Raw genomic sequence first — 56,514 nt, forward strand, 5'->3', positions numbered from 1 at the left:
CAGGGGCCGCTGCTGACGCCCGAGCAGCAGCGCCTCCTCGACGCTCTCGCCGACCAGGCGGCGGTCGCCATCGAGCGCATCCAGCTTGTCGCCGATGTCGACCGGGCCAAGCTCGCGGCCGAGGCCGACCGCCTGCGCTCGGCGTTGCTGACCTCGATTTCGCATGACCTGAAAACGCCGCTCGCGGCCATCATGGGCGCCGCCGGGACGCTGAGGGAGTTCGCGCCTGCACTTCCCGAACAGGACCGGGTGGAGCTCTTGTCGACCGTGCTCGACGAATCGGAACGGCTGAACCGCTTCATCGCCAATCTGCTCGACATGACCAAGATCGAATCCGGCGCGATGGAACCGAATTACGCTTTCCACTATGTCGGCGACATTGTCGGCTCCGCCTTGCAAAGGGCGAAGAAAATCATCAGCGAGCACAAGACCGAAATCGACATTCCGCAGAACCTGCCGATGCTGAAGCTCGATCCGGTCCTGTTCGAGCAAGTGCTTTTCAATCTCCTCGACAACGCCGCGAAATATGCACCGGCGGAGTCGACAATCCGGATGCGGGCCTGGGTCGACAACGGCACCGTCACCCTACAGATCATGGATGAGGGGCCGGGCATTCCACCGGCGGATCTGGAGCGAATTTTCGACACCTTCTACCGGGTGCGCAAGCGCGACCAGGTCCGTGCCGGCACCGGGCTGGGCCTGTCGATCTGCCGCGGCTTTATCGAAGCGATGGGCGGGACAATCTCGGCGGCAAACAGGACCGACCGCTCGGGTGCGGTCTTCACCATCAGGATGCCGGTGCCGACGGAACTGCCCCCTATGGGCGATCAAAATGGGGGCGATCCCAGTGTGGACGAGCTCAATATCGACAACCAGAATACTGGTGACTTGGCATGACACATTCGAACGTCAGTATATTGGTCGTCGATGACGAACCGCCGATCAGAAAACTGCTCCGCGTCGGTCTCGGCAGCCAGGGCTATGCGATCAGCGAGGCGCCGAACGCCAAGGCGGCGATCGAACTCGTCGAGGCGGAAAAGCCGGACCTGATCCTGCTCGATCTCGGCCTGCCCGGCATGGGCGGACATGATTTGCTGCGCAAATGGCGGGACGACGGCCTGGACATTCCCGTGGTCATCCTTTCCAGCCGCACCGACGAGTCCGGCATCGTCACCGCGCTCGAGCTCGGCGCCGATGACTACATCACCAAGCCGTTCGGCATGAATGAGCTGGTCGCGCGCATCCGTGTGGCGCTTCGTCACAAATTCCAGCAGCAGGGCGAAAAGCCGGTGTTCCAAACCGGCGATCTCACCGTCGATCTGGTGAAGCGCATCGTCAAGGTCGAGAACAGGGAGATAAAGCTGTCGCCGAAGGAATACGACATATTGCGCATCCTGGTACAGCACGCAGGCAAGGTCCTCACACACCAGTTTCTGCTGAAACAGGTCTGGGGCGATTCGACCGACGTGCAGTATCTCAGGGTCTATGTCCGCCAGCTCAGGCAAAAGATCGAGAAAACGCCCGACCAGCCACGCTACATCACGACCGAAACCGGCGTCGGATACCGCCTGCGCGAGGTCGAGTGAGTGGGCGTCAACGTGCTCCCAATCCTGCTCCACATCGCCAATCAAATGAGAACGATATGAAAGTCGCCGAATTCATCCGGCCGGAAAGCGTGGTCATTGACCTCCCGGCCAAGTCGAAATCGCGTGTTCTTCAGACTATGTCGGCGAAAGCCAGCGAGGCGCTCGGGATAGAAGAAGGGCCGATATTGCAAGCGCTCCTTGATAGGGAAAAGCTCGGTTCGACGGGTATTGGCGAAGGCATCGCCATTCCGCATACGCGTGTGCCGGGCGTGGTCAATCCGTTCGGCATGCTTGCCCGGCTGAGCAAGGCGATCGATTTTGACGCCGTCGACGACATTCCGGTGGACATCGTCTTTCTGTTGCTGATGCCGGGCGAAAGCAGGAAGGATCATCTGAACGCGCTTGCCTGCGTGGCGCGGCAGTTGCGCTCGCACGAGGTTTTGAAAAATATCCGCAGCGCAACAAGCGCCGACGAATTGTACGCAGCGATAATTCTCCAGGCGAATTCGCCCGAATGAAGGAATGAACGCAAAAATCTGCTGCAGATGAACCGGGGCGCGGGCTCAATCCACCGAGAGTTCCGCGGTCCGGGCAAGCGCGCCGCTGAAGCCAGCCAACGAGATGGAAAAGCTGACTGGCTGGCCGGTATCCGCCGCGACCGCATTGACCTTCAACGTTGTGGCGGCCTTGAGCAAGGGCGTAATTTTCGCGTCGAATGCCACCGGCACCAGGCAGCCGACGGCTTGGCAGGTGCTGAATTGCAGCGTCCCCTCCAGCTTCTTGTCGTCGATCTCGAGATTGATCCCCTTGCCGAGCGCCAGTCCAAACGGCAGCGCCAAGGTGCCATTGGCTTGCTCCGTGGTCTTGGTCGCCAATTCTATCGCCAGAAGGCGCTGGCCGCTCTGCTTGTTGAATTGCTGATGGGACAGGCTGCAGGCCTTGTTTATGCCGGCGATCTGGCAATTGACCGTCCAGTCGCCATGGGTTTCGGACAAGGCCGACGCACCACCGGGCAATTGCGGCGCCTTGGCCGCGCCCTCGACCGGCACCGCCTTGTCGGCCTTGGTCTGCGCCGCCGCTGTCGCGACCGGGAACCCGACGATGCAGGCAATACCCAGCATCGCCGCAAAATGCGCCTTGCTTCTCATAAATACCCCTTCTTGCCCGCCTCAGGCTCCAGCTTCTTGTTCGGGATCATGCTCTAGAAGCTGACCTTGAGGGATGCGCTGACCGCGTTCTGTTTTACCGTCTCGCCGAATGCGCCATTATACCTGACGGCCATGCCGACGCCATTCACGCCATTGAGTTCGAGACCGGCGCCGAAGCGATAGAGCGGCGAATCGACCTTTTCTGTCAATGTCAGCGTCGGATTGCCAGGCAGACCTTCGGCGGCGGCAAAACGCCCCTCGATCTCCCACTCCTTGTTCGAGAACTCGACACCCGCCTTGCCGTAGACACGAAGGCTGGCGATGTCGCTGAGCGCGATGTCGGTGCCGAGCTCGATAGCCGGCGTTGCCGAATAATAGGTGTTGGAACTGCCGTCGAAATTGAAGGCGGCGACCGAGCCTTCCTCCTTGCCGGAGACGCGAAGCCAGCGCGCATCGAATTGCAGGGTCGGCTGCAGGTAGAAGGCGCCCATCTGCTGCGTCACGCCGAACCGCGCCGAGCCGCCGAACTGGGCTGTCCTTTGCGTGTAGCTGACACTGTTGCCGATACCGTCGAGCAGCAATTCCGGCAGATAGACGCCTGCCAGCGTTTCGCCGGGAATAAAACCGACCTGATCGACCTGCGTGTCGCGTTCGCCGTCGAACATGCCCGTGCCGCCGCCAAGCGCGAAATCGACGAAGTAGTTCTTGTTCTCGTATTTCGCCAAGGCATAGGCCTGCCAGGATTCACCCTCGGTGGTCGACAGCAGATCCTGGTTGAAATGGATCTCCGATTGGAACTCGGTCCGGCCGATCGTGGCGCCCAGCGACCAGTTCTGACTGACCTCGGCGATGGCGCCGAACGACATCGTCTTCAAGACATCGTCACGGCTGGTGGTTCCGGCCCCGGCGTCGCGGTTGTATTCCGCCTGCGGGCTGATCGAGCCCCAGACGCAGCGGCCGTCAGAGTTCTTGTATGCAGGAACGCCGGTGCATTCGCGCGCCGTTTCAAGCATGATGTCGGCCGAGCGGTTGACCATCTCGAATGCATGCACCGCGTAATGCGGCGTCAGCCTGGTCAGCGCCGCGCCAAGGGCCGCCTCGTCCGGCAGGAACCGCAGCATGTTGATCAGCCGCGCCATCGGATTGTCCGGACTCGACGACGCTTCGATATCGTCGAGATATTGCGCCATCTGGAACACGCCGGGATCGGTGGTGCCGGAGCCCGGATCCTGCGCCAGTTCCAGGAAGGTCGGATTGTCGGCGTAGAGGACGAGATCGGTGCCGTTGTCCACCCTGGTCAGGAAGTTGAAGCCGACCGCCGGATGCAGCGTCGTTGGCGTGATGCCGGAATCCACCATCGAGGATCCCCTGGCCAGCACATATTCCGCAAACAGTCTGTCGATGGACAGGAAATTCAGCGGCGCCTCGCCGTTGAAATTGCCGGCACCGGTCAAGGCAAGGGCGTCGGTGATCTGATTGTTGAGGTCGACGTCGGTGACGAAATCGCCGGTGGCGCTCTGGGTGACGCCGCCGGTCACATCGACCGTCTCCACCACCGCGATGCCCTTGTTGGTCATCAGGCCGTCATTGAGGAAGGTGCCGCCGCCTAGATCGATGGTCTGGAGACCGACCATCGAGGAATCGGCGAAATTGTGGAAGCCGTTCAGGCCGCCGCCGAGATCGATATTGCCGATGAAGCGGCCAAGCGTGTTGGCTGTCCTTTGATTGTTGACCAGATCGTTGCCGGACGTGCCGGTGATCGACAGCGGGCTGAAATCGTCGAGAAGGGATTCCAGGATCGCCTTCTCCGGCGCAACGGGGCCACCAGCAGCAAGCTCCTGGAGGTATGCGGTCAGGTCTGCCTCATTCATGAAGGAAAAGGACGGCGTCGCCCCCATCGCGTAAAGAAGGCTATTGTTGTTCACCGTGTTGTCCTGGCCACCGACCAGCATGGCCGCGACACCGGTCGCCGCGCCGCCGATCGTGTACTGGCCATTCAGATTCATGGTGATATCGCCCTTGGTGCCCTGGGCAGTGCTTTCGCCATAGGCAGCAACCGAATCCGCGCCCTGCGCGAACAGGTTGGACCTTGCGGTCAGCGTAACCGCATTGGCATTGCCCTGGCCGGTCGCGCTCTGGCCGAACAGCGCATAGCTTTCCGCGCCGTAGACGGCGATCTGGCTGTTCGCCGTCGCCGCGGCGGCATTGGCATCGCCAATACCGCCCGCCGAGCCGGCGCCCTTGTTCAGGCCGCCGGCGATGCCGCCGCCGCCACCGACCGCCTGGGCAACAATGCCGTGCGAGCGGATGCCCGTCGTTTCGATCTCGCCGGTCTGGATGACGGTGACAGTGCCTCCGACGCCCCTGGACCCGTCCAGCATCTCCAGGGTCAATTCGCTGGGGCCGCTGCCATTGTCATCGGTCGCGAACCGGCCGAAGCTGGTTCCGCCTATGCCACCGCCGCCGCCCACGGACTGCGCGATAATGGCGATCGAATCCGCGCCCTCGGTGATGATCGTGCCCGTGCGCTCGACATAGACGTTGCCGCCGTCGCCGCCGGCTCCGCCGAGCCCGCCAACGCCCAGCGCCACGGCAGCCTTGCCGGAAGCATCCGCGCCCATTCCGCCGCCGCCGCCGACGGACTGCGCGACCACGCCATGCGCCAAAGCGCCGGTGGTGTGAATGTCGCCGGCGACCAGCACTTCCACATAACCGCCATTGCCGCCGAACCCGCCGTCTACGCCGACCTGAAGCGAATACGCTCCGTCGCCCTCGGACTCGTTGGTCATCGAGCCGCCGAAGCCGCCACCGCCACCCACGGACTGGGCGAAGATACCCAAGGCGCCAGCGCCGGATGTGTTGATGGTGCCTGCGTTGTGATGAACGTAGACAGCGCCGCCATTCGCGCCAGCGCCAACCACCTGATTCGGGCCGGGAAGAAGATCCTCTGGTGCCAGCTGAATGCCAATAGCGGTCTTGCCGTCCGAAGCCTGCGTCAGGGAACTCGACGCGCCGCCGCCGCCGCCGATCGATTGAGCGAAGATACCGTGCGACATGACGCCAAGGGTGGTGATATCTCCATAATTCGTGACGCGGACAGTGCCACCGTTGGCACCACCTGCACCGGTTCCACCGAGTTGCAAGGTGACAGTCGTGTCGCCGCCCTCGGCCTGGCTGTTGCCCGCGCCGGCCGACCCGCCGCCACCGCCGACCGATTGCGCGAAAATGCCGTGGGCGTTGTCACCGGCGGTCACTATGCGGCCGGTTGCCTGATTGGTGACCGTCACATTGCCACCTGCGCCGCCCTTGCCGCCCTTGCCGCTCAGCGTCGCGGCGATCTGATATTCCGCCTCCTCGCTGGTCGTGCCCGCCGCTCCACCACTGCCGCCGCCGCCGCCGATGGATTGCGCCTGGATACCGTGCGATCCGTGGCCGGTGCGCGCGCCGGTCAACAGGTCCAGACTGCCGGTCGTGATGATGCCGGCATTTTCCACGATCACCTCGCCGCCGCCGCCGCCGCCATCGGCAAAACCGCCGACGACCAGATTGACAGTCAGCGTCGCGCCCGAGCCCTGGCTCTCGCCGCCGCCGCCGGCGCCACCGCTGCCGCCGATCGATTGCGCGAAGATCCCGATGGACCGATTGCCATAGGTGCGGATTTCCGCGGTATCGCGATTGATGACGCGCACAAGACCGCCCAGGCCCGCTGCTCCGCCAAATCCACCCACGGAACCGCCAATCGCATACTCGGCCTCGACGCCTGATGACGCCGCACCGCCGATGCCGCCACCGCCGCCGACGGAGCTCGCGGTAACGCCGTTCGATTCGTCCCGGTCGGTTTGGATCCTGGCGGTGTTGGTCACCTCGATCTCGCCGCCATTGCCGGCATCGCCGCCCGCCAGTCCGATGCCCGCGCCAACTGAAACGGTCGCGCTACCGCCATACATGCCCTCGCTGCCCGCCGCCGCGGCGCCCGCAATGCCGCCGCCGCCGCCGACCGACTGCGCGACGATGCCCGCCGACCCATACCCGCGCGTATGGATGTTGCCGGAATTGTTCACCGTAACCTTCATGCCGCTGCTGCCGCCGACACCGAGCGCATAGGTGCCCCATTCCGCTCCGTTGGTGACGCCATCGCGGTCGCGGTCTCCGGTTGCGTCACCGCCGCCGCCGCCGATGGCAAGGTTCGCGTTGACCGTGGTGCCCTCGCTGCTGCCGAGATTGAGCGCCTTGGCATCGGCCGAGCCGCCCGCGCCGCCGCCACCGCCGATCGACTGGGCCAGGATGCCGTTGGAGAAATCGCCAAACGTATCGAGCGCACCGGAGTTTATGACGGTGACCGCGCCGCCATTGTTTCCGTCACCGCCCTGGCCGCCGATCGCCACATTGGCGTTGACGTTGACATTCGAGCCCGTGTCGACCGACGCCGTCGTGCCGCTGGCCGAACCGCCCGAGCCGCCGCCACCGCCGATCGACTGGGCCAGGATCGCGTTGCTGGTATGGCCCCTCGTTAGGATCGTGCCGGCATTGTTGACATTGACGGTGCCGCCTGTGTTGCCGGTGCCGCCCCAACCGCCGACCGTTACCGTGGCATTGACGGTGACGGTGCCGCCGAGACCCCCGGCGCCAGCCATGGAGTCGCCGCCATTGCCGCCGCCACCGCCGACCGACTGGGCGAGAATGCCGTGCGAATTGTTGCCCGTCGTCTCGATCGAACTCGTCGGATCGCTGAGGCCATAATTGACCGTTACCGTGTTGCCGCCGCCGCCGCCGCCGCCCTTGCCGCCAATGGATGCACCCAGGTTGATGCTGACCGTGGGGCTGAAGCTGCCCGAATAGGTACGGCTGCGCCCGCCGTCGCCACCGCGACCGCCGACCGATTGCGCCAGTATGCCGCCGCCATTGTCAGGATTGATGGGATTGCCGTTGTCATCGACTACGGCAGGATTGGCTATCGATGCGATGTGACCGTTGCCGGTTACCTCCACTGTCCCGCCACTACCACCGGCGGCGCCCGTTCCACCGACCGCTACCGAAAGCGCGCCTGCCGGATAGGGATAGATGTTTGCCGCCGCCGACAAGGCGAATGCGTCGCCGCCGCTGCCGCCATTGCCGCCGACCGACTGCGCGAAGATACCCTTGGAACCGCCGCCATTGACCTCGATATCGCCGGTATGGCGAACGATGACGTTGCCGCCGGTGCCGCCACCGCCACCACCACCACCGATCGACACGGAAATGGCGGCCAGACCAACGGCCACGGAGTTCGAGGCGCCGCCATTGCCACCGCCGCCACCCACCGACTGCGCCAGGATGCCGTGCGAAAGGCCACCATATGTCCTGATATTGGCGTTGTTGGTGACGTCGACCAACCTGCCGTCGCCACCCAATCCACCACCGCCGCCGACCGAAACGGCGGCCGTTGTGCCGACGGCATAGCTGAAGCCGCCATCGCCACCGCCGCCGCCAACCGACTGGGCGAACAGGCCGATCGAACCATATTGGAGTGTCGTGATTCTATTGGTGTTGGTTGCACGGACTTCGCCGCCGCTGCCGCCGCCATCGCCACCGCCAGCAACGGACACCGCCGGACCGAGACCGGCCGCGATCGAGAACCCACCGGAGCCGCCGCCACCACCCACGGACTGCACCAGGAAGCCGTGCGAGAAAATGCCGTCCGTCTGCAACACCGCGCCATTCGACGCCGTGACGTTGCGCCCGACACCGCCGACACTTCCATCGCCACCGACGCCAACGTTGACGCCCAGCCCGGCCGAGATTGTCGAGGCTCCGGCCCCGCCGCCACCGCCGACAGATTGCGCGACATAGCCATGAGAATATTCGCCTGAGGTCGAAATGCTGCCGGCACGCACGGTGGCATAAACCTCGCCGCCATTGCCGCCGCCGGCGCCTTCGCCGCCGATCCCGACGGAAACAGCCCCTGATCCCGCAAGCGTAAAGCCGCCGCTGCCGCCACCGCCGCCGACTGACTGCGCAAGAATGCCTATCGACCGGTCGCCGCCGGTGCTGATTGTAGCGGTGTTGATGTCAACATCGACACGCTCGCCATTGCTGCCGGCGCTGGCGCCGCCGCCGATGCCGACGGCAACCGCCGCTGAGATATTGACCGAGAAGCCGCCATTGCCGCCGCCGCCGCCGACCGATTGCACGATGAGGCCGGCGGAATCGTTGCCACGCGTCGTGATCGTACTCGTATTGGAGGTATATTTGGCCGTGCTTGTGGTGCCACCAACGTCACCATCGCCGCCGACGCCGACCGAAACCGCGAAGCTGCCCGTGAACGCACCTCCACCGTTACCACCGCCGCCACCGATCGACTGCACGATGATACCCGCCGACCGGTCCTGCCACGTATCGACCCTGCCGTTGAAATCAGCGCTCGCAGCCATCGAATTGCCGCCGGCCGATCCGGTGCCGCCAACCGAGACCGCCGCGGCGACGCCGACTGCTCCCGAGAAGCCGCCATTACCGCCGCCGCCGCCAATCGACTGCACGATCAGTCCGGTCGAATCGGTCCCGCGCGTTTCGATTTCCTGAAGACCACCAGCAGCTGTGCGGAAAAACACCTCACCGGCATTGCCGCCCGCGGACCCGCTGCCGCCGACGCCGATCGTCGCACCAAGGCTGCCGGCGATATTGAATCCGCCATTGCCGCCGCCGCCGCCGATCGACTGCGCGATGAACCCGGCGGATCGTTCGCCGGACGTCTCGATCGAACCGCCACTGGTAACGTCGACCAGGCTGGCATTACCGCCAGTACCGCCGCCACCGCCGACACCGACGGCAACCCCGAGAGAAACGCTTACCGTGAACCCGCCATTGCCGCCGCCGCCGCCCACCGACTGTGCAATCACACCGGCGGAATCCGCGCCTCTGGTGGTGACATTGGCATTGCCGATGTTGTAGCGCACCTCACCGCCGTTGCCGCCTCGTGAACCCGAGCCGCCGATGGCGACCGAAGCGATACCGCCGGCGGCGATCGCGCCGCCGCCATTGCCGCCGCCGCCGCCGACCGACTGCACAAGCATGCCGATCGCCGATCGGCCGTTTGTGTTGACGATAACGCCGTTTCCAGCCTGGTTGGCGGTGACGTTGCCGCCGTTCCCAGCGGCCCCGCCGCTGCCGCCTATCGCAACGGCCGCCACAGAGCTCCCGATCGCAACTGCGTACCCGCCATTACCGCCGCCGCCGCCCACCGATTGGGCCAGGACCCCGATTGCGCCGTGGCCGCCATTGTCGTCCGCGCCGGTGCTGATTTCGCCGCCGATGCCGGCGATCACAGTTCCCGCATTGCCGCCGCCATCACCCTTACCGCCAGTGGAAACGAAAACGCTCCCGGCGCCACCACCATTGCCGCCACCACCGCCGATCGATTCAACCAGCATGCCGATTGCGTTGGCTCCGTAGGTCGTGATCCTGCCGGTGTTGGTCGCTCTGGCCTCTCCGCCATCATTTCCGTCGGTGCCGGATCCGCCTCCCGCGTAAAACAGCCCGAAAGCACCGCCACCATCGCCGCCGGCGCCTCCGATCGACTGGACGACCAGTCCGCTGGCGGATTCGCCATGGGTCGTGATGAAGCCGGAATTGTCGCCCGAAGCATTGCCGCCTCGGGTTGCAGCCCCACCATTGCTGCCAGAGCCCGCGAAAAGCGTCGAGGTTGTATTCCCGTCGCCGCCTTTGCCGCCGGCGGAGCGAATGAGCATGCCATACGAGAATTGCCCGGAGGTAGTGACTGAACCAGCGTTGCTGCCGCTCGCCGTACCGGCATGACCGCCGTTGCCACCCTCGCCTGCATTGGCGTATCCGGCGGAAACCGCATTGCCCCCGGTGCCGCCATCGCCGCCGCTTGCGTCGACAACTATACCAACCGAATTCGCTCCGGTGGTTTCGATGATGCTCGAAACAGTAGCGGTCGCGCTGGCGTTGCCACCGGCGCCGCCATGTCCGCCGTCGCCCTCATCCGCAAAGAAAAGCCCGCCACTGCCACCCCCATTACCACCCCGGCCGCCCGTCGCTGTGGCGATCATGCCATGATGCAAGGTTCCTGCCGTGGTCAGCCTGGCGGTGTTGGTGGCTGTGGCGCTTCCTGCGCTATTGCCATTGCCACCCTCGCCGCCATTGCCCACGAAAACCAGAAAGCCGTATCCGCCATTGCCGCCATTGCCGCCGTCGGCCGTAACATCATAGGCGCTAACCAGGGGCGGAGCCGGCGCGGAGACGCTCTGGTCGGCGTTGTTGACATGCACCGCGTTGCCACCCGCGCCGCCATTGCCACCGTCGCCGTCATAGCCGCTGCCATTGCCTCCGTTGCCGCCATTTTGAGGGATCAACACCTGCGCATGGACGATGCCGGAAGAAAGGGGAAGGAGCCCGGCCAGGGCTGTCGCGCCAAGCAGCAGCGCCAAGCGGTTTGGCAGAATGGGCCGGTTCGCCCGCCGCGCGGAATCCGTCGCGGAATGCCTTGAGAACAAAGCCATGCACTTCCCCCTAGATCGCGACGCTCCAACCCCTCCTTGAGTCCGGCGCCGCCGCCACATCCGCTTAGGCAGTAAAAAAATGCTGGATATTTGTAATAAAACTCAACGCACTATGGCCGACGCCCCTGATTCGTCTGTCAAGCGTCAGCTTCATTAGAATACATTAACATCCGCCAGATGGAATCGATTTATTGACCTTCCGCCTGATGGAATCGAAGTGTTGCGCAAAGAACACTGACCAAAACGTCTGGCGTTTCATAGTCGTCATATGACGGCAATGCTTCGATCGGATAGCCGGAATATTAGGGTTTGCGAATATTAGGTTCTGGCGGCAGGCGCATTGATTCCGCTGCGATCGGAACCTGACCATGGCATCGCCGGACAAACGCCCTATATCAAGGAGATGTCTCTTTTTGGCGCGGGAATGAACGCAATGTCGCAGCCTCGTATTTCAACGATTTTCATGTCGGCAATGCTGACAACGGGGATGTTGTCGGGCGCGGCCTCGTCCGCCGCGGCGCAGACCGTCAACTCCGCCAACCGCAACACGCTGATCCAGCAAAACGAATTGCAGATATTGGAAAACAGGCTGCGGCGGCAGCAATTTCAGCAGCAGCAACAGCAGTTCCGCGCCCAGGATCGCCAGATCGCGCCGCAGCAGCGGCCGGTGGTGCCGCAAATGAAGCCGACGTGCCAGTTGCAGCCCTCGGGCAGCAGTTTTGTCAGCACGTGTCGCTGACAGACCGGCGTTTTCCATTTATTTAGCCGACTTATGGGCTTGAAAGTGCCGTCTGGTGTGACGAACCTGAATTCGTTTCACCGGGACGCTGGCTCGACTGGGGTTTCGCAAATGGCAATCGCCAAGAAGAAGGCCGTACGCAAGGCAAGGAGAGGCGAGAGGATCCGCCAGGTCGCGGCTATTCCCTTTCGGCTGAACGGACACGGCAATGTCGAGGTAATGCTGGTCACTTCGCGCGCGACCAGGCGCTTCATCGTGCCCAAGGGTTGGCCGATGAAGGGCAAGAGCGGACGCAAGGCAGCCACCATCGAGGCGCGGGAAGAAGCCGGGGTCGTCGGCAAGACGCTCAGGGAACCGGCCGGCACCTATTCCTATTGGAAGCGGCTTGAGAACCGCTTCGTGCGCGTCGACGTCATCGTCTATTTGCTGGCGGTGACGGAGGAACTCGCCAACTGGCAGGAAGCGGAAATCCGGCAACGGGCCTGGCTGGCGCCGGAAGACGCAGCGATGCTGATCGACGAACCGGACCTTTCCACGCTGTTGAGGAATTTGCGGCTCCCCGAGCAGGAACCGGCCAATCCGGCCTGAGACGACGCTCACTCACCGCCCTTGTCGCCCTCGGGAAAGTGCCGCGGCGGCGTGCCGGTATAGGCCCACAGCCATTCGCGCGGCAGCGGCCCCTTGTTGCGGTCGCTCTGCTGCGACTGTTCCCACGCATGCGCCAGGATGCCGACAGAGCGCGACAACACGAAAAGCCCGCGTGTCAGCGGCGGCGGAAAACCGAGTTCGCCATAGATGACGGCGGTGGCACCATCGATGTTGAGCGGGATTTTCTTGCCCTTGCGCAACGCGACTTCGGCCTCGACAGCCTCGGCGATGTCGGCAAAGCGCCCGCTGACGACATCGCGAGCGGCAAAATCGCGGGTCACTGCAAGCAAGCGCGGCGCGCGCGGATCGACCGGATGGAAGCGATGGCCAAACCCCGGCACGTAGCCCTTGTCCTCGGCGAAGAAACGGTCTAGCCGCGCCGAGACGGCATCGCCAAGCGTCGACCCTGCATCTTGCGCCACGGCGATGTCGCCGTAGAAGGCAAGCGCCTGTTCGCCGGCGCCGCCATGCACGTCGCCAAGCACATTGATGGCCGAGGCCATGGCGCTGTTGATGCCGACGCCGCAAGTGGCCGCCATGCGGGCAATGGCGATCGACGGCGCTTGCGGCCCATGGTCGACGGCCGCGCCGAGCGCGATGCCAAGCAAGGCAGCCTGCTCCTCACTGGGCAATTCGCCGCGCAGCATCAGCCAGATCATCGCCGGAAAGCTGACGCGGCCGATCAGATCCTGAATTTCATAGCCGCGCAGCCGGATCACGCCGGGGCGCATTTCGATGATGCCAGTCTGCCACCATTCCTCGCCGCGCTCGCGCCCGGTCTTTTTTTCCTCGCCGCTCATGCTCGCGCCCCATTCTTGGCCGGCGCCCTTGTCTTGGCACGCACCTTTCTCTTGATCCTCGGCGGCAGGCCGGAAAAGACCTCGTCCATGTGTTCGCCGAGCGCCGGCGGCGGCCTGACCGGCAACGGCGCCGCGCCATCGACCATGAAGCCGCCGCGCACCACGGTCAGCGGCCGGTCCATGCCAGACACGCCATCGAAACGGGTGGTCATGTCGCGCAGGGTCACTTGCTGCTCCTCGAGCACCTGCGGGATCGTCAGCACCCGGCCCGCCGGCACGCCCGCGCGATTGAGCTTCTCCTCCCAGGCGGCAGCCGGGGCGCTGGCCAGCGCGTCCTCGATCAGCTCCTTCAACACAGCGCGATTGCGTTTGCGCGTCTCGCGCTCGGCAAAGCGCGGGTCCGACACCAGCTCCGGCAGTCCGATCAGCCGGCACAGCGTGAGGAACTGCTCCTGCTTGTTGGCGGCGATGTTGAGCAGGCCGTCGCCGGTGCGAAACGCGCCGGAAGGTGCTGCCGTCATGTTCTCATTGCCCATCGGCTGCGGCTCGACATCGGCCGTCAGATAGTTGGAGACCGGCCAGCCCAGGGCGGAAAGCGTGCATTCGAGCATCGACACGTCGAGAAAGGCACCCTCGCCGCTTGTCTTCTGCCTCACCAGTGCGGCGGCAATGGCGAAGGCTCCGACCAGCCCGCCCAGCGTGTCGGCGACCGGATAGCCGACACGCAGCGGCGCGGTCTCCGGCGTGCCGGTGATGCTCATGATGCCGGAAAGCCCCTGGATGATCTGGTCGTAGGCCGGATTGTCGCGCATCGGCCCGGTCTGGCCAAAGCCCGATATTGCGCAATAGACGAGACTGGGCCGGACCTCTTTCAGCCTGGCATGGCCGAGGCCCAGCCGGTCCATCACCCCCGGCCGGAAGTTCTCGACCAGTGCGTCCGCCGTGGCGACCAGATCGAGGAAGCGCTCGCGATCGGCTTCCCCCTTGAGATCGAGCACCACCGATCGTTTGCCGGCGTTCTGCGCCAGGAACGAAGCGCCCATCCCGGCCTTGTTGAGCTCCGGCGAGGCGCCGAGCTGGCGCGCCAGGTCGCCGCTTTGCGGCGCTTCGACCTTGATCACGTCGGCTCCGAGCAGCGCCAGCTGATAGGCGCAGTAAGGGCCGGCCAGAACATTGGTCAGGTCGAGGACGCGGATGCCGGACAAAAGGTCGGTCATGATCTCACAAACAGGTCAGGCATCGCCCGGCACATGCTCCGGTCCACGCCGCCTGCGATGCTCTATGAAGGCCCAGATATGCGGCCCGGCCAGGCCGATGAAGGCGAGCGTCAGCAGCGTCAGCGACAGCTTGTGGGTATAGAACACCGACCAGTCGCCATTCGAGATGGTCATCGCCCGGCGGAACTGCGTCTCGGCGAGCGGCCCGAGGATCATGCCGATGATGACGGGCGCGGTCGGGAAATCGAAGCGCCGCATCAGGAATCCGGCGGCACCCAGGAGATAGAGAATGACAAGGTCGATCGGCGATTGTGAAATCCCGTAGGTGCCGACCGTGGCGAACACCAGGATGCCGGCATAGAGCTGCGGCGCCGGAATCTTGAGGAGCCGCACCCACAGCCCGATCAGCGGCAGATTGAGGATGACGAGGATGACGTTGGCGATGAACAGGCTGGCGATCAGGCCCCAGACGAGATTGGCCTGCGTCGTCAACAGCAGCGGCCCGGGATTGATGCCGTAGCTCTGAAAGGCCGACAGCATGATCGCCGCCGTCGCCGAAGTCGGCAGGCCGAGCGTCAGCATCGGCACCAGCACGCCGGCGGCCGAGGCATTGTTGGCGGCTTCGGGGCCAGCGACGCCTTCGATGGCGCCGACCGTGCCGAATTCCTCCTTGTGCTTCGACAGCTTCTTTTCGATCGCGTAGGACAGGAAGGTCGGGATTTCGGCGCCGCCGGCCGGCATGGCGCCGATCGGGAAACCGATCGCGGCACCGCGCAGCCATGGCTTCCATGAGCGCGACCATTCGGCCGCGGTCATGTAGAGCGAGCCCTTCAGCGGCACGATCTCGTCCTTGCCGGCATAGCGGCGCGAGGCCATGTAGAGCGTCTCGCCGACAGCGAACAGGCCGACCGCAACGATGATGACATCGACGCCGTCGAGCAGTTCGTTCATGCCGAAGGTGAAGCGCGGTTGGCCCGTTTGCAGGTCGACGCCGATCATGCCGATGACGAAGCCGACGAACAGGCTGGTGAGACCGCGCACCGAGGACGAGCCGAGCACGGCTGAAACCGTGATGAAGGCCAGCACCATCAGCGAGAAATATTCGGCCGGACCGAAGGACAGTGCGAACTTGACGACGATCGGCGCCAGGAAGGCGACGCCCAGTGTGCCGATGGTGCCGGCGACGAAGGAGCCGATCGCCGAGGTGGCCAGCGCTGCGCCGCCACGGCCGGAGCGGGCCATCCTGTTGCCCTCCAGCGCGGTGACGATGGTGGCGCTTTCACCCGGCGTATTGAGCAGAATCGAGGTCGTCGAGCCGCCATACATGGCGCCGTAGTAGATGCCGGCGAACAGAATGAAGGAGGCTTCCGGCGCCACCTGATAGGTGATCGGCAAAAGCAGGGCTATGGTCAGTGCCGGTCCGAGGCCGGGCAGCACGCCGATTGCGGTGCCGAGCGTGGTGCCGAGGAGGCACCACATGAGATTGACCGGAGTGAAAGCGACCGAAAATCCGTTTGCGAGATGGCCGAGCGTCTCCATGGTCAGGCCCTCAACATGCTGATGATCGATTCGATGACCGTATTCAGCTGGTTCTCGATGAAGCCGGCGCCGATGTTGACGCCAAGTGCCCTGGCAAAGCCGAAATAGGCGGCAAGCGCCAGAATCAGGCCGGTCAGCGCGTCACGCAGCGTATGCCGGCTACCAAAGCCGTAGCAGATGAGAACGAACATGATCACGGAAGCGGCGGTGAAGCCGAGCGGCTGGATCAGCACGAGATTTGCAATCAAGCCAATGACGACGAAGCCCATTGCCTTCCAGTCGGTCGGCGTTTCCTTTTCTTCCTCCGGCTGCCAGCCTCCCCTCAGTGCGGCGACAATGAGCAGGAGGGAAAGGATCACCATGCCTGTCATGGTGATGTAGGGAAACACGGTCGGACCGACCTTGGAATAGAGAGGCGACACCGGGATCGCCAGGGTCTGCCAGGCGACGGCCGCGGCGCAGGCCAGAAGCCCGAAGCCGATCAGCAATTCGGGTACGGCAAGGCGCGGCGGCGGCGCCTGCTGGTCGCTGGTGCTCATGAATGTCCTCCCAGGATGGCCGGCATCCTCCAGCCGGCTTTCACCGCAGTCTCCCTCGCGATGGATCACATGTCCATGCGGTTGGCGAAATGTCGAAGGGGCGGCGCAAGCCGCCCCTTCCGGGAGATCAGGCGAGGCCGAGATCCCTGAGGATGGCACCGATGCGGGCAGTGTCCTCGGTGAGGAATTTGGCATAGTCGTCACCGGTGAGCAGGATTTGCGTCCAGTTGCGGTTCTTGCATTCCGTTGCCCACGCCTCGCTCTTGGCCATGGTCTCGACCAGCGTGACCAATGCCGCCTTGTCGGCGTCGGAAACGCCGGGCGGCGCGAAGACGCCACGCCAATTGAACAGTTCGACATCGATGCCGGCTTCCTTCAGCGTCGGGGCGTCGATGCCTTCCTGGGGCTTGTCGGCCGAGATGGCGAGCAGCCTGAGCGCTCCCGCCTTGACCTGCTCGGAGAACTCGCCAAAGCCCGAGATGCCGGCAGCGACCTGGTTGCCGAGCAGCGCCGACAGCGCCTCGCCGCCCCCGGCGAAAGGCACGTAGGACAGGTTGGTTGCCGGAACACCGGCCGTCTTGGCGATGAGGCCGAACAGGATGTGGTCCGAGCCGCCGGCCGAACCGCCGGCGACCGGCACCTTGGTTGGGTCGGCCTTGAGGGCCGCAATAAAATCGGCTGCTGTCTGGAACGGCGAGGCCGCCGGCACCACCAGCGCTTCGAACTCGCCCGTCAGCCGGGCGATCGGCGTGACCTCGGTGAGATTGTTGGCGGATTTGTTGGCGATGATGGCGCCAACCATGACCATCCCGGCAACCATCATCGAATTGCCCTTGCCATTCCATTGGTTTATGAACTGCGGCAGGCCGACCGTGCCGCCGGCGCCACCGACATTGGTGATTTGCGAACCGGAGATCAGCTTCTCACTGCGCAGCACCTGGTCCATCGTGCGCGCCGTCTGGTCCCAGCCGCCGCCGGGCGCCGCCGGCACGAAGATCTGGATCTGAGGCGCGTCCTGCGCAAAGGCGGGCGAGAGATGCAACGCCGCGAAACCGGCTGCGCCCGCCGCAGCGGTGCTCATTAAAAATCTGCGTCTGTTCAGCATGGGAGTCCTCCAAATCACGACACCTCCTCCGGTGCCTGCCAGAAACGTAGCCTGAATTCAGACCCGCTCGGAAAAATTCTTGCTGATTTTATTGCGTTCTGTCAACAGGAACGACGTTCTATTGGACAGAACACCCAGCATAAGGCATGATAGTTGCGTTGGGTCCCGACCGGAAGTGAAATGAGACCGTCGGACAGATGACGAAAGCTCGGTCCAAACCGGCTTCAACCGAAGGCGTTGCCGCGCTCGATCGCGCGATCGCCATTCTCAACGCCTTCGCGGCGGCCGACCGGTCGCTCAGCCTGGCCGAAATCGCGGCGCGCACCGGCCTCTACAAGAGCACGATCCTGCGGTTGGCGAGCTCGCTGCTGCGCGGGCAGTTGCTGGAGCGCCTCGACGATGGGCGATACCGCGTCGGCCCAGCAACCTTCCGACTCGGCACGCTCTACCAGCGCTCGGTGGTCGCAAGCGACGTCCTGCTGCCGATCATGCGCGACCTGGCCGACCGGAGCTGGGAAAGCGTCGCTTTCTATGTCCGCTCGGGCGATGTCCGCACCTGTCTCTATCGTGTCGAGTCCAAGCACCCCATTCGCTACACCATACGGGAAGGCGACGTGCTGCCTCTGCTGGCCGGCTCGGGCGGGCGTGTGCTGGCGGCATTTTCCGGCCAGCAGGGCGAGCCTTACGACACGATCCGCGAAACCTATCACTATCTGACGGTCGGCGACCGCGACCCCGAGACGGCGGGCGTATCGGCGCCCGTGTTCGGGCCGGGACGCGTCTTGCTCGGCGCCCTGACGCTGGCCGGCCCCAGCACGCGCGTCGACATGGCCTTTCTCCAGCGCATGAAACGGCCGCTCATCGAAGCCGCCGCCCGCGCCACCCGCGCGTTTGGCGAAGACGCCTCGATGCTCGACCAGGCGGCCCGCGAGGCCGGCGCGGAAGGCGTGGAAAGCCTCAACTCCCCTTGACCAGGATCACGTGATGGCGTGTGCTCAGGACCGCCTTTCCAGCAGGATCGTCGCGGCGTCATGATAGGTGGTTCGCAACACTTCTTAGCAGCTTGCTTGCACCGAACAAGAGCCGTGCAGGTCACCTTCCAGCGCTAAGCCGGCTCCAGGCAATGCCCGAGCAGAGGCCGACAGCCGGATCGTCGGCGCAAGCCCCGCTATGGGAATTTTGCCGAACGATGCTACCCTTCGCAGGGGGCTGATTCAGCGCATCGGCGCATCCGACGGAGGAGAAAGCGCATGGACGCCACCGATCTTGTGCTGGCCATCATCCACCATCTGCTGGTGTTTTCGCTGGCGGGCATCATCGGCGCCGAATTTGTCCTGATCCGCGGCGAATTGCCTGCTGCAACACTCCGACGCCTGGTCGGCATCGACCGCCACTACGGCATCATCGCCATGCTGATCATCATTGTCGGCATCGGCCGCGTCATTTACGGCCTCAAGGGCTGGGAGTTCTACGTCTACAACTGGGTGTTCTGGGCAAAGATGGTGGCCTTCGCCATCGTCGGCCTCTTATCGATCATCCCGACCGTCCGCTTCCTGTCCTGGAACAGGCAGGCAGTCGCCAATCCCTCCTTCGCCGTGCCGGCGGCTGAACTGGCCTCGGTGAAAACCTATGTTCGCGCCGAAGCCTTCGTCTTCCTGCTGATCCCGGTCTTCGCGGCGGCGATGGCGCGCGGCTACGGCTACTAGATCCATGACCCCGAACCGAAAATCCGCGCCTACGATAGTTGCGGATATCAGCAGTTTGCGGTTTGAGTCCGATTGCAATCTGCTAGCGTGCGCTAGTTGTTGTTTTATCCGCCGCCGGTGTTGAGAGGAACTCCGCGCAGCGGCTGGAAATGCATAACCTGGGAGGAAATCACGATGAGAAGATTTGTCGTCGCTCTGGCTGCCGCCGCAGCTGTCACGCTTTATCCCTTCGCCGCGGGCGCGCAGACCTATCCTGAACGCACCATCACCGTTGTGGTGCCGTTTTCGGCCGGCGGCCCGACCGATACGGTCACGCGGCTCGTCGCGGAAGCCATGTCGAAGGATCTCGGCCAACAGGTTATCGTGGAGAACGTCGGCGGCGCCGGCGGCACGCTGGGCGCGGGCCGCGTCGCCAACGCCGAGCCGGACGGCTACACGCTGCTCCTCCATCACATCGGCATGGCGACAAGTGCCACGCTCTACAGAAAGCTCGCCTACGATACGCTGAACGCCTTCGAATATGTCGGCCTCGTCACCGAGGTGCCGATGACCATCGTCGGCCGCAAGGATCTCGAGCCGACCGATCTGAAGGGTCTGGTCGACTACGCCAAGGCCAACAAGGACAGCATCACCGTCGCCAATGCCGGTATAGGGGCGGCCTCGCATCTGTGCGGCATGCTGTTCATGAGCGCCATCGGCACGCCGCTGGTCACCGTCCCCTACAAGGGCACTGGTCCCGCCATGACCGATCTTCTTGGCGGTCAGGTCGACATCATGTGCGACCAGACGACCAACACCACCAAGCAGATCCAGGGCGGCACGATCAAGGCCTACGCCGTCACCTCGCCGGAACGCCTCGATGTGCTGCCGGACGTGCCGACGACGACGGAAGGCGGCCTTCCCGAGGTGCAGGTTGGCATCTGGCACGCCATCTATGCACCGAAGGGCACGCCGGCCGAGATCACCGAGCGCCTGTCGAAATCGCTTCAGGTCGCGCTGAAGGACCAGAACGTCGCCGCCCGCTTCGCCGAACTCGGCACCAAGCCGTCGCCCGAGGCCGACGCGACGCCGGCTGCGCTGAAGGCCAAGCTGGAAAGCGAGATCGCGCGCTGGAAGCCGATCATCGAAGCCGCCGGCCAGTACGCCGACTGAGGTCTTGGAACGGGGCGCCACCAGCGCCCCGTTTTCGCTTCGGCCCCCGTTTTCGCACTGCCCGGTTTTTGCACGCACGCGGCGGGGGCCCGGGAGGAACGCCATGAAATCTTTCGCAATCGACAGGACCAACGGCCTGTGCGCCGTGTTGTTCATCCTGTTCGGCGCATTTTTCGCAGCTCAGTCGCTCGGCCTCGAAATCGGCACCGCCTTCCGCATGGGACCGGGCTATTTCCCGCTGGTCCTGGCGATCGTGCTGATCCTGCTTGGCGCCGTCATCCTCGTCCAGGCGGTGCGCTTCGAGAGCGAGCCGATCGGCCACATTGCGTGGCGCGGCATGCTGTTCATCCTTCCGGCTCCGATCTTCTTCGGCCTGACGGTGCGCGGCCTCGGCTTCATCCCGTCGATCTTCCTGACGGCGCTGATCGCATCGTTTGCCAGCGGCCGCATGAAGCCGCTGACCGCGCTCGTGCTGTCGGCCGGCCTGACGCTATTCGCGTTCCTCGTCTTCAGCTACGCGCTAGGGCTGCCGTTCCGGCGCTTCGGCCCGTGGCTGCCCCCGTGGCTGGCATTTTGAGGCGCTGAGATGGAACTCCTCGACAATCTCGCGCTCGGCTTTTCCACGGCCACGTCGCTGGCAAATCTCGGCTTCTGCCTGATCGGCGTCCTTCTCGGCACGCTGATCGGCGTCCTGCCCGGCATCGGCGCCACCGCGACCATTGCCATGCTGCTGCCGATCACCTTCCAGATCGGCGATCCGGTTTCCTCCCTCATCATGCTCGCCGGCATCTATTACGGCGCGCAATATGGCGGCTCGACCACCGCCATTCTCATCAACATGCCCGGCGAATCCTCGTCAGCCGTCACCGCCATCGACGGCTACCAGATGGCCAGGAACGGCCGCGCTGGGGCGGCGCTCGCGATCGCGGCGATAGGCTCGTTCTTTGCCGGCACGGTGTCGACCTTCCTCGTCGCCATCTTTGCCCCGCCACTGACGGCGATTGCGCTGAAATTCGGCGCGGCCGAGTATTTCTCGCTGATGATCGTCGGCCTCGTCTCGTCCGTGGCGCTCGCCCACGGCTCGATCGTCAAGGCGCTGGCGATGGTCGTGCTCGGCTTGCTGCTCGGCATTGTCGGCACCGACATCTACACCGGCACGCCGCGCTTCACCCTCGGTATCCGCGAATATGCCGACGGGCTGAATTTCGTCGCCGTGGCGGTCGGCGTCTTCGGCGTCGCCGAGATATTGCGCAACCTCGAAAACGAGCACGAGCGCTCCGTGCTGATCCGAAAAGTCTCAGGCCTTATGCCGACCCGCGACGACTTTCGGCGCATGGCGGCGCCCATCCTGCGCGGAACGATCATCGGTTCGGCGCTCGGCATCCTGCCGGGAGGCGGCGCGATCCTTGCAGCCTTTGCCTCCTACACGGTCGAAAAGCGCGTATCGAAAAACCCGGGGGAATTCGGCAAGGGCGCCATCGAAGGCGTCGCCGGGCCGGAATCGGCCAACAATGCCGGCGCGCAGACCTCCTTCATCCCGATGCTGACGCTCGGCATTCCGGCCAACCCGGTCATGGCGCTGATGATCGGCGCGATGATCATCCAGGGCATCGTGCCCGGCCCCAATGTCGCGACCGAACAGCCGGCGCTGTTCTGGGGCATTATCGCCTCGATGTGGATCGGCAATCTGATGCTGATCGTCTTGAACCTGCCGCTGATCGGGCTTTGGGTGAAGCTGCTGACGATCCCCTACTACGTACTCTTCCCGATCATCATGGCGTTCTGCTCGATCGGCGTTTACAGCGTCAACACCAACGTATACGACCTCTACGCCGTCGCCTTCTTCGGCTTCCTCGGCTACCTCCTGACCAAGCTGCGCTGCGAACCCGCGCCGCTGCTGCTCGGCTTCGTGCTCGGCCCGCTGCTCGAGGAAAACCTGCGCCGGGCCATGATCCTCGCACGCGGCGACCCGAGCACCTTCGTGACGAGACCGATCAGCGCCGGCCTGCTCCTCGTCGCGCTCGCCGTGCTCGTCATCGTCTTCCTGCCCGCGGTCAAGAAGAAGCGTGAAGAGGTGTTTGTGGAGGAGAGTTAGATTATCGAATTCCGGTGTGGTTGGATTCGGTCCTAGGCTTCGTCGATCGGTCCGAGCGGCGCGATCTCGACCAGCGGCGCCGGCACATTGGTCGTCTTTTCCTCGGCCTTGCAGATATCGGCGATGACGCAGGCCGGACAATCCGGCTTGCGCGCCTTGCAGACATAGCGCCCATGCAGGATCAGCCAGTGATGCGCGTGGCGCATGTACTCGTCCGGAATGATCCTCAACAGCCCCTGCTCGACCTGTTCCGGCGTCTTGCCGGGCGCCAGGCCCAGCCGGTTGCCGATGCGGAAAATGTGCGTGTCGACCGCCATCGTGTGCTGGCCGAAGGCCATGTTGAGCACGACATTGGCGGTCTTGCGCCCGACGCCCGGCAGCTCGACCAGTTGGTCGCGGTCGTCAGGCACCTCACCGCCATGGTCGCTGATCAGCGCTTGCGACAGCGCGATGACGTTCTTGGCCTTGTTTCGCCAGAGCCCGATGGTGCGGATATGGTCGCCGACCTTGGCCTCGCCCAGCGCCAGCATTTTTTGCGGCGTGTCGGCGACCTTGAACAGCGCCCGAGTCGCCTTGTTGACGCCGGCATCGGTGGCCTGCGCCGAAAGCACCACGGCGACCAAAAGCGTGAAAGCGTTGACATGTTCGAGCTCGCCTCTTGGCTCGGGCCGCTTCACCAAAAACCGCCGGAAAATCTCATGCACTTCGGCCGGACTGTAGCGGGACCGCACCGGCCGCGGCCGCGGCTTGGCGTTCGCGCCGTCGCGCCGGCCGGGTGGCAACTCATTTTTGACTGTCTGGGAATTTTTGGACTTGGGGCTCGCCATTCCCTTCCTATAATATCCCGGCATGAGCGACACAAACGCCTCTTTCCAGGCCGACGAGCCCTTCTTCCGCGCGCTCCTGACACCGCACCGCTCGCTCGGCCGCACCGGCTTTGCCATGCTGATGGGCGCGCTGCTGTTCGGCTGGCTGGTGACCGGCGCGTTTTTCCTGTCGCGCGGCGCCTGGCCGGTGTTCGGCTTCTTCGGCCTCGACGTGATTGCCGTCTACATCGCCTTCCGCGCCAATTATCGCGCCGCCCGCGCCCGCGAGGAAGTGTCGGTCTCGCGCACCAGCCTCGACATCCGCAAGACGGCTCCATCCGGCAAATCGGAAGCGCATCGTTTCAACCCGTTCTGGGCGCGTTTTTCGATCGCCCGCCATGCCGAGATCGGTATCACCAGAATGGCGGTGGAAGCACAGGGGCAGAACGTGCCGATCGGGTCTTTCCTGGATCCCATCTCCCGCGAGAGCTTTGCCACTGCCTTTTCAAGGGCGCTGGCAACCGCCAAGGCGCGCTGAACCAGCGCTTCAGAACCGAAATCGCAACAGCCTGCCGACCCTGCGAAGCGCCGGAATGTGGCTCCAGAGGCGAAAGATCAGCCCGGCGAACCAACTCACGCGGGCAGCGTGTTCGGGCTTGTAGGCCTGGTCTCCTCCACCAGCCGCAGGCCGGGCACCGCTTGCTCCAACACGCGCGGATCGTTGATGGCCCAGTGGAGCTCGGCCCCGGTGGCACGGAACGGCGGGCTGAGACGCACCAGCTTCAGACCCAGATCGCTGTAGGCGTCGCAGACAAGTTCGCCGCTGGCCAGATGCGACACGAGCCGCGAAAACAGTTTTGGACCCTCGTCGGCCGCAAGATATGGGGTCAGGCCCTCCGCCACGACCATCGCCGGACGATCGCCAGGCACCGCGTCCAGCCATCCCCGCTCGGTGACTGACGAAGCGACCAAATGGTAATGGTCGCGCGACGGATAGAGTTTGCGCCGGAGCTCGATCACCTCGGGGTAGGCGACGTCGAACCACTCCACGTCTTGTGGCGGATCGATGCGGAATACCCGCGTATCGAGCCGCAGCCGAGATGCAGCACGATGGCGTTCGGGTTCTTCGCCAGAAAGGCCGATGTCCAGTCGTCCAGCGTCTTCGCCCTGATCGCCAGGCTGACGTCGAGATTGTCGTCGACTTTCAGCCCGGAAAAATCATAGTCGATCCGGCGAACCGCCTCGTCCGCGAAATGGTCCTTCAGCAGCGAATTGGGAAGCCGGCTTTCCAGCGCCTTGCCATAGACGGTGATGAGCAACGTCTCCTTTTCCTTGGTAAGATGCACTTTTTCGCCGGCCATGATGGTCTCCTCGGATCGGAGCCAATCCTATCTGGGTATGTGCGGCAGGAAGGCAAGTTTCGGGTGGTGATCGGCGCCGTGAACGACGATATTCAGGGCCAAGGAGATAGACCCATGAACGCCCAGATGCCTCTCAAGACAACAGCGATCCTTCAGAAAGACATCACCCCCGAAGGCGGTGACTACGAAGTCGTTCGGCGTGCCATCGAGAAGATCAGCCTCGACTATCGCGACCAGCCGTCGCTCGAAATATTGGCCGAGGAAGTCGGCGAGACGCCGACCGGCCTGCAAAAGCTCTTCACCCGCTGGGCCGGCCTGTCGCCCAAGGCCTTTCTGCAGGCAGTCACACTCGACCATGCGCGCAAGCTGCTCGATTCAGGGATGCCGCTGCTCGAGACGTCTTTCGAGGTCGGCATGTCCGGCCCCGGCCGGTTGCACGATCTCTTCGTCACCCATGAGGCGATGTCGCCGGGCGACTACAAGACGCGCGGCGTGGGCCTCACCATCCGCTACGGCTACCACATCTCGCCCTTCGGCGTCGCCCTGATCATGGTCACCGACCGGGGCCTTGCCGGTCTCGCCTTCAACGATGCCGGCGACGAGCGCGCCGCCTTCGCCGACATGTCCGGCCGCTGGCCGAACGCCACCTATGTCGAGGACATGGCCGCCACCGCGCCCTATGCCGCGCGCATCTTCGATCCGGCGCTGTGGCGCGCCGACCAGCCGCTGCGCGTCGTCATGATCGGCACCGACTTCCAGGTCCGCGTCTGGGAAGCTCTGCTGCGCATCCCGATGGGCAAGGCCTGCACCTATTCCTCGATCGCCGCCCGCATCGGCGCACCGAGCGCGAGCCGGGCGGTGGGCGCCGCGGTCGGTGCCAATCCGATGTCCTTCGTGGTGCCGTGCCACCGGGCTCTCGGCAAGTCCGGCGCACTCACCGGCTATCATTGGGGCCTGACCCGCAAACGCGCCATCCTCGGCTGGGAAGCGGGACAGGTCGGATCTTGATATAGCGATTTTCTGCCGGACGGGGAGAAGGGGCTGACCGCAACCTCAACGCTGGCAGTTGGCGAAATCATCGGCGCAGGCCTGTTTCTCCCCGTCACTATACGGGGAGAAATGCCCGGCAGGGCAATGAAAGGCGGCGCCGACGCCCGGAGTTAGGCCAAGGGGCGAATTCAAACCTGTCGCGATGGCTTGCGTGGTCTGGCAAGCCGCGGCCTTACAGGATAGCTTCCCGCGCAATCAGCAGGAGGCACTTCTTGATCATCGTTGTCGGCTCGATCAATCTCGATCTTATCGCCAATGTCGACCGCTTGCCGGCACCCGGCGAGACGGTGCGCGGCTCCGGTTTCGCCACGGCACCCGGCGGCAAGGGCGCCAACCAGGCACTGGCCGCCGCGCGCGCCGGCGCCAAGGTGCGCATGGTCGGCGCCGTCGGCAAGGACAACTTCGCCACCGAAGCGCTGGCGCTGCTCAGGGATGGCAAGATCGACCTGTCAGGTGTCGGCGAAACCTTTGCCTCGACCGGCATAGCCGTGATCATGGTCGGCGACGACGGCGAGAACGTTATCGCGGTCGTGCCGGGCGCCAATGATTCGGTCCTGCCCGGCGACCTGTCCAAGGCTTTCCTGAGGAAAGGCGATGTCGTGCTCCTGCAGCAGGAGGTCCCGCTGCAGACCGTCGATGCCGCACTCGAAGCGGCACGGGCGGTGGGTGCGGTCACCGTGCTCAACACGGCGCCATTCCGCGGCGAGGCTGCCCCTTTCCTCGGCAAGGCCGACTATGTCGTGGCCAACGAAACCGAATTCGACCTTTACGGCGAGGCGCTGTCGTTGAGCGGCCGCGACCGACCGGCGCGGATGCGCGACTATGTCGGCAAAACCGGCCGCGCCATTGTCGTTACGCTCGGCGGCGACGGCGTGCTGGCCGCGACGCGCGAGGATTTCCTGACCGTACCGGCGATGAAAATCACCCCTGTCGACACGGTCGGCGCCGGCGACACGTTCTGCGGCTATTTCGCCGCCGGCCTGTCGTCGGGCCTGCCGCTCGAACAGGCGCTAGCCCGCGCCGCCATTGCCGGCTCGCTCGCCTGCCTGAAGTCCGGCGCCCAGCCGGCGATTCCGCTGGCCAGGGATGTCGATGCCGCCTCGCGGAAATCGGCCGGCTAGGGCGACATGACAAGCAACCGCCCTGCCACGAAACACGCCGTGCCGGCTGCCGGCGATATCTGCCGCCAGTCGGCGATAGAGCTTGCCGAAGCGATCAGGCAGCGCCGCCTGTCGGTGCGCGAGGTGGTGACGGCATTCCTCGACCGCATCGAGGCGGTCAACCCTGAGGTCAACGCCATCGTCTCGCTGCGCGACCGTGCCGGCATCCTGAATGAGGCCGACGGGGCCGACGCCCATCTGGCGCGAGGACGAGACGCTGGATCGCTGTTCGGCCTGCCGATCGCGATCAAGGATCTTGCTCTGACGAAAGGCCTCAGGACCACCTCCGGCTCGCCGATCTTCGCCGATTTCGTGCCTGAGGAGGACGACTTCTTTGTCGAGCGCGTCCGCAAGGCCGGCGCCATCATCATCGGCAAGACCAATGTTCCCGAGTTCGGGCTTGGCTCCAACACTTACAACAGCGTGTTCGGGCCGACGCTCAACGCCTTCGATCCGGCCTTGACCGCCGGCGGTTCGAGCGGCGGCGCGGCCGTCGCGCTGGCGCTCGACATGCTTCCCGTCGCCGACGGCAGCGACTTTGGCGGCTCGTTGCGCAACCCGGCCGCCTACAACAACGTCTACGGCTTCCGCCCGTCGCAGGGCCTTGTTCCGGCCGGGCCTGACCTCGATGTCTTCCACGCGCAGATGGGCGTCGAAGGGCCGATGGGCCGCAACGTGCGCGACATGGCGCTGCTGCTCGACGAACAGGCCGGCTACCATCCGCGCGCACCGCTCTCACATCACAAAGAGGGCTCTTTCCTGCAGGGACTGCAAACACCGGTGGCTGGCGGCCGCATCGCCTGGCTTGGTGATCTCGGCGACCATTTGCCGGTTGAGGCAGGCGTCCTGCCGCTTTGCGAGGCCGCTCTCGGCCGCTTCGCGGACGTATCCTTTCAGACCGAAGCGCTGCTGCCGGATGTCGACTTCGAGGCGCTGTGGCAGGCTTTTGTGACGCTGCGCCAGGCTGGCAGCGGTTGCGCGCTCAAGGCGCATTACGACGATCCCGTCAAACGCCGGCTTCTGAAGCCGGAAGTCGTGTGGGAAGTGGAGAACGCAATACGCCTCACGGCGCCGCAGGTCCACGCCGCCACGGTAAGGCGCTCGTCCTGGCATCGAACGCTGCTGTCGCTGTTCGAACGCTTCGACCTCATTGCCCTGCCGACCGCGCAGGTCTTCCCCTTCGAGGTCGTTAGCCATTGGCCTAGCCAGGTGGCGGGACGCGCCATGGACAGCTACCACCGCTGGATGCAGGTTTCCGCCTTCGCCACGCTCGGCGGTTGCCCGGCGGTCAATGTGCCCGCTGGCTTCGACGCCAGGGGCAGGCCGATGGGCATGCAATTGATCGGACGGCCGCGTGGCGACATGGCGGTGCTGAGGGCGGCGGCGGCCTATGAGGCGACGCTGCCATGGCAGGCCGGAGCCTCCTGAAGGCAATTCCGCTTCGTCGGCAACCTGTCGTGCCGGCTTGCACCGGCATCGTCGCCATGCATTGATCCTGGTCAGCCGCGTTTCAAGCGGCATTCTACCGAGGAAAACCCATGTCGCTGGAACTCTACGCCACCTATCTCGTCGCTTGCATTGTCATCATCTTGGTGCCCGGGCCGACGGTGACGCTGATCATCGCCAACAGCATCCGCCATGGCTCGCGCGTCGGTCTTGCCAATGTCGCCGGCACGCAGGCTGGTCTCGCCATCATGATTGCCATTGTCGGCATCGGCCTGACGTCGCTGATCGCGGGCATGGGCCACTGGTTCGAATGGGTCAGGCTGATCGGTGCCGCCTACCTGATCTGGATGGGCGTGCAGATGTTCCGCTCCAAAGGTACGCTGAATGCCGACGGGACGGCGAGAAAACCGCGCGGCGGCTTCTTCCTGCAGGGCTTGCTGGTGGCGTTGAGCAACCCGAAGACGCTGGTGTTCTTCGGCGCCTTCTTCCCTCAGTTCATTTCTCCCGAAGGCAACTCCGCGCTGCAGATCGTCGTCATGGGCCTCACCGCCATGATCTTCGCCGCCGTCTCGGATTCGACCTATGCGCTCGCCGCCGGCCGCGCCGGGCGTCTGCTGTCGGCCAGCCGGGTCAAGCTCCTGTCGCGGATCAGCGGCAGTTTCCTGGTTGGCGGCGGCCTGTGGCTGGCGTTTTCAAAGGCGAAGTGAGGCGCCTTTCCCTTCTCCCCTTGTGGGAGAAGGAAGAGGCCCTAAAGCCGCCCCAACCTTTCCACCAGCAGCGCAAAGAACGCATCGTGGTCGATGTCGCGCATCACCATGGCGTTCTTCGGCCGCTTGGTCACGCCCCACCAGTCGATCACGGTCATGCCCATGGTGAGCTCCGAGGCGGTTTCCACTGTGACGTTGCAGTTGCGGCCCTTGAACAATCCCGGCGTCAACAGATAGGCGATGACGCAAGGGTCGTGCAGCGGCCCGCCGTCGGTGCCGTATTTCTCCTCGTCGAAACGCTCGAAGAATTCCAGCATCTCGGCCGTGGCCGTACCGACCCTGGTGCCGAGCTTGCGGAAGGCCTGGGTGCGCTTGACGGTGGTCAGCGCCTTGTGGGTGGCGTCGAGCGGCATCATGACGATCGGAATGCCGGATTTGAACACGACATCGGCGGCTTGCGGGTCGACATAGATATTGAACTCGGCGGTCGGCGTGACATTGCCGCCTTCGAAGAAACCGCCGCCCATCAGCACGATCTCCTTGATACGCGGCGCGATCTTCGGCTCGCGGATCAGCGCCAGCGCGACGTTGGTGAGCGGCCCGAGCGCGCAAAGCGTGATGGTGCCGCTTTGTTCCTTCATCAGCGTCTCGACGATGAAATCGACCGCGTATTGATTCTGCAGCTTCATCTTTGGCTCGGGCAAATCAGGCCCGTTGAGACCGGTCTTGCCATGCACTTCCTCGGCGGTGACCAGTTCGCGCACCAGCGGCCGGATGGCGCCGGCATAGACCTTGATGTCGGGCCTGCCGGCCAGTTCGCAGATCTTGCGGGCATTCTTTTCGGTGAGCTTCAGCGGCACGTTGCCGGCGACTGCGGTGATGCCGACGATCTCCAGCTCGTTGCTGCCGAGCGCCAGCAATATGGCGACGGCATCATCCTGACCAGGATCCGTGTCGATGATGATCTTGCGGGGTTGGGGCATTTCAATTCCTTGTCCGGGGAGTCTTTTTGGGCGGGGTTTGTGGCGGCTTGAACTTGATGGCGGGGCGGACCATATCAAGACCATCGGGAAAAATGCCATCCGGGTTTTTCCGCTTTATGTCGCTCTCGAGAGGACACTGTAACATGAGCCGAATGACGCCCTTTTCCAGCCCGCTTCTCCTGGGTTTTGACGCCATGGAAAAAACCCTGGAGCGTCTGGCGAAGTCGGGCGACAGCTACCCTCCCTACAACATCGAGCGCCTCAGCGGCGCCGACGGCAAGACCGAAAGGTTGCGCATCACGCTCGCCGTCGCCGGTTTCGCCGAAAGCGATCTCGATGTCACCACGGAGGAAAACCAGTTGGTCGTGCGCGGCCGTCAGAACGACGACACCGAGCGCGAATTCCTTCATCGCGGCATCGCCGCGCGCCAGTTCCAGCGCTGTTTCGTGCTGGCCGACGGCATGCGGGTGATCGCGGCGGAGCTGAAGAACGGTCTTTTGTCGATCGATCTCGATCGGCCCGAGTCCGAACGGCTGGTACGGAAAATAAACATTTCGGTGAAAGACTGATCTTTACCGATGGCTCTCATGCGAGGCGGCCTTGAGCGGCGTCCTCGCGCCAAGGAGGCTTGAAATGACCAGAACTGACGAAAATTTCACCATGACCAGCGGTGAATTCGCCCATCTCGGCGAAGGCTCGGTTGCCTATCTCAGGAAAGTGTCGAGCGACGATTTGCGCGGCCGCTTCCCGGGCCTCGGTGAAATCGCGCCCGGCCTGGAATTGTGGGCGCTGTTCGCCGCCAACGGCCAGCCGATCCTGCTTTCGGACGCCCGCGACCGGGCGCTGGCAGGCGCCATGGAAAACGACCTGACCACCGTCGCCATTCACTAACAATATGGCGATTTGGGTTGCAAACGGAGAGGGCCGCTCAAGGCGGCCCTTCAACGGATCTAACCAAAAAGCTCAGGCCGCGTGCGAAGCCTGTGTATCCGACAAAAGCGCATGGATTGCGACGGCGTCGCGCGTGCCCCTGATCTTGGCCACCGTATCGGCGTCGCGCAGCACCCGGGCAATGCGCGACAGCGCCTTGAGGTGATCGGCGCCGGCGCCTTCGGGCGCGAGCAGCAGGAACACCAGATCGACCGGCTGGTCGTCCAGCGCCTCGAAATCGACCGGCGTCTCCAGCCGCGCGAAAACCCCGGCGATCCGCTTCACTCCGGCCAGCTTGCCGTGCGGAATGGCGATGCCATTGCCGACGCCGGTCGAGCCCAGCCGCTCGCGCTGCAGGATGGTGTCGAACACTTCCCGCTCCGCAATGCCGGAAATCGCCGCCGCTCTTTCGGACAAAAGCTGCAGAAGCTGCTTTTTGGAGTTCGCCTTCAACGCCGGCATGATCGCCGGAACGTTGATAAGATCGCTCAGATCCATGCTTGAAAATCCCTTGTTCGCCTGCCGTCGCCAGTCCTCGCCCCCCTCGCGCGACCGGCTCCTATCCCTGTGCGGCCTTGGCCGTCATCCCTGTGCGCCCTCGGTCGTCATCCCTGTGCGACTTTGGTCGTGGATGGGTCGATCCAGCCGATATTCCCGTCCGGCCGGCGATACACGATGTTGAGATGCTCGTTTCCGGCATTGCGGAAGACGAAGACCGGGCTCTCCTTGGTGTCGAGCTCGATGACGGCCGACGCCACCGACATCGTCTGCAGCGTCATGGTCGATTCGGCGACGATGGCCGGCGCGAAATTCTCCGCAATGTCCTCATCGTCGTCGGCAAGCGGCGCCATCACCGTATAGGCGATATCGGTCGGCTCGCCATTGGGACTGCCTGAATTGTGCGATTTAAGGCGCCGCTTGTAGCGCCTGAGGCGGGTTTCGAGCCGATCCGCCGCGGCCTCGAAAGCCAGCGTCGGATCCTGCGCATCGCCGGTCGCTTGCAGCGAAGCGCCGGAATCCAGCCGAATCATGCAGTCGGCCGAATAGCGCGATCCCGATTTGATGACGGTGACATGTCCTGAAAAGCCGCGGTCGAAATATTTGCCGATCGCCTCGCCGACACGGTCGTTGATGCGCGTACGGAACGCATCGCCGATATCCATGTGTTTTCCCGATACGCGCAGTTTCATCTGAAAACTGACCTTCCTTGCTCAGGCTTCAAACTGGCCAGAGTTTATACTCGTGGTCTGTGCGCACAAGCTTTGCGGCGTCACTTGCGCCGATTTTAAATCCGAACTTTCCGGTTGATCACAAGCCGCCTTCTTGGCCGTCCCGTGGCCTACGTCGTGACGGACCATTCGCTTGCGGGCATCAAGCCCGCCTCATGCGGGCGGGCTTCTAGCCACTTCATTGCAGCTTGTCAATGAAGCGCGAAGACTGTGGAAATCCGGCTGTGATGCAGCGCCTCTAACGCCCGGCGCTGGCCAGCGCGCGTTTTTCGCGCCGCCGTTGCACCGATGAGGGAATATTCATGCCTTCCCGGTACTTGGCGACGGTGCGCCTGGCGATATCGACGCCGCTTTCCCGCAACATGTCCACAATCGCATCGTCGGAAAGCACGTCGACGGGTTTCTCCTCGTCGATCAGCTGCTTGATGCGATCGCGCACCGCTTCCGACGAATGCGCATCGCCGCCGCCCGACGACGCGATCGAGGCGGTGAAGAAATAGCGCAGTTCGAAGACGCCACGCGGCGTCAGCATGTATTTGTTCGCCGTGACCCGGCTGACGGTCGATTCGTGCATGCCGATGGCGTCGGCCACCGTGCGCAGATTGAGCGGCTTCAGATGACGCACGCCATGCACGAGGAAAGCGTCCTGCTGGCGCACGATCTCGGAAGCGACCTTGAGGATGGTCTTTGCCCGCTGATCGAGGCTGCGCGTCAGCCAATTGGCATTCTGCAGGCATTCCGCCAGGAAATCTTTTTCCGTCTGGTTTTTGGCATGCGGCGAAACCTGCGCGAAATAGATGTGGTCGACCAGCACGCGCGGCAGCGTCTCGGCATTGAGCTCGACCGTCCAGCTCCCGTCATTGGCCGCCCGCACCTCGACATCGGCGACGATTGCGTCGCTGGCGCCGCCCGAAAACGCCATCCCCGGACGCGGATCGAGTGCCCGGATCTCGGCCAGCATGTCGAGCAGATCCTCCTCGTCGACCCCGCAGATCCGCTTCAGCGTCTGGAAATCGCGCCGCGCCAGGAGTTCGAGATTGGCGATCAGGGCCTTCATTGCAGGATCGAGCCGATCGCGAACGGCAAGCTGCAGCGCCAGGCACTCGGCAAGGTCGCGCGCGAAGATACCGGCTGGTTCGAAACCCTGGCAGACCGCCAGCACCTTCGCCACCGCGGCTTCGTTCGTGCCGAGGCGGGCGGCGATCTCGGCCATGTCGGCGCGCATGTAGCCGGCCTCGTCGAGGCCATCGGCAAGTTCGCCGCCGATCAGGCGTGCCGCCGGATCGGCGAAGGCCAACGCGACCTGTTCGGCGACATGATCGCGCAGCGTAATGGCGGCGGCGGCGATATCGGCCGCATCGAAGCCTTCGGACGACGAGGAACCGGAACCGTTCCCGGAAGCTGATTTCCACTGCGCCGTCAGGTCGGGACCAAGCCGTTCGCTCGTGCCGGGATCGTCGGGGAACAGATTTTCCAGCGAGGTATCGAGCTTTTCCGAGATCGCCTCGGCGCTCCATGCCGTTTCTGTTTCGAACCAGTCGCCGGCCGCTTCCGGAGCGGCGTCGATCTTCTGCGCCTGGTCGCTCGCGGCATCGTCCTGTGGCTCGGCACGTTCGAGCAGGGGGTTGCGCTCGATCTCGTCGTCGATGAAGCGTTCGAGCTCGAGGTGGGTGAACTGCAGCAGCCGGATCGACTGCATGAGCTGCGGCGTCATCACCAGCGACTGGGACTGTCGTAGCTGTAGTTTTGCCGCCAATGCCATGGTTCGGTCTCAAACGCCCTTACTACGCATTCGGATTCTACGCATCCGGAATTTACGCGTCCGGACTGTCGGAAAAGAATTTTCCCAGGCGGACATGAAACTGGCCCGGCTTTTGCTTGTCAAGGCGATGACGAGCAAAACCGGCTTAGACGAGTGTTATCTCCGAGAAAACTGAACAAACTGACCGAGGGTTACCCGAAAAGTCACACTGGCACAGGATTTCACGCTCAGAGCGTAAATCCCTCGCCGAGGTAAAGCCTGCGTACATCCGGATTTGCGACCACTTCGTCCGCCCGGCCATGGGTCAGCACCTGGCCGGCATGGATGATGTAGGCGCGGTCGATCAGGCCGAGCGTTTCGCGGACATTGTGATCGGTGATGAGCACGCCGATGCCCCGCGCCGTCAGATGGCGCACAAGTTGCTGGATATCGGCAACGGCGATCGGATCGATGCCGGCGAAAGGCTCGTCGAGCAGCATGTAAGCGGGGCGCGTCGCCAGCGCGCGCGCAATCTCGAGGCGCCGCCGCTCGCCACCCGACAGCGACAGCGACGGGGCCTTGCGCAAATGGCTGATATGAAACTCCTCGAGCAGTTCGTCGAGGCTGCGCTCGCGCTCCTTGCGGCTCTTCTCGACCACTTCGAGCACGGCGCGGATATTTTGCTCCACACTCAGGCCACGAAAGATCGACGCTTCCTGCGGCAGGTAGCCGATGCCCAGGCGGGCACGACGGTACATCGGCATCGAGGTGACGTCGAAGCCGTCGATCTCGATCGTGCCTTCGTCGACCGGCACCAGGCCAGTGACCATGTAGAAGCAGGTTGTCTTGCCGGCGCCGTTGGGACCGAGCAGCCCGACCGCCTCGCCGGCACGCACGCCTATCGTCACGCCGCTGACGACCGTGCGGCCCTTGTAGCTCTTGGTCAGGCCCTTGGCGATCAAGGTTCCCTTGAACTTTGCCGCATCGACAGTGACCGTGGCCGGGGCCGCGAGTTTGCTGGCGGCGCGTCCTGGAAGACGTGCCATCAGCGATGACAGGCCGGCCATCAGTTCTTCGCCGCTCCCGAATTCGCCGGCGGCGTGATCGACATCATGACGCGCCCACCACAGGCGTCGACCTGGGCCAGGCCGCTCTTCATCTGCACGGTGAGCTTGCAGCCGACCAGCACATTGTCGCCTTGCGAAAGCACGACCTTGCTGCCTGAAAGCACCAGCACTTCGCTCTTCATGTCGAACGTGCCGCGGTCGCCGGTGGCGACCTGGTCGTCCGATTTGATGTAGACCTTGTTGTCGACTTCCAGATGGTCGATGTTGGCCGAGCCGGTCATCGCGGCGCCCGCGGCTTCCGCGCCCTTGGCGGCGGCGCCGGCGTCCTTGACGTAGTAGACCGTCATCTTGCCGGCCTTGAGCACTGTCGGACCCTGGACGACGCTTACATTGCCCGTGAACACGGCGACGCTGTCCGCCTGGCGGACCTCGAGCTTGTCGCTTTCGATCTGGATTGGCTTGTCGCCGGACAGTTTGAGGCCCGACAATTGGCTGGTGGCCTTGGACTGCGCCAGCGACGGCGCCGTTCCCAGGACCAGTGCCAGGATCGGCAATGCCGAAGCCGCGGCCAAGAACCGTGCCGAACTAGTGAGCCGCATTGGTTTCTCCGCTCTCTGCCTCTGCCGCCTTCAAGTTGGCGGGATCGATGTTGACACGCACCTTGTTCTCGAAAACCACGATCTTGCCATTGTCCTGGATCGACATCGAATCCGCGGTGATCCGCGACCCGCCACGGCTGACATCGACGGGGTCGTTCGTCTTCATAGTGCCTTTGCCCATGTCGAGAAAGACCGATTTGAATTTTGCCTCCAAGCCATCGGTGGTGGTTATGGTGACGTCGCTGGTCAGGTTCATCGTGTTGCCGTCGCGATTGTATTTACCATGCGAGGCATTGATGGCCGCCACATTGTCGGTCGAGATCGGCAGTTTGGCGTTGATACCCTCCAGATCGATGATGCCTTGCTTGCCCACGTCCTGTATGGCGCGCAAGGCCGTCATCGAATAGGGCAGCTTCTCTTTGGTAAACCCGTTGAGCTTGGGATTGGCCATCACCAGCTTGCCATTGGCAAAGGCGCTGCCATCGGTCTGGATTGAGAACGACACAGGGGCCGCGAGATAGGAATAGACGGGAAAAGCGACCGCGATCACCGCCGCGATCAGCGGCACCGCCAGCTTCAAGACACGCACGCGGCGCGAATGGCGCTGGGCGATGTCGAAGGCGTCACCCCGCGTCGGGCCTACGGCCGGGGGTGCCAACTCCGCCTCGGTGTTGGTCGGTTCTATCGGTCTGGCTAACATGACTGTTTCTTCTAAACCCCTGCCCGCAAGCACCCTATAGGTGGGATGCCGACGGCCCCAAGCAAGCACAAGCCGAGGAAAACCGCAAAATGTGACGGTTTTGCTATGCAAACGAAAATGGACCCGGCACAATCTGCACGTCATACCAGATACGGACGCAATGCGTTAGAGCCTGTGGACAGACCCTGATATCTCATGACATTCCGGCTTGCGAATGTCGAAGGCTCTGTCTTTGGTGCAAGCGCGTCAGGAAAGCGCGTCAGGAAACGGTAGCCGGGCGCGGATGGTTGCTTTAAAAGCATCTCTTCCCACCGACTGCGAGGCTGACCATGGCACTGAGAGCCGACGACCTGATCGACCGCCGCCGCTTGCGCCGCAAGCTGACATTCTGGCGCGTTACCGCGCTTGTTGTCGCGGCAGCCGGGCTGATTGCCCTTTCGACCTGGATCTACGGCGACGACTTCACCGGCACGGCAGTCGACCATATCGCCAAGGTCAAGATCGAAGGCACCATCACCGAGGACGAAGATCTGATCAAACGGCTGGAGACCATCCGCCAGTCATCGAAGGTAAAAGGGGTGATCCTGTCGATCGATTCGCCGGGCGGCACCACCGTCGGCGGCGAATCGATCTACGAGGAAGTGCGCAAGCTTGCCGCTGACAAGCCTGTCGTGGCGGAGGTCGGCACGCTCGCCGCGTCGGCGGGCTACATGATCGCAACCGCAGCCGATCATATTGTCGCGCGCAAATCCTCGATCGTCGGCTCGATCGGCGTGCTGATCCAGTATCCTGATGTCAGCGGTCTCATGGACAAGCTCGGCATCAAGCTGGAGGAGGTGAAATCCTCGCCATTGAAGGCCTCGCCCTCGCCCTTCAAGCCGACCAATGATGACGAGCGCGCCATGGTCCGCAAGCTCATCCTCGACAGCTACGACTGGTTCGTCGGCATCGTCGCCGAACGCCGCAAGATGACCCATGAGCAAGCTCTGGCACTCGCCGACGGGTCGATTTTCACCGGCCGGCAGGCTGTGACCAACAAATTGATCGACGCGGTCGGCGGCGAGACCGAGGCGATCGACTGGCTTGCAACCAAGGGCGTCGACGCCAAGCTCAAGGTGGTGGAGTGGAAGAATACCGAAGCGCGCGGCGGCTTCCTGTTCTCCAAGGCAATGGCGAAAACCATCGCCAGCGCGCTCGGCCTGCCTGACGCCGGTGGCGACGTCATCCACGAAATCGGAGCGGACCGCTTGTTTCTTGACGGTCTCGTTTCCGTCTGGCACCCTTGAGGAGCCGTATGGGACGAGTGAAAAAAGCAAATAAAATCATCCTCATAATTTTGACCGCACTGCTTTCACGGGGACCCTTCTGATGATCAAATCCGAACTTGTGCAGATTATCGCCACGCGCAATCCGCATCTTTTCCTGCGCGACGTCGAAAACATTGTCGGCGCGATTTTCGACGAGATCACCGACGCCCTTGCCGAGGGCAACCGTGTGGAGTTGCGTGGCTTCGGTGCTTTCTCGGTGAAAAACCGCCCCGCCCGTACCGGCCGCAACCCGCGCACCGGCGAATCCGTCGAGGTCGAGGAGAAATGGGTGCCGTTCTTCAAGACCGGCAAGGAATTGCGTGAAAGGCTGAACGGCGGAAAATAGGCGCCGCGTCCGCGGCAATCCAGCCTGTCGACAAGTTCTTCCGACGGAAAAAACATGTTCAATCGCTTCATGCTCATCGTGGTCTTCGTGCCGCTGGCCGTCATCCTGATTGCGCTGGCCGTAGCCAACCGCGAACTGGTGGCCTTTACGCTCGACCCGTTCAATCCCGGCAATCCGGCGCTGACGCTGACGCTGCCGCTGTTCATCTTCCTGTTTCTGGCTCTTGCCGTCGGCATGATCGTCGGCAGCCTGGCGACCTGGGTCAAGCAGGGCCGCTACCGCAAGCTGGCGCGCCAGCGCGGCGCCGAGGCCGAGAACCTGCGCCAGGCGGTCAGCCGCGCGCCGTCAGTGCCGCAAGGCCTGGCCCAGGGGTCAGCCTTGCCGAAGCCAACGAACTGAAAATCGGTTTGGCGATTTTCTCTCCACGGAGCTTTTGATGCTGACCATTTCGGCCGCCGAGGTCGACCGTGCGCTGACCTTTCCCGGGCTGGTCGAGACGCTGCGCGCCGCTTTTCGCGATGGGGCGGTGCAACCGGTCAGGCATCACCATACGGTCGAACGGCCCGACGGCGCGGCTTCGACGCTGTTGCTGATGCCGGCCTGGACCGACTTCAACGCCGCCGGAACCTCGGCGGGCGGCCATATCGGCGTCAAGATCGTCACCGTGTCGCCCGACAACAATGCACTCGGCAAGCCCGCCGTGATGGGACTTTACCTCCTGCTCGACGGCGCCACCGGCGAGCCCGAGGCCATGATCGACGGCCAGCGGCTGACGCAATGGCGCACCGCCTGCGCCTCGGCGCTGGCCGCCTCCTATCTCGCCCGCGAGAACGCTTCGCGGCTGCTGGTGGTCGGCGCCGGCGCACTATCGCCCTTCCTTGCCAAGGCCCATTCGGCGGCGCGGCCGATCAAGACCATCCGCATCTGGAACCGCACGCCGGCCACTGCCGAAAAGGTCGCGGCGGGTCTGCGCGCCGAAGGTCTTGCGGCCAGCGCCGCAAGCGATCTCGACGCCGAACTTGGTGAAGCCGACATCGTCTCGTCGGCGACCATCACGACCGCGCCGCTGATCAAGGGCGCGCTCCTGCGGCCGGGAACCCATGTCGACCTGGTTGGCGGTTTCACGCCCGATATGCGCGAAAGCGACGACGATGCGATTGCGCGCGCCCGCGTCTATGTCGACACCCGCGCCGGCGCCACCAAGGAGGCTGGCGACATCGTCCAGCCGCTGGCCTCCGGGGTGCTGAAGCCGGAAGCGATCGTCGCCGACCTGCATGAACTGGCGCGCGGTGAGAAGAAAGGCCGCCAGGGCCCCGATGAGATCACGCTGTTCAAATCGGTCGGCGCGGCCCTGGAAGACCTCGCCGCCGGCATCGCCGTGTACAAGGCGATCAAAAGTAGGGGAGTAAGGGAGTAGGGCAGTAAGGCAGTAGGGCAGTAAGGCAGTAAGGCAGTAAGGCAGTAAGGCCAAGATATTCCTATTCCCCTATTCCCCTACTGCCTCACTCCCTACAACCGCCTTTGTTGCACCGCTGGATGTGCTGTGGCAGAAGCGGGCCAAGCCGCCGTCCGGAGATGCTCCGTCTTGAAACCTTTTCGCGACAAACGCCGCGATAGCCGCTCGCAGTTCGCGAAAAGCGGGGCGGAACAGGCGCGCCCGCGGGAGGGTCACGCAGCGGCCAGGCCGGATGCAAAACCGGGCGAGCGCCATGAGACGAGGGACCGCTCCGAGCCAAAGGCCGCGCCGCGCATCCTTACCCGCCGCGACGGCGCACTGCCTGCCGAACGTCTTCCGGTAATCCTCGAAGTGGCGCCCAACGCCGACTACGCGCTGCTCGACAGCGGCGCCGGGCAAAAGCTCGAACAATACGGTCCCTACCGCATCGTGCGGCCCGAGGGCCAGGCGATCTGGCAAAAGGCGTTGCCGGCAAGGGATTGGGACCGTGCCGACGCCGTTTTCACCGGCGATACCGACGAGGAAGGCATCGGCCGCTGGCGCTTTCCCGGAACGCCGCTCGGCGAGACCTGGCCGATGAAGCATGACGGCATCGACTATCTCGGCCGTTTCACCTCGTTTCGCCATGTCGGCGTCTTCCCCGAACAGGCTTCGCATTGGGACCACATGGCCGCGCTGATCGCGGTGGCGAAGCGGCCGGTCAAGGTGCTGAATCTGTTCGGCTATACCGGGCTTGCCTCGCTGGTGGCGGCCCGCGCCGGCGCCGAGGTCACCCATGTCGATGCGTCCAAGAAGGCAATCGGCTGGGCCCGCGAGAACCAGGAGATGGCGGGCCTGTCGCAAAAGCCGATCCGCTGGATCGTCGACGACGCGGTGAAATTCGCCGAACGCGAGGAACGCCGCGGCAGCCGCTACGACATCATCCTCTTCGACCCGCCGGCCTATGGCCGGGGGCCCAAGGGCGAGGTCTGGCAGCTGTTCGAGGACCTCCCCGCCCTGACCGACCTTTGCCGCTCGATCCTGACGCCAAGGCCGCTGGCCGTGGTGCTGACCGCCTATTCGATCCGCGCCTCCTTCTTCGCCATTCATGCCTTGATGCGCGACACTTTCGCCGGCATGGGCGGCACGGTCGAATCCGGCGAACTGATCATCCGCGAACAATCCGCCGGGCGGGTGCTGTCCACCTCGCTGTTCTCGCGCTGGGTGGCTTGAATGAGCGGACACGAAGGAATCCGCGCCGTCGGCCAGGTGAAGGAGGTCACCAGCCTTGCCAACCCGCTGATCAAGGACATCAAGGCGCTGGCGCTCAAGAAATTCCGCGACCAGCAGAATGCCTTCATGGCCGAGGGCCTGAAGCTGGTAATCGATGCGCTCGATCTCGGCTGGCAGATCAGGACGCTGGTTTTCGCCAAGGCCGGACGCGGCAATGCGGCGGTCGAGAAGGTCGCGGCGCGCACGGTCGCCGCCGGCGGCACTGTGCTCGAAGTTCCGGAAAAGGTGCTTGTCGCCATCACCCGCCGCGACAACCCGCAGATGGTGGTCGGCGTTTTTTCGCAAAAGATCCAGCCGCTGAAGGACATCCGCGCCTGGGATGGCGATGTCTGGGTGGCGCTCGACCGGGTGCGCGACCCCGGCAATCTAGGCACCGTCATCCGCACCGTCGATGCCGTCGGCGCCAGGGGCGTCATCCTGATCGGCGAGACCACCGACCCTTTTTCCGTCGAGACCGTGCGCGCCACCATGGGTTCGATCTTCGCCGTGCCGGTCGCCAAGGCGACGCCGGAAGCCTTCCTCGCCTGGCGAAAAGGCTTTCCGGGTCTTGTCGCCGGCACGCATCTGAAGGGTGCGGTCGACTACCGCTCCGTCGATTTTTCCAAAGGTCCGGTGCTGCTGATGATGGGCAACGAGCAGCAGGGCCTGCCAGAAAACCTCGCCGAAAGCTGCGACAGGCTGCTCAGGATTCCACAGGCAGGCCGAGCCGATTCGCTTAATCTGGCGGTGGCGACCGGCGTGATGCTGTTCGAGATCAGGCGCGGCGCGCTGAAGCTGGAGCCGGACTAGTCCATGGTCAAGCAAGAGGGCATCAAATCGTGAAGTCGTGGTCCCCCTACGCGCTGCTGGTCGTTGCGGCAATCGCGCTTGACCAGTGGGTGAAACACCTGGTCGAGACTGGCCTCCCCTTTCAGGAAAAGCTCGATCTTGTGCCGTTCCTGGCGCTCTACCGCACCTACAACACCGGCATTGCCTTTTCGATGTTTTCGTCCTTCAGCGACACGGGCCTGGTGATCATTGCAGCCCTGGTTGTCGCTTTCGTGCTCTATCTCGCGACCCGCACCCCGGCTGGCCACGTGCTCGCCCGCATCGGTTTTGCGCTGATCATCGGCGGCGCGCTCGGCAATCTGCTCGACCGCGCCGTCCAAGGCCATGTCATCGACTACATATTGTTCCACACGCCGGTATGGTCCTTCGCCGTCTTCAACCTTGCCGACGTCTTCATCTCGGCGGGAGCGGTTTTGGTCGTCTTCGACGAACTCATCGGCTGGCGACGCGAAGTCCGGCCTCAAGACCCGAACGCCCAAGGTCCTGACACCTGAACAATTGACCTCACCCACCTGCCGCCACACATTCGAAAGCCCGAGGAGAAAAAATGTCCGAAACCTTCAAAGCCATCCTCGTCTCGCGCGACGCTGAAAAGAAACAATCGGTCGCGGTGACCGACCTGACCGAAGCCGACCTGATGGAAGGCGATGTCACCATCGCCGTCGAGGCGACGACGGTGAACTACAAGGATGGGCTTGCCATAACAGGCAAGGCGCCGGTGATCCGCCGCTGGCCGCTGGTGCCGGGCATCGACTTTGCCGGCACCGTCATCTCGTCTTCCCATGCCGACTGGCGCAAGGGTGACAAGGTCATATTGAACGGCTGGGGCGTCGGCGAAACGCATTTCGGCGCCTATGCCGGGCGCGCCCGCGTCAAGGGCGACTGGCTGGTACCATTGCCGGACGGCATGAGCCCGCATGATGCCATGGCGGTCGGCACGGCCGGCTACACGGCCATGCTTTGCGTCATCGCGCTTGAGCGGCACGGCATCGTGCCCGATCGCGGCCCGGTGGTGGTGACGGGCGCCGCCGGCGGTGTCGGCTCGGTCGCCGTCTCGATCCTGTCCAGCCTCGGTTATCATGTCATTGCCTCGACCGGCCGCGGCGCCGAAAGCCCCTATCTGATCGACCTGGGCGCCGCCGAGGTGATTTCGCGCGACGAACTTGCCCAGCCGGCAAAACCGCTCGCCAAGGAACGCTGGGCCGGCGGCGTCGACGCGGTCGGCAGCCACACGCTGGCCAATGTGCTGTCGATGACCTCCTATGGTGGCGCGGTCGCCGCCTGTGGTCTGGCCGGCGGCATGGATCTGCCGGCGAGCGTCGCCCCGTTCATCCTGCGCGGCGTTTGCCTGCTCGGCATCGATTCGGTGATGGCGCCAAAGGCGGTCCGCATGGAGGCGTGGCGCCGCGTCGGCGCGGATCTCGACCATAAAAAGCTAGCCAGCCTGTCCACGACCATCGGTTTCGACGACATCGTCGGCGCCGCGCATGATATCGTCGAGGGCAAGATCCGTGGCCGCGTGGTGGTGGATATGTGAAGTTCTTTTCGCCTCCCATCTTGATGCATGTCGCGCAAAAGTGTGCTGCGGTTTTGCGATAACGACATGCATAAAAACAAGACCTTAAAGCGCGTCGCATGAATCCGTTCAAACGCGACGCGCTTTAAGGTGGGGAGAGGCAAAAACGGCGCGACCGCTAAAATTCGAACGATCCACCACAATTTTCCATAATCTCTATCTGGCAAAGGTTCCGCATGATCGCGGAACCCGGCATCAAAGAGACGCAGAGTGCCGAGAGCGTCAATGGGATCGGCCCTGAGGCGCCAAGGCGGCAGATCGTCGCCGCGCCGCCGTTGGCGCCGGAACTGCCCAGGGCCAACCGCGAAGGCCTGCCGTTCCTGACGCTCGTCGCCATCGTCGTGATGGCTGGGCTTGCCCATCTGACAGGGGCGCCGATCTTTGTCACCGTCGGCCTCCTGGCAACCGGCATTGCCGGTATTGCCATGCATCTGCGCGCCAAACGCACCGAGCGCCGCACGGTCGCCCTGCTCGACGAGACGACGGCTCGCAGCCGCGCCGAGATCGAAACGCTGGCCGACCGCATGTGGGAGATGCAGGAGAGCGAGGAACGCTTTCGCGGGCTGATCGACGCGCTCGGCGATCTCGTCGTCCACCGTGACCGTGACGGCCACATCGTCTATGCCAACAAGGTCTTCGCCGATCTTGTCGAAACCGACCAGCGCGACCTTGCCGGCAAGACGCTGGCCGAACTCGGCATCGACGTCGGCCTCGTTCCCGATGCCGCCTTTTCCGATCACGAATGCCTGAGCTCCACCGACGTCGCCATCCGCACGCCGGGCGGTCCGCGCTGGTTCTCGTGGATCGAACTGTCGGTGCGCGACAAGGACAGCGGCGCGGTGTCGCATCGCGCCATCGCCCGCGACATCACCGCCCGCAAGCGCGCTGAATCGTCGCTCATCACCGCCCGCGAGCGGGCCGAATATGCAAGCCAGGCCAAATCGCGCTTCCTCGCCACCGTCAGCCATGAGATCCGCACGCCGATGAACGGCATCATGGGCATGGCCAAGCTCCTGGCGGACACCAATCTCTCGCCCGAACAGCGGACCTATGTTGGTGCCGTCTCCACCTCGGCCAGCGCCCTGCTGGCGCTGATCGAGGACCTGCTCGACTATTCAAAGATCGAGGCCGGCCGCTTCGATCCCGAACCACAGCCAATGTCCGTGCGCGAGATTGCCGACAACATCATCGAACTCCTGGCGGCACGGGCCTTCGCCAAGAATATCGGCCTTGGCTGCCATGTCGAACCCGACGTGCCGCAGATGATATCAGCCGATCCAGGAAGGGTCCGACAGGTGCTGCTCAACCTCATCGGCAACGCCATCAAGTTCACCGACAGCGGCGGCGTGCTGGTGACCGTCGCCCGCGCCCGCACTGAAACCACCGACCGCATACGCTTCACCATCACCGACACCGGTCCCGGCCTGCACGAGGACGACCTGGAGCGCATCTTCGAGGAATTCGAGCAGGCTGATGGCACCTCGACCCGCACACATGGCGGCGCGGGTCTCGGCCTTGCCATCTCCAAGCGCCTGGTGATCGCCATGGGCGGCACGATCTCGGTGTCGAGCCAGCTCGGCCAGGGCTCGGAATTCATCCTCGAAATCCCCGCGGTGTCGGCCACCGAGGCGCCGCAGAACCGCCAGAGTGCGCTGTCGGGCCGGCGCGCGGTGATCCTGTCGAAGAATGCCATCGAGGCCGATGCCATTGCCCGTACCATCCGCGCCAATGGCGGCAAGGTCGATCTGGCCGCGACGGCTGCCCAGGCCGCGCCCTTCGCCGGCAGCTGCGACATGCTCCTGGTCGACGCGTCCATGGAAGAAAGTGACGGCAGGCTGCTCAAGCGCCTTCGCCAGAGCGGCTTTGTCGATTGCGAGGCGATCACGCTGATCGCGCCGACGGACCGCGGCATGCTTGGCGAGTTCCGCGCCAACGGCTACGCCACCTTCCTGGCGAGGCCGGTGCGCGGCGAGACGCTGCTGCGCGTGCTTTTGACCAGCCACGCGCCGGCGCTCGCCCAGCCGGAGGCGGATAAGCGTGGCGCGCCCTCCGTGCGCACCATCGGCAGCCGCCAGCACGGCCTGTCCGTGCTGATCGCGGAAGACAACGATATCAATGCCATGCTTGCTCGCGCCACGCTTTTGAAGGCCGGGCATCGGGTGAAAGTGGTCGGCAATGGCAAGGCGGCCGTCGAGGCCGTCATCGGCACCGGCCACAAGCATCGCTTCGACGTGGTGCTGATGGATCTGCACATGCCCGTCATGGATGGGCTGGACGCCATCGCCGCCATCCGCCGCCACGAGGAGGAAACCGCCGCGCCACCGGTTCCGATCATGGTTCTGTCGGCGGACAGTCAGGAAAAAACCCGCCACGCCGTTCTTGCCCATGGCGCCAGCGGCTTCGTCACCAAGCCGCTCGATCCCGACGCGCTTGTCCATGCGGTCGAGGGCCAGGTGGCGGCCTGACCCTCGCCTCTCCGGAGCGCAGTGCGCCCTGTCCTCAGGTAGCGTAGTCGGGTGACGGCATGGGAGCGCCGCGTCTATTGGACGCGCAAAGGACGCTCCAAGGCTGCGACTTTTTCGCATGTTCCTTTCCCGGGAAACCGATTCCGGTTTCGGGAGTCACGCGATAGCCAGCCGACGAAGTATTGCCCGCGGCCCCGTATCACGGTACTGTCACAATCCTGTTGCACCTACACCGTATCCCCGTGCCAAGAGGGATGGCTCGAAGGAGAATCACTCGTGCATACAGTTATGCCGGAATGTGACACTCGGCCGAACGCCAGCAGCGCCTTGCTCGTCGGGCGGAACGTCGATGCCGTCATTAAAGGCGCATCTCTCGGCCGCATCGGCAACCTCGAAGTGCGGCTCGCCCGCAACGAGGCTGAGATCGCCGCGGCCCAGGAGGTGCGTTACCAGGTATTCTATGACGAGCTCGGCGCCAGGAAGGATCTGTTTCAGGTGCAGGACCGGCGCGACGCCGACCGCTTCGACCCATTGTGCGACCATTTGCTCGTTTTCGACACCTCGCTTTCCGGTCCCGAGCACCGCCGCATCGTTGGCACCTACCGCTTGCTGCGCCAGGAGATCGCGGCCGCTGCCGGTGGCTTCTATTCCGAGGGCGAATTCGAGCTGACCAAGCTCATCGCCCGCCATCCCGGCCAGCGCTTCCTCGAGCTCGGCCGCTCCTGCGTTTTGCCGGAGTACCGCTCGAAGCGCACCATCGAGGCGCTGTGGCAAGGCATCTGGGCCTACATCAATCACTATGGGATCGGCGTGATGACCGGTTGCGCCTCGTTCCACGGCACCGTGCCGGCGGCGCATGCCGAAGCGCTGACCTATCTCGCCCATCATTGCCGGACGAACTCGGCCTGGGACGTGCGCGCGGTTGCCGGGCGCTATTGCTCCATGGATTTGATGCCGATCGAGGCGGTCAACGCCAAGGCCGCGATCGCGGCGATGCCGCCGCTGGTCAAGGGCTATCTGCGCGTCGGCGCGCGCATCGGCGACGGCTGCGTCATCGACCGCGAATTCTCGACGGTCGACGTGTTCGTGGTGATGCCGGTCAAGGAGATCGGCGCCCGCTACGTCAACTACTATGGCGGGGAAGCGCAGCGTTTCGCCGCATGATGCCAGTAGTGAGTAGTGAGAACTACATCACAACATTCGCAGCCCCCCACTACTGACTACTCACTACTCGCTACCCACCCTCACGGAATGTCTTCCGGCTTTCTGCCAGGGCGGCTCTTGTAGGGTGGAAAGGCCCAGCCGAATTTGAGCGCGCCGCCACGCACCAGGAATGCCGCGGCGAAGCCCGCCAGGCCCGATGCGAGCGGCGGCAGTCCGGCGAGATCGCCTGTTGTAAAGAGGGTGGCGCCCGCAAGGGCGGCGGTGACATAGATTTCTGGTCTCAGGAGCACCGACGGCTCGCCGGCCAGCAGGTCGCGCAAGATGCCGCCGAACGTAGCGGTGAGCACGCCGGTGACGACGGAGACGACCGGCGAGCCGGTGATGGCCAGGCCCTTGGCGGCACCCATCACCGAAAACGCGGCAAGGCCAACGGCGTCGAGCCAGAGCAGTAGTTTCCAGCGGGATTCGAGACGGTGCGCCCCGAAGAAGACAAGCATCGCCACCACCGCGCAGATCAGCACATAGCCAGAGTTGGCGACCCAGAAGACCGGCAGATTGAGGATGACGTCACGAAACGTACCGCCACCGATGCCGGTGACGCTGGCCAGGAACAGAAAGCCGATGATGTCGAGCTGCTTGCGCGAAGCCGCAAGCGCCCCCGTCGCCGCGAAGACGGCGACGCCGGCATAGTCGAGAAGCTCGATTGGGTTCATGGCAGTAAGGGAATAAGGCAGTAGGGGAGTAGGGGAGTAGGGGAGTAGGGGAGTATGAATAGCACGAAGCCGCACGATTGTACGGCTCCCCTATTTTTCCCTACTGCCCTACTGCCCTACTGCCCTACTCCCTTACTCCCCTAACTACGCATCCTTCTCAGCCTGCTCATTGACCGGCCCGGGCTCGACCGGGGCTTCACCAGCCACATGTTTGGGACCGCCCTTGGCGACGCCGACCATGGCCGGCCGCAGCACCCGCTCGCCGATCGAATAGCCCGGCTGCACGACCTTGACCACCGTGTTGGCCGGCACAGCCGGATTGGGCACTTCGAACATCGCCTGATGGAAATTCGGGTCGAACTTCTCGCCTTCCGGCTCGAGCTTCTTCACCCCGTGCCGCTCCAGCGCCGACAGCATGGCGCGCTCGGTGATCTCGACGCCCTCGATCAGCGCCTTGAAGCCGGCATCGCCCGACGCCGCCGCCTCGGCCGGAATGGCGTCCAGCGCGCGACGCAGATTGTCCGACACCGACAGCATGTCGCGGGCGAAATTGGCAACCGCATAGGTGCGCGCGTCATGGACGTCGCGCGCGGTGCGACGGCGCAGATTCTCCATCTCGGCTGCGGCGCGGAGCGCCCGGTCCTTCAAGTCTTCGTTTTCCTTCATCAGCCGCAGAAGCGCTTCATAGTCGCTATCGACGCTACCTTCCGTACGCTCGGCGGCGGCTTCGGTCGCCTCGATATCCTCGGGCGCGCGTTCGTCTTTTGCCTGGTCGCTCATCGCCGTTTCCCGTCATCTCGAATGGTATGGATTTTGTGCCCGATATCGAGGTTTGGCGGCCAAAAATCAAGGGGTAAGCGATACTATGCGCCGCCGGCAGCACTTTGTCCGCAGACAGCACGGACTTTTGATTTTAATTCAAATTTTACTCTAACCGGCGGATTTGGTTGCCACGATGCTGCAATACGGGAACCATTCCCGTGCTGGGGGAGTTTCGAAGCCGACACAGGATTTTGAGATGACGACCCGCAACAATGGCGAAAGACGCGAAGGGCTCGACGCCGACATCAGACGCCAGTTCGGCACGGAGGCCACGACGCGCTTTCTGCGAACCTTGCCGGCATTCCGCACGGAGCTCGACATTCCCGATCGTTTCAAGGAGTTGCTCGACCGCCTGGACGGCATCGAGGGCAGCCTGGCCACGGGCCAACGCAACCAATAGGCATAGCGGTCCGGGGGTCTCGTTCGACTGAACCCGAGATGTCCGCGTAGTTGACCGTCGCGCGACATTTACGCGCAGTAATTTTGCGTGATCCGTGCCTTGCGGCAGCGCCATGCTCCGCCTATGCTTCCTGATGAACATGATTTCCCCCGAAGCTGTGGCTAACAGCAAGCGTGCCTGGTTGAAGATTCTGGCGCGCTACAAGAAGCCTGACAGGCGTCGCAGCGCCGTTGAACTTGCCATCACCCTGATCCCTTTCGCTACGCTATGGGCGCTGTCCTCGGCTGCCTATTCCTATGGCCATTGGTGGGGTCTTATTCTCATCCTTCCGGCGGCCGGCTTCCTGGTACGGATCTTCATGATCCAGCACGATTGCGGCCACGGCTCCTTCTTCGCCAATCGCTATGCCGACGACTGGATCGGCCGCGGCCTCGGCGTCCTGACGCTGACCCCCTACGACTGCTGGCGGCGCGCTCACGCAACCCATCACGCCACAGCCGGCAATCTCGACGAGCGCGGCATGGGCGATATCAGGACGCTGACCGTGGCCGAATACCGGCAGATGTCCTGGCGAGGCCGCCTTGCCTATCGTCTTTATCGCCACCCGCTGGTGATGTTCGGCCTGGGGCCAATATGGCTTTTCATCTTCGAGCAGAGGCTGCCGGTCGGCATGATGAGGGGCGGCCTGACGCCTTGGGTGTCGTCGATGGCGACCAATCTCGGCATCGCGCTGGCCGCTGCCATCCTTATCTGGTTCGTCGGCCCCGGCGCCTTCCTGGTCGTCCATCTGCCGATCGTCATCCTCGCCGGCTCGGCCGGCGTCTGGCTGTTCTACGTCCAGCACCAGTTCGAGGAGACGGAGTGGGCAAAGGATTCCGAATGGGAATTCCAGCACGCGGCGCTGCACGGCTCGTCCTATTATGACCTGCCGCCGGTGCTGAACTGGTTCACCGGAAACATCGGCGTCCATCACGTCCATCACCTCTCCGCCAAGGTGCCATGCTACCGGCTTCCGGAGGTTCTCAGGGACTTTCCGGAACTGCGCGAAATCGGCCGCGTCACGCTCCTCGACAGCCTGCGTTGCGTCAAGCTCGCACTGTGGGACGAGAGCCGCAGGAAGCTGGTGTCGTTCCGCGAAGCGCGGATGGCTGCGTAAGAAAACCGCCGCACCAAGGGTGCGGCGGTTTTTCCAAACCCTGCTCAGGCCGCCTTGCGCTCGTCGCGCATCAGGGCCTTGCCGTCGCGGATTTCGGTGCCGAGAACCTTCAGGCATTCGCGCATGAAGGCGGCAAGGCCCGGCCAGCCCTTGGCCGACACCAGATTGCCGTCGACATGGGCGCCGGTCGGCGCAACGTCGATATAGATGCCGCCGGCCAGCGTCACTTCCGGTTCGCAGTACTGGAGCGCTGCGACCTCGCGGCCGCGCACCACACCGTCCACCGCGATCAGGATCTGCACACCATGGCATATGGTGAAGATCGGTTTGCCGGTCTCGTGGAAATGCCGCACCAGCGCCTGCACGCGCTTGTCGATGCGGATATATTCCGGGCCACGCCCGCCGGCCGCATAGACGGCATCGTATTCGGCCGGGTTCACCTCTGCAAAAGTCTTGTTGAGGATGTAGTCGTGGCCGAGCTTTTCCGTATAGGTCTGGTGGCCCTCGAAATCGTGCAGCGACGTCTTCAGTATGTCGCCCGCCTTCTTGTCCGGACACACGACGTGCACCGTGTGGCCAACCGCATGCATGGCCTGTTCAAAGACGAAAATCTCGTATTCCTCGCTAAACTCGCCAACGAGCATCAATATCTTCTTGCCAGCCATTCCCGGTTCCTCCCTTGTGGCAACTTATTTCGGATCGCGAAATAATAGGCTTATCCTAAGGCGCGGACATGGAAAATAAAAGACCGAATCCCCGAATTGGTCCGACCAGATCAGACGAATCCTGCGCTCAATCCGATCAGCCGGCGCGCTCTCGCCGCCAGGAATATTGGGGACCTTTGGCTTCCGGCTTCGCGGTCGGCTGATAATACAGCGGCAGGCCGCCGGTCCGACCTTCCTCAAGCCGTTTCAAAAGCACCGGGTTCGACACTTCGAATTCATCGAAGCCAAGGCGCAGCATATGCGGCAGCTGGTCGACCAATACCTGCCCGGTGGCGCGGACCGCGCCCATGAAATGGTAGCGGCTGCGCAGCAGTTCGCCCTTGGAGAACGAACGGCCGTCATTGAACGCCGGGAAGGCCAGCGCCACCAGCGACAGCTGGTCGAGCAAGCCTGCGATCTTTTCGAGCTGATCGCCGGGCTGGAGCTCGACGCCGAGGCGCTCCTTCGCCGAGCGGCGTACCTCCGGGTCGAGGCCGAGGAACGCTTGCAGCGGCAGGATAAAGCGGCCATTGCCGGAAAGCGCCTCGGCGCTTTCGGCATGGATCCACTCGTCCTCCTGGAAACCCTGCGGGGTCCAGAGGCGGGTCTCCGGTGTTGGTTCGGTCATCAAAAATTCCTAAAGCCCAGAAGAATCCTAGAGAGAGGCGTCGGTCAGCGACTTCTCCAGCCCCGACAGATGGATGCCGCACTCGGTCTTGGCGTGCCCGGCCCAGCGGCCGCTGCGCGCGTCCTCGCCCGGCTGTACCGGCTGCGTGCACGGGAAGCAACCGATCGACAGATAGCCATAGGCGACCAGCGGGTTTTCGCGCAGCGCATGCGCGCGCATGTAAGCGGCCTGATCCGATGTCGTCCAGTGCGCCAGCGGATTGATGCGGATGCGCGAGCCGACCGCCTCGAACACCGGAAGTGCTGCCCGCGTCGACGCCTGGAAGCGCTTGCGGCCGGTGAACCAGGCGCGGAACGGCTCGACGCCCCGCGCCAGCGGCTCGACCTTGCGCACACCGCAGCAGGCGTCGGTGTCGGTCTCGTTCAGATTGCCGGTCGGATCGATCCGTTGCAGCGCCGCTTCATCGGGCGTGATTACCCTTATATCGGTCATACCGAAATCGGCGGCGAGCGCGTCGCGATAGCCGAGCGTTTCCTCGAAATGCTTGCCGGTATCGAGGAAGATGACCGGCAGCGTGCGGTCGATCTCGGCGATCATGTGCAGCAGCACGGCCGAATCGGCGCCGAAGGACGAAACGGCGGCGATCTCGCCGTGAAACAATTCCCGCGCTGACCGCTCGATGATCTTGAGCGGGTTCAGGTGACCGTAGAGCGCGTCGAACCCCGCCGCCTCGGCGGCGACACCGGCCTCGACGTCGACAATACGGTCAAGCGGCCTTGGCTTCGCCAGCATAGAGCGCCTCCTTGAACGGCGCGGGACCGACACGGCGGTAGGCGTCGATGAATTTTTCCTGCGGGTTTAGCCGAAGGCCGAGATAGGTCTCGACGATCTGCTCGATGGCGTCGGTGATCTCGTCCGAGCTGAAGCCGCGGCCGATGATCTCGCCGACCGAGGTGTTCTCGTCCGCCGAGCCGCCAAGTGTGACCTGATAGAGCTCGGCGCCTTTCTTCTCGACGCCGAGAATGCCGATATGGCCGACATGGTGATGGCCGCAGGCATTGATGCAGCCCGAGATCTTCAGCTTCAGTTCGCCGATTTCGCGCTGCCGCTCCAGCGAGGAGAAGCGGCGCGAGATTTCCTGCGCTATCGGGATCGAACGCGCCGTGGCCAGCGCGCAATAGTCGAGGCCCGGGCACGAGATGATGTCTGATATCAGGTTGGAATTGGCCGTCGCCAGGCCGATATCGACCAGCGCGTCATGGACCGCCTTGAGGTCAGCGCGCGCGACATGCGGCAGGATCAGGTTCTGCTCATGGCTGACGCGCAGCTCGTCGAAACCATATTTCTCGGCGATGTCTGCGACCGCTTCCATCTGGCTGTCCGAGGCGTCACCCGGTACCTCGCCAATGCCCTTGAGCGAGATCGTCACCGCCGCATAGTCGGGATGGCGGTGCGTCACCACATTCTGGTCGAGCCAATCCGAAAAGCTCTTCGAAACGAGCCGGGCGAGCTTGACCGCCTCGTCGCCTTCCGGCCGCTCGCTGAGCTGAGGCGACGCGAAATAGGCTTCGATGGCGCGGATGTCGGCTTCCGGCAGCTTCAGCTCCGCATCCTTCAGCTCCTGCCATTCGGCCTCAACCTGGCGGGTAACCTCTTCGATCCCGGTTTCGTGGACGAGTATCTTGATGCGCGCCTTGTACTTGTTGTCGCGACGGCCATAGAGGTTGTAAACACGCAGGATCGCCGTGCAGTAGGACAACAGATCCGCCTCCGGCAGGAAGTCGCGGATCTTCTTGGCCACCATCGGCGTGCGGCCCTGGCCGCCGCCGATATAGACGGCAAAGCCGAGCTCACCGGCCGCATTCTTCTTCAAATGCAGGCCGATATCATGCGTCTGGATGGCGGCGCGGTCGCGCTCCGCACCGGTCACCGCGATCTTGAATTTCCTCGGCAGGAACGAGAATTCCGGATGGACCGACGACCATTGCCGCAGAATCTCGGCATAGGGGCGCGGATCGGCGGCTTCGTCGGCGGCGGCGCCGGCAAAGTGGTCGGCGGTGACATTGCGGATGCAATTGCCGCTGGTCTGGATGGCATGCATCTCGACGCTGGCAAGATCGGCCAGGATCGCCGGAATGTCCGACAGCGCCGGCCAGTTGAACTGGATGTTCTGGCGCGTGGTGAAATGGCCGTAGCCCTTGTCGTATTTGCGGGCAATATGGCCGAGCATGCGCAACTGCTTGCTGTTCAGCGTACCGTAGGGCACGGCAATGCGCAGCATATAGGCATGGAGTTGCAGGTAGACGCCGTTCATCAGCCTTAGCGGCCGGAACTGGTCCTCGGTGATCTCGCCGGCAAGGCGGCGCTGGACCTGGTCGCTGAACTCGGCGACGCGGGCCTGGACGAAATCATGGTCGAACTCATCGTAACGGTACATAGTCTGGTCTTTCCGGGCGCGTCCGCCCGTGTTTCATCTGTCTTGTTGCTTACGCCGCCCGGGCAGCCTGCTTGCCCAGATCGTTGCGGATGGTGGGGCCCGCGGCGCGGATCTTCTCGCGCAGCCGCACCGGCTCGACGACACCATTGACGACGCTGACGTCGATCAGGTTGACGTCGACCACTTCGTTGCCGGCATAGGCCGCGGCACCGATCGCTTCCAGCCGGTCCTCGGCCGCCTTGTCATGGGCAATGTCGGCATTGTCGACAGTGTCGGCCCAGCCGCCATCGGCGTACCAGACGGCGATGCCATCGGTGAGGCGGTTTGCAGTCAGAACCTTCACTGTTCAACTCCTTCGGCGGCAGCTTGAGCAGCGCCCTCATGCCTGTGTGCCGCGAGCGGCTCGGAATGTTCAAAATTGGCGCCGGCGACCGCATCGCCAATAATGGTCATCACCGGTCCTGAAAGGTCGGCGCGCGCCTCCAGCGAAGGCAGATCGGCGAGCGTGCCGTGGAAACGGCGGCGATTGGCAAGACTGGCATTCTCGACCACGGCGACCGCCGTGTCCGGCGACAGGCCGGCCTCGATCAGCCGGCCGGCGACCTCGGCCACGACCGAGCGGCCCATATAGACGGCGACGGTGGCGCCGGAAATCGCAAGCCTGGCCCAGTCGGGCAGCGAATTGCCCTTGAGGTCATGGCCCGTCGTGAACACCATCGACGACGACACGCCGCGCAGCGTCAGCGGCAGCTCGAAATCGGCGGCGGCGGCAAACGCCGCGGTAACGCCCGGAACCACCTCATAGGCGATGCCGGCGTCGCGCAACGCCGCCATTTCCTCGCCCGCACGGCCGAACACCAGCGGATCGCCGGATTTCAGCCGCACGACGCGCTTGCCGGCGCGGCCGAGTTCGATCAGCAGCGCGTTGATCTCGGCCTGGCTCTTGGTGTGGCAGCCCTTGCGCTTGCCCACCGGCAGACGCTCGGCGTCGCGGCGGCCCATGGCGACGATCGCCTCCGGCACCAGCGCGTCATGGACGATCACGTCGGCTTCCATGAGCAGGCGATGGGCGCGCAGCGTCAAAAGGTCTTCAGCGCCGGGGCCTGCACCGACCAGCGCGATGTGACCCGAGGCCGGTGCGTTCGAGGCAAGCAGGCCGACGGCGGCATCATGTGCCTGCGCGAGCTCGCCGGCCTCCATGGCACGAGCCGGCGCGCCACCGAAGAAATCGCTCCAGAAACGACGGCGGGCATTGCCCTTCGGCAGCAGCTTCTCAGCAGTGCCACGGAAGGAAGCGGCAAGTGCTGCAAGCGGGCCGAGCGACGGCGACAGCATGCGGTCGATGCGGCCGCGCAGCATCTGGGCAAGCACCGGGCCGGCGCCTTCGGTGCCGATGGCGATGGCGACCGGCGCCCGGTTGACCAGCGCCGGCGTGAAGAAATCGCACAATTCCGGCCGGTCGACGGCATTGACCGGAATGCCCAGCCGGCGGGCATCCTCGGCAACGCGGCGGTCGAGCGCTTCGTCGCCGCTGGCGGCAAACACCATCACCGTGCCTTCGAGATGCACGGCATCGTAGGCTGCGGCGATGTGGACGGCGCCGGCGGCAGTGATGAAGGACAGCAACTCGGCCTCGGGGGCGTCGGCAATGATGCGCAGCACAGCGCTCGACTGGCCGATCAGCCGCGCCTTGGCCAGCGCCTGCTCGCCGCCGCCGACAATGGCCACGGCCTCGCCTTCGACCCGCAGGAAGACCGGGAAGGCGTTGAGCTTGGGCGTGGCTTGCGGCATTGCGGGCGGAATCCTGAACACGCGGCCAGTTCTACGCGCGAGCGCGAAAAAGCAGAAGGAACGCTCTCGCGCATCGCTTTGTGCGAGGCAATCGCTTTTCCGCAAGCGTAACAGCCAGGAGAAAAATATTCCACATCGCCGTTCGGGGCGGATTGACGCCGCTGTTGCGGGCCTTGATCCGCGGCTCTTGTAGCGACAAGCGGAGTGCGCCACAAAACAGATTTTTCTAAATTCTACCAATCTAGTAGATTAAAGTCGCCACCGGAACATTACCGCCTCGGCGCGCGTTTGCCCTGCGAACCCGAGCCGACTGCGGCAATGGCTCCAGCAACGAGCCGAAGGCGGGTTGAAACCAGGAAAAGGAGCGTTCCGTGAACAACCTCAAGCTGAAGCGTGGTCTGTGGATCGTGGTGGCCGATGGCGAGAAGGCGCTGTTCCTCGAGAACCGTGGTGACGCCCGGTATCCCGATCTTCAAGTCGTGCAGGAGATGGAACAGGAAAATCCAGCGACGCGGGAACAGGGCACGGATCGCCCCGGCCGGTACAGCGACGGCCCCTCCATCCACCGCAGCGCTGTCGAGGACACGGACTGGCACCGTCTCGGCAAGGAGCGTTTTGCCGACGAGATTGCCGAGCAGCTCTACAAGCTCGCTCATCGCGGCACGTTCAAGGAGATCGTGCTGGTCGCGCCGCCGCGGGTGCTGGGCGAAATGCGCAGGAAACTGCACCAGGAAGTTGCCGAGAAGATAACAGCGGAAATACCGAAGACCCTGACCAATCATACCATCGTCGACATCGAGACCCTGCTGCAGGCAGCCTGACCGGACATCCGCAGCGCGCAACTGCCTTTCCCGCATCGACCGCCAACAGCCCGGAGCACGCTGCCGTGGCGGCTGAT

General features: G+C 63.9%; 55 protein-coding genes (1 of these 55 cut by a window edge). 30 read left to right on the top strand and 25 right to left on the bottom strand.

Annotated features, from left to right (window positions below):
* The 3 genes in view from MESS4_RS29225 to MESS4_RS29235 are tightly spaced (at most 56 nt apart) and all read left to right on the top strand, a layout consistent with a single transcriptional unit that may run on beyond the window.
* A protein-coding gene (locus MESS4_RS29225) for a sensor histidine kinase KdpD (protein WP_006339153.1) crosses the window boundary here: on the top strand, window positions 1–897 show its 3' end. It extends 1,872 nt beyond the left edge of the window; only the last 897 of its 2,769 coding nucleotides appear in the window; the start codon falls outside the window, past its left edge; its stop codon occupies window positions 895–897.
* The gene (locus MESS4_RS29230; protein WP_006339155.1) at window positions 894–1,586 is read left to right on the top strand and encodes a response regulator transcription factor; all 693 of its coding nucleotides are present in this window, start codon (window positions 894–896) and stop codon (window positions 1,584–1,586) included. The genes MESS4_RS29225 and MESS4_RS29230 overlap by 4 nt, the downstream gene beginning before the upstream one ends.
* 56 nt (window positions 1,587–1,642) lie before the next feature.
* Entirely contained in the window at window positions 1,643–2,104 is a 462-nt protein-coding gene (locus tag MESS4_RS29235; protein ID WP_006339157.1) for a PTS sugar transporter subunit IIA, read from the top strand.
* 45 nt (window positions 2,105–2,149) lie between these two features.
* Here the strand turns inward: MESS4_RS29235 and MESS4_RS29240 are convergent, their stop codons facing one another.
* Window positions 2,150–2,734: an invasion associated locus B family protein gene (locus MESS4_RS29240; RefSeq protein WP_006339159.1), complete on the bottom strand. Its 585-nt coding sequence runs from the start codon at window positions 2,732–2,734 to the stop codon at window positions 2,150–2,152.
* 53 nt (window positions 2,735–2,787) lie between these two features.
* Window positions 2,788–11,232, bottom strand: coding sequence for an autotransporter outer membrane beta-barrel domain-containing protein (locus tag MESS4_RS29245; protein ID WP_006339161.1), 8,445 nt, complete (start codon window positions 11,230–11,232; stop codon window positions 2,788–2,790).
* 340 nt (window positions 11,233–11,572) lie between these two features.
* Between MESS4_RS29245 and MESS4_RS29255 the strand changes: the two genes are divergently transcribed.
* Window positions 11,573–11,971, top strand: a complete 399-nt coding sequence (locus tag MESS4_RS29255) for a hypothetical protein (RefSeq protein WP_244441238.1) — start codon at window positions 11,573–11,575, stop codon at window positions 11,969–11,971.
* A 111-nt stretch (window positions 11,972–12,082) separates the two neighbouring features.
* On the top strand, window positions 12,083–12,559 hold the full coding sequence (locus MESS4_RS29260; protein WP_006339166.1) for an NUDIX hydrolase: 477 nt from the start codon (window positions 12,083–12,085) through the stop codon (window positions 12,557–12,559).
* An 8-nt stretch (window positions 12,560–12,567) separates the two neighbouring features.
* On the opposite strand, the gene MESS4_RS29265 is transcribed toward MESS4_RS29260, so the two are convergent.
* The 5 genes from MESS4_RS29265 to MESS4_RS29285 form a co-directional block, all read right to left on the bottom strand.
* The gene (locus MESS4_RS29265; RefSeq protein WP_006339167.1) at window positions 12,568–13,419 is read right to left on the bottom strand and encodes a citryl-CoA lyase; all 852 of its coding nucleotides are present in this window, start codon (window positions 13,417–13,419) and stop codon (window positions 12,568–12,570) included.
* Window positions 13,416–14,636, bottom strand: a complete 1,221-nt coding sequence (locus MESS4_RS29270) for a CoA transferase (protein WP_006339168.1) — start codon at window positions 14,634–14,636, stop codon at window positions 13,416–13,418. The genes MESS4_RS29265 and MESS4_RS29270 overlap by 4 nt, the downstream gene beginning before the upstream one ends.
* Window positions 14,637–14,651: 15 nt before the next feature.
* A complete protein-coding gene (locus tag MESS4_RS29275; protein WP_006339169.1) occupies window positions 14,652–16,175 on the bottom strand; it encodes a tripartite tricarboxylate transporter permease in 1,524 nt (507 codons plus the stop codon).
* Between the two features lie 2 nt (window positions 16,176–16,177).
* On the bottom strand, window positions 16,178–16,714 hold the full coding sequence (locus MESS4_RS29280) for a tripartite tricarboxylate transporter TctB family protein (RefSeq protein ID WP_006339170.1): 537 nt from the start codon (window positions 16,712–16,714) through the stop codon (window positions 16,178–16,180).
* Between the two features lie 127 nt (window positions 16,715–16,841).
* Window positions 16,842–17,819: a tripartite tricarboxylate transporter substrate-binding protein gene (locus tag MESS4_RS29285; protein ID WP_036242396.1), complete on the bottom strand. Its 978-nt coding sequence runs from the start codon at window positions 17,817–17,819 to the stop codon at window positions 16,842–16,844.
* Window positions 17,820–18,016: 197 nt separating this feature from the next.
* Here MESS4_RS29285 and MESS4_RS29290 point away from each other — a divergent pair, with 197 nt between their 5' ends.
* From MESS4_RS29290 to MESS4_RS29310, 5 genes are all read left to right on the top strand, one after another.
* Window positions 18,017–18,790: an IclR family transcriptional regulator gene (locus MESS4_RS29290; RefSeq protein ID WP_006339174.1), complete on the top strand. Its 774-nt coding sequence runs from the start codon at window positions 18,017–18,019 to the stop codon at window positions 18,788–18,790.
* Between the two features lie 279 nt (window positions 18,791–19,069).
* A complete protein-coding gene (locus MESS4_RS29295; protein WP_006339176.1) occupies window positions 19,070–19,525 on the top strand; it encodes a DUF2214 family protein in 456 nt (151 codons plus the stop codon).
* 174 nt (window positions 19,526–19,699) lie between these two features.
* Window positions 19,700–20,677 carry a tripartite tricarboxylate transporter substrate-binding protein gene (locus tag MESS4_RS29300; RefSeq protein WP_006339177.1) on the top strand — a complete coding sequence of 326 codons (978 nt, stop codon included), beginning with the start codon at window positions 19,700–19,702 and terminating at the stop codon, window positions 20,675–20,677.
* A gap of 103 nt (window positions 20,678–20,780) precedes the next feature.
* The gene (locus MESS4_RS29305; RefSeq protein ID WP_006339178.1) at window positions 20,781–21,254 is read left to right on the top strand and encodes a tripartite tricarboxylate transporter TctB family protein; all 474 of its coding nucleotides are present in this window, start codon (window positions 20,781–20,783) and stop codon (window positions 21,252–21,254) included.
* Window positions 21,255–21,263: 9 nt separating this feature from the next.
* Complete coding sequence (locus tag MESS4_RS29310; RefSeq protein WP_006339179.1) at window positions 21,264–22,772, top strand: tripartite tricarboxylate transporter permease; 1,509 nt, start codon at window positions 21,264–21,266, stop codon at window positions 22,770–22,772.
* Between the two features lie 32 nt (window positions 22,773–22,804).
* Here the strand turns inward: MESS4_RS29310 and nth are convergent, their stop codons facing one another.
* Entirely contained in the window at window positions 22,805–23,599 is a 795-nt protein-coding gene (gene nth / locus MESS4_RS29315) for an endonuclease III (protein WP_006339180.1), read from the bottom strand.
* A 22-nt stretch (window positions 23,600–23,621) separates the two neighbouring features.
* Here nth and MESS4_RS29320 point away from each other — a divergent pair, with 22 nt between their 5' ends.
* Window positions 23,622–24,116, top strand: coding sequence for a DUF2244 domain-containing protein (locus MESS4_RS29320; protein ID WP_006339182.1), 495 nt, complete (start codon window positions 23,622–23,624; stop codon window positions 24,114–24,116).
* Window positions 24,117–24,211: 95 nt separating this feature from the next.
* Here MESS4_RS29320 and MESS4_RS34865 read toward each other — a convergent pair whose 3' ends face one another.
* Window positions 24,212–24,628 carry a class I SAM-dependent methyltransferase gene (locus MESS4_RS34865; protein WP_006339184.1) on the bottom strand — a complete coding sequence of 139 codons (417 nt, stop codon included), beginning with the start codon at window positions 24,626–24,628 and terminating at the stop codon, window positions 24,212–24,214.
* Complete coding sequence (locus tag MESS4_RS34870; RefSeq protein WP_006339185.1) at window positions 24,595–24,939, bottom strand: hypothetical protein; 345 nt, start codon at window positions 24,937–24,939, stop codon at window positions 24,595–24,597. The genes MESS4_RS34865 and MESS4_RS34870 overlap by 34 nt, the downstream gene beginning before the upstream one ends.
* A gap of 114 nt (window positions 24,940–25,053) precedes the next feature.
* Here MESS4_RS34870 and MESS4_RS29330 point away from each other — a divergent pair, with 114 nt between their 5' ends.
* From MESS4_RS29330 to MESS4_RS29345, 4 genes are all read left to right on the top strand, one after another.
* Window positions 25,054–25,947 (top strand): methylated-DNA--[protein]-cysteine S-methyltransferase, encoded by an 894-nt coding sequence (locus MESS4_RS29330; RefSeq protein WP_006339186.1) that lies wholly within the window; start codon window positions 25,054–25,056, stop codon window positions 25,945–25,947.
* A 254-nt stretch (window positions 25,948–26,201) separates the two neighbouring features.
* Entirely contained in the window at window positions 26,202–27,110 is a 909-nt protein-coding gene (locus tag MESS4_RS29335) for a ribokinase (protein WP_006339187.1), read from the top strand.
* A gap of 6 nt (window positions 27,111–27,116) precedes the next feature.
* Window positions 27,117–28,577: an amidase gene (locus MESS4_RS29340; protein WP_006339188.1), complete on the top strand. Its 1,461-nt coding sequence runs from the start codon at window positions 27,117–27,119 to the stop codon at window positions 28,575–28,577.
* Between the two features lie 110 nt (window positions 28,578–28,687).
* Window positions 28,688–29,302 carry a LysE family translocator gene (locus MESS4_RS29345; protein ID WP_006339189.1) on the top strand — a complete coding sequence of 205 codons (615 nt, stop codon included), beginning with the start codon at window positions 28,688–28,690 and terminating at the stop codon, window positions 29,300–29,302.
* 41 nt (window positions 29,303–29,343) lie between these two features.
* Here the strand turns inward: MESS4_RS29345 and MESS4_RS29350 are convergent, their stop codons facing one another.
* Window positions 29,344–30,285, bottom strand: a complete 942-nt coding sequence (locus MESS4_RS29350; RefSeq protein ID WP_006339190.1) for a nucleoside hydrolase — start codon at window positions 30,283–30,285, stop codon at window positions 29,344–29,346.
* 143 nt (window positions 30,286–30,428) lie between these two features.
* On the opposite strand from MESS4_RS29350, the gene MESS4_RS29355 reads away from it, so the two are divergent.
* Window positions 30,429–30,854 (top strand): Hsp20 family protein, encoded by a 426-nt coding sequence (locus MESS4_RS29355; protein ID WP_006339191.1) that lies wholly within the window; start codon window positions 30,429–30,431, stop codon window positions 30,852–30,854.
* A 64-nt stretch (window positions 30,855–30,918) separates the two neighbouring features.
* A complete protein-coding gene (locus MESS4_RS29360; protein WP_006339192.1) occupies window positions 30,919–31,176 on the top strand; it encodes a DUF1150 family protein in 258 nt (85 codons plus the stop codon).
* Between the two features lie 72 nt (window positions 31,177–31,248).
* Here MESS4_RS29360 and ptsN read toward each other — a convergent pair whose 3' ends face one another.
* From ptsN to lptC, 6 genes are all read right to left on the bottom strand, one after another.
* A complete protein-coding gene (gene ptsN, locus MESS4_RS29365; RefSeq protein WP_006339194.1) occupies window positions 31,249–31,713 on the bottom strand; it encodes a PTS IIA-like nitrogen regulatory protein PtsN in 465 nt (154 codons plus the stop codon).
* A 107-nt stretch (window positions 31,714–31,820) separates the two neighbouring features.
* Window positions 31,821–32,405: a ribosome-associated translation inhibitor RaiA gene (raiA, locus tag MESS4_RS29370; RefSeq protein ID WP_036242399.1), complete on the bottom strand. Its 585-nt coding sequence runs from the start codon at window positions 32,403–32,405 to the stop codon at window positions 31,821–31,823.
* 277 nt (window positions 32,406–32,682) lie between these two features.
* Window positions 32,683–34,206: an RNA polymerase factor sigma-54 gene (gene rpoN / locus MESS4_RS29375; RefSeq protein WP_036242401.1), complete on the bottom strand. Its 1,524-nt coding sequence runs from the start codon at window positions 34,204–34,206 to the stop codon at window positions 32,683–32,685.
* A gap of 227 nt (window positions 34,207–34,433) precedes the next feature.
* On the bottom strand, window positions 34,434–35,252 hold the full coding sequence (gene lptB / locus MESS4_RS29380; RefSeq protein WP_006339197.1) for an LPS export ABC transporter ATP-binding protein: 819 nt from the start codon (window positions 35,250–35,252) through the stop codon (window positions 34,434–34,436).
* Entirely contained in the window at window positions 35,252–35,851 is a 600-nt protein-coding gene (locus MESS4_RS29385) for an LptA/OstA family protein (RefSeq protein ID WP_006339198.1), read from the bottom strand. Before MESS4_RS29385 ends, lptB begins: the two co-directional genes overlap by 1 nt.
* Window positions 35,838–36,551, bottom strand: a complete 714-nt coding sequence (lptC, locus tag MESS4_RS29390; RefSeq protein WP_006339199.1) for an LPS export ABC transporter periplasmic protein LptC — start codon at window positions 36,549–36,551, stop codon at window positions 35,838–35,840. The genes MESS4_RS29385 and lptC overlap by 14 nt, the downstream gene beginning before the upstream one ends.
* 329 nt (window positions 36,552–36,880) lie before the next feature.
* Between lptC and sppA the strand changes: the two genes are divergently transcribed.
* The 10 genes from sppA to MESS4_RS29440 all read left to right on the top strand — a co-directional run bounded on the left by sppA (window position 36,881) and on the right by MESS4_RS29440 (window position 46,965).
* The gene (gene sppA / locus MESS4_RS29395; protein ID WP_006339200.1) at window positions 36,881–37,837 is read left to right on the top strand and encodes a signal peptide peptidase SppA; all 957 of its coding nucleotides are present in this window, start codon (window positions 36,881–36,883) and stop codon (window positions 37,835–37,837) included.
* Between the two features lie 82 nt (window positions 37,838–37,919).
* Window positions 37,920–38,204, top strand: a complete 285-nt coding sequence (locus MESS4_RS29400; protein WP_006200394.1) for an integration host factor subunit beta — start codon at window positions 37,920–37,922, stop codon at window positions 38,202–38,204.
* A gap of 54 nt (window positions 38,205–38,258) precedes the next feature.
* Window positions 38,259–38,603, top strand: coding sequence for a lipopolysaccharide assembly protein LapA domain-containing protein (locus MESS4_RS29405; protein ID WP_006339201.1), 345 nt, complete (start codon window positions 38,259–38,261; stop codon window positions 38,601–38,603).
* A 37-nt stretch (window positions 38,604–38,640) separates the two neighbouring features.
* Entirely contained in the window at window positions 38,641–39,621 is a 981-nt protein-coding gene (locus MESS4_RS29410; RefSeq protein WP_006339202.1) for an ornithine cyclodeaminase family protein, read from the top strand.
* Between the two features lie 168 nt (window positions 39,622–39,789).
* A complete protein-coding gene (locus MESS4_RS29415) occupies window positions 39,790–40,872 on the top strand; it encodes a class I SAM-dependent rRNA methyltransferase (protein WP_006339203.1) in 1,083 nt (360 codons plus the stop codon).
* A complete protein-coding gene (locus MESS4_RS29420; protein WP_006339204.1) occupies window positions 40,873–41,721 on the top strand; it encodes an RNA methyltransferase in 849 nt (282 codons plus the stop codon).
* Window positions 41,722–41,750: 29 nt separating this feature from the next.
* Window positions 41,751–42,254, top strand: coding sequence for a signal peptidase II (lspA, locus tag MESS4_RS29425; RefSeq protein ID WP_006339205.1), 504 nt, complete (start codon window positions 41,751–41,753; stop codon window positions 42,252–42,254).
* Between the two features lie 53 nt (window positions 42,255–42,307).
* Window positions 42,308–43,297 carry an MDR family oxidoreductase gene (locus tag MESS4_RS29430; protein ID WP_006339206.1) on the top strand — a complete coding sequence of 330 codons (990 nt, stop codon included), beginning with the start codon at window positions 42,308–42,310 and terminating at the stop codon, window positions 43,295–43,297.
* A gap of 215 nt (window positions 43,298–43,512) precedes the next feature.
* Window positions 43,513–45,801 (top strand): PAS domain-containing hybrid sensor histidine kinase/response regulator, encoded by a 2,289-nt coding sequence (locus MESS4_RS29435; RefSeq protein ID WP_006339207.1) that lies wholly within the window; start codon window positions 43,513–43,515, stop codon window positions 45,799–45,801.
* A 288-nt stretch (window positions 45,802–46,089) separates the two neighbouring features.
* On the top strand, window positions 46,090–46,965 hold the full coding sequence (locus MESS4_RS29440; protein WP_036242404.1) for a GNAT family N-acetyltransferase: 876 nt from the start codon (window positions 46,090–46,092) through the stop codon (window positions 46,963–46,965).
* An 80-nt stretch (window positions 46,966–47,045) separates the two neighbouring features.
* On the opposite strand, the gene MESS4_RS29445 is transcribed toward MESS4_RS29440, so the two are convergent.
* Window positions 47,046–47,678 carry a trimeric intracellular cation channel family protein gene (locus tag MESS4_RS29445; RefSeq protein ID WP_006339209.1) on the bottom strand — a complete coding sequence of 211 codons (633 nt, stop codon included), beginning with the start codon at window positions 47,676–47,678 and terminating at the stop codon, window positions 47,046–47,048.
* Window positions 47,679–47,822: 144 nt separating this feature from the next.
* Window positions 47,823–48,458, bottom strand: a complete 636-nt coding sequence (grpE, locus tag MESS4_RS29450) for a nucleotide exchange factor GrpE (RefSeq protein WP_006339210.1) — start codon at window positions 48,456–48,458, stop codon at window positions 47,823–47,825.
* Between the two features lie 238 nt (window positions 48,459–48,696).
* Here grpE and MESS4_RS29455 point away from each other — a divergent pair, with 238 nt between their 5' ends.
* Both MESS4_RS29455 and MESS4_RS29460 read left to right on the top strand, forming a co-directional pair.
* The gene (locus MESS4_RS29455) at window positions 48,697–48,900 is read left to right on the top strand and encodes a hypothetical protein (protein WP_006339212.1); all 204 of its coding nucleotides are present in this window, start codon (window positions 48,697–48,699) and stop codon (window positions 48,898–48,900) included.
* 133 nt (window positions 48,901–49,033) lie between these two features.
* Window positions 49,034–50,056 (top strand): fatty acid desaturase, encoded by a 1,023-nt coding sequence (locus MESS4_RS29460; protein WP_006339213.1) that lies wholly within the window; start codon window positions 49,034–49,036, stop codon window positions 50,054–50,056.
* 44 nt (window positions 50,057–50,100) lie between these two features.
* Here the strand turns inward: MESS4_RS29460 and MESS4_RS29465 are convergent, their stop codons facing one another.
* The 6 genes from MESS4_RS29465 to cysG all read right to left on the bottom strand — a co-directional run bounded on the left by MESS4_RS29465 (window position 50,101) and on the right by cysG (window position 55,616).
* Window positions 50,101–50,721 (bottom strand): DJ-1/PfpI family protein, encoded by a 621-nt coding sequence (locus MESS4_RS29465; RefSeq protein ID WP_006200409.1) that lies wholly within the window; start codon window positions 50,719–50,721, stop codon window positions 50,101–50,103.
* Window positions 50,722–50,857: 136 nt separating this feature from the next.
* Window positions 50,858–51,388, bottom strand: coding sequence for a DUF934 domain-containing protein (locus tag MESS4_RS29470; RefSeq protein WP_006339215.1), 531 nt, complete (start codon window positions 51,386–51,388; stop codon window positions 50,858–50,860).
* A 27-nt stretch (window positions 51,389–51,415) separates the two neighbouring features.
* Window positions 51,416–52,180 (bottom strand): phosphoadenylyl-sulfate reductase, encoded by a 765-nt coding sequence (locus MESS4_RS29475; protein WP_006339216.1) that lies wholly within the window; start codon window positions 52,178–52,180, stop codon window positions 51,416–51,418.
* Window positions 52,155–53,825, bottom strand: a complete 1,671-nt coding sequence (locus MESS4_RS29480) for a nitrite/sulfite reductase (RefSeq protein WP_006339223.1) — start codon at window positions 53,823–53,825, stop codon at window positions 52,155–52,157. The genes MESS4_RS29475 and MESS4_RS29480 overlap by 26 nt, the downstream gene beginning before the upstream one ends.
* A 49-nt stretch (window positions 53,826–53,874) precedes the next feature.
* The gene (locus MESS4_RS29485) at window positions 53,875–54,168 is read right to left on the bottom strand and encodes a DUF2849 domain-containing protein (RefSeq protein WP_006339224.1); all 294 of its coding nucleotides are present in this window, start codon (window positions 54,166–54,168) and stop codon (window positions 53,875–53,877) included.
* Window positions 54,165–55,616 (bottom strand): siroheme synthase CysG, encoded by a 1,452-nt coding sequence (gene cysG, locus MESS4_RS29490; RefSeq protein ID WP_006339226.1) that lies wholly within the window; start codon window positions 55,614–55,616, stop codon window positions 54,165–54,167. Before cysG ends, MESS4_RS29485 begins: the two co-directional genes overlap by 4 nt.
* A gap of 371 nt (window positions 55,617–55,987) precedes the next feature.
* On the opposite strand from cysG, the gene MESS4_RS29495 reads away from it, so the two are divergent.
* Window positions 55,988–56,437: a host attachment family protein gene (locus MESS4_RS29495; protein ID WP_006339232.1), complete on the top strand. Its 450-nt coding sequence runs from the start codon at window positions 55,988–55,990 to the stop codon at window positions 56,435–56,437.
* Window positions 56,438–56,514 lie beyond the last annotated feature (77 nt).

The sequence above is a fragment of the Mesorhizobium sp. STM 4661 genome (genome assembly GCF_000359125.1).
Classification (GTDB): domain Bacteria; phylum Pseudomonadota; class Alphaproteobacteria; order Rhizobiales; family Rhizobiaceae; genus Mesorhizobium.

Bases quoted from the DNA above. Each gene is read 5' to 3' on its own strand.
- MESS4_RS29455 (WP_006339212.1), top strand. From the start codon at position 48,697: ATGACGACCCGCAACAATGGCGAAAGACGCGAAGGGCTCGACGCCGAC.
- MESS4_RS29435 (WP_006339207.1), top strand. From the start codon at position 43,513: ATGATCGCGGAACCCGGCATCAAAGAGACGCAGAGTGCCGAGAGCGTC.
- MESS4_RS29295 (WP_006339176.1), top strand. From the start codon at position 19,070: ATGGACGCCACCGATCTTGTGCTGGCCATCATCCACCATCTGCTGGTG.
- MESS4_RS29460 (WP_006339213.1), top strand. From the start codon at position 49,034: ATGAACATGATTTCCCCCGAAGCTGTGGCTAACAGCAAGCGTGCCTGG.
- MESS4_RS29275 (WP_006339169.1), bottom strand. From the start codon at position 16,175: ATGGAGACGCTCGGCCATCTCGCAAACGGATTTTCGGTCGCTTTCACT.
- MESS4_RS29270 (WP_006339168.1), bottom strand. From the start codon at position 14,636: ATGACCGACCTTTTGTCCGGCATCCGCGTCCTCGACCTGACCAATGTT.
- MESS4_RS29280 (WP_006339170.1), bottom strand. From the start codon at position 16,714: ATGAGCACCAGCGACCAGCAGGCGCCGCCGCCGCGCCTTGCCGTACCC.
- MESS4_RS29240 (WP_006339159.1), bottom strand. From the start codon at position 2,734: ATGAGAAGCAAGGCGCATTTTGCGGCGATGCTGGGTATTGCCTGCATC.
- MESS4_RS29310 (WP_006339179.1), top strand. From the start codon at position 21,264: ATGGAACTCCTCGACAATCTCGCGCTCGGCTTTTCCACGGCCACGTCG.
- MESS4_RS29235 (WP_006339157.1), top strand. From the start codon at position 1,643: ATGAAAGTCGCCGAATTCATCCGGCCGGAAAGCGTGGTCATTGACCTC.
- MESS4_RS29470 (WP_006339215.1), bottom strand. From the start codon at position 51,388: ATGACCGAACCAACACCGGAGACCCGCCTCTGGACCCCGCAGGGTTTC.
- MESS4_RS29230 (WP_006339155.1), top strand. From the start codon at position 894: ATGACACATTCGAACGTCAGTATATTGGTCGTCGATGACGAACCGCCG.
- MESS4_RS29265 (WP_006339167.1), bottom strand. From the start codon at position 13,419: ATGAGCGGCGAGGAAAAAAAGACCGGGCGCGAGCGCGGCGAGGAATGG.
- MESS4_RS29300 (WP_006339177.1), top strand. From the start codon at position 19,700: ATGAGAAGATTTGTCGTCGCTCTGGCTGCCGCCGCAGCTGTCACGCTT.
- MESS4_RS29420 (WP_006339204.1), top strand. From the start codon at position 40,873: ATGAGCGGACACGAAGGAATCCGCGCCGTCGGCCAGGTGAAGGAGGTC.
- MESS4_RS29475 (WP_006339216.1), bottom strand. From the start codon at position 52,180: ATGCTGGCGAAGCCAAGGCCGCTTGACCGTATTGTCGACGTCGAGGCC.
- MESS4_RS29360 (WP_006339192.1), top strand. From the start codon at position 30,919: ATGACCAGAACTGACGAAAATTTCACCATGACCAGCGGTGAATTCGCC.
- MESS4_RS29340 (WP_006339188.1), top strand. From the start codon at position 27,117: ATGACAAGCAACCGCCCTGCCACGAAACACGCCGTGCCGGCTGCCGGC.
- MESS4_RS29285 (WP_036242396.1), bottom strand. From the start codon at position 17,819: ATGCTGAACAGACGCAGATTTTTAATGAGCACCGCTGCGGCGGGCGCA.
- lptC (WP_006339199.1), bottom strand. From the start codon at position 36,551: ATGTTAGCCAGACCGATAGAACCGACCAACACCGAGGCGGAGTTGGCA.
- grpE (WP_006339210.1), bottom strand. From the start codon at position 48,458: ATGAGCGACCAGGCAAAAGACGAACGCGCGCCCGAGGATATCGAGGCG.
- lptB (WP_006339197.1), bottom strand. From the start codon at position 35,252: ATGGCCGGCCTGTCATCGCTGATGGCACGTCTTCCAGGACGCGCCGCC.
- MESS4_RS29330 (WP_006339186.1), top strand. From the start codon at position 25,054: ATGAACGCCCAGATGCCTCTCAAGACAACAGCGATCCTTCAGAAAGAC.
- MESS4_RS29350 (WP_006339190.1), bottom strand. From the start codon at position 30,285: ATGCCCCAACCCCGCAAGATCATCATCGACACGGATCCTGGTCAGGAT.
- ptsN (WP_006339194.1), bottom strand. From the start codon at position 31,713: ATGGATCTGAGCGATCTTATCAACGTTCCGGCGATCATGCCGGCGTTG.
- MESS4_RS29355 (WP_006339191.1), top strand. From the start codon at position 30,429: ATGAGCCGAATGACGCCCTTTTCCAGCCCGCTTCTCCTGGGTTTTGAC.
- MESS4_RS29320 (WP_006339182.1), top strand. From the start codon at position 23,622: ATGAGCGACACAAACGCCTCTTTCCAGGCCGACGAGCCCTTCTTCCGC.
- raiA (WP_036242399.1), bottom strand. From the start codon at position 32,405: ATGAAACTGCGCGTATCGGGAAAACACATGGATATCGGCGATGCGTTC.
- sppA (WP_006339200.1), top strand. From the start codon at position 36,881: ATGGCACTGAGAGCCGACGACCTGATCGACCGCCGCCGCTTGCGCCGC.
- MESS4_RS29400 (WP_006200394.1), top strand. From the start codon at position 37,920: ATGATCAAATCCGAACTTGTGCAGATTATCGCCACGCGCAATCCGCAT.
- MESS4_RS29345 (WP_006339189.1), top strand. From the start codon at position 28,688: ATGTCGCTGGAACTCTACGCCACCTATCTCGTCGCTTGCATTGTCATC.
- nth (WP_006339180.1), bottom strand. From the start codon at position 23,599: ATGGCGAGCCCCAAGTCCAAAAATTCCCAGACAGTCAAAAATGAGTTG.
- MESS4_RS29430 (WP_006339206.1), top strand. From the start codon at position 42,308: ATGTCCGAAACCTTCAAAGCCATCCTCGTCTCGCGCGACGCTGAAAAG.
- cysG (WP_006339226.1), bottom strand. From the start codon at position 55,616: ATGCCGCAAGCCACGCCCAAGCTCAACGCCTTCCCGGTCTTCCTGCGG.
- MESS4_RS29385 (WP_006339198.1), bottom strand. From the start codon at position 35,851: ATGCGGCTCACTAGTTCGGCACGGTTCTTGGCCGCGGCTTCGGCATTG.
- MESS4_RS34870 (WP_006339185.1), bottom strand. From the start codon at position 24,939: ATGGCCGGCGAAAAAGTGCATCTTACCAAGGAAAAGGAGACGTTGCTC.
- MESS4_RS29410 (WP_006339202.1), top strand. From the start codon at position 38,641: ATGCTGACCATTTCGGCCGCCGAGGTCGACCGTGCGCTGACCTTTCCC.
- MESS4_RS29465 (WP_006200409.1), bottom strand. From the start codon at position 50,721: ATGGCTGGCAAGAAGATATTGATGCTCGTTGGCGAGTTTAGCGAGGAA.
- MESS4_RS29260 (WP_006339166.1), top strand. From the start codon at position 12,083: ATGGCAATCGCCAAGAAGAAGGCCGTACGCAAGGCAAGGAGAGGCGAG.
- MESS4_RS29445 (WP_006339209.1), bottom strand. From the start codon at position 47,678: ATGAACCCAATCGAGCTTCTCGACTATGCCGGCGTCGCCGTCTTCGCG.
- rpoN (WP_036242401.1), bottom strand. From the start codon at position 34,206: ATGGCATTGGCGGCAAAACTACAGCTACGACAGTCCCAGTCGCTGGTG.
- MESS4_RS29405 (WP_006339201.1), top strand. From the start codon at position 38,259: ATGTTCAATCGCTTCATGCTCATCGTGGTCTTCGTGCCGCTGGCCGTC.
- MESS4_RS29245 (WP_006339161.1), bottom strand. From the start codon at position 11,232: ATGGCTTTGTTCTCAAGGCATTCCGCGACGGATTCCGCGCGGCGGGCG.
- MESS4_RS29305 (WP_006339178.1), top strand. From the start codon at position 20,781: ATGAAATCTTTCGCAATCGACAGGACCAACGGCCTGTGCGCCGTGTTG.
- MESS4_RS29440 (WP_036242404.1), top strand. From the start codon at position 46,090: ATGCCGGAATGTGACACTCGGCCGAACGCCAGCAGCGCCTTGCTCGTC.
- MESS4_RS29480 (WP_006339223.1), bottom strand. From the start codon at position 53,825: ATGTACCGTTACGATGAGTTCGACCATGATTTCGTCCAGGCCCGCGTC.
- MESS4_RS29290 (WP_006339174.1), top strand. From the start codon at position 18,017: ATGACGAAAGCTCGGTCCAAACCGGCTTCAACCGAAGGCGTTGCCGCG.